This window comes from Streptomyces sp. NPDC050485 (assembly GCF_044458185.1).
Lineage (GTDB): Bacteria > Actinomycetota > Actinomycetes > Streptomycetales > Streptomycetaceae > Streptomyces.
In genome coordinates, this window is the sequence record NZ_JBITHR010000015.1 from 1 (window position 1) to 55,278 (window position 55,278).

Here is a 55,278-nt window from a genome sequence, read left to right on the forward strand (position 1 = left end):
CCCCCCCCCCCCCCCCCCCCCCCCCCCCCCCCCCCCCCCCCCCCCCCCCCCCCCCCCCCCCCCCCCCCCCCCCCCCCCCCCCCCCCCCCCCCCGCCCGTGTCTCGTCCCGTCCGCGGGCGTACGTCATTCCACCGCGGGCACCAGGTTGAGCACCGGGGCGGCCTGGTCGGTGGCCTGGTGCAGCTGGCCCAGGTCGTTGAGGTGGTTGAGCCCGCCCAGCTGGTTCTTGACGGTGGGGAACTCGGCGCGGTACTCGGCGGGGATGTCGCTGGTGGAGATGGCGTCGAGCTCGCTGACCGGGCTCACCGGCTTGACCAGGTGGTCCAGCGGGCCGGCGGCGTTCGCCGCCGATGCGGCGAGACCCGAGACACCGGCTGCGACGGCAAGGACTGTGGCGATTCGTCGTGTTGAGATCACGCCTGCACAACGGAGTGCGGCAGCGCCGGTCACGGCCGCCCCCCGCTCTCACCCGACAGGTGTACCTGCCTCGGGGCGACAGCTCTTCACCCGGAACCGGCCCGTGCCGCCTCCGGCCGGGCCGCGTGCCCGGACGACCGTTACGGGCAGCAGCTCCCGCCCGGGGGGAGTAGAACCCCGGGCGGGAGCTGCCGGTGCGCGGTCCGTGCCGCGGCACGGATCCTGTTCCGCGCAGTCCAACGACCCGCGCGCAGAATCGTTCTGCCGGTGCGCTCCCCCGCCCCGGCAGCCCTGCGCCGTCACAGACCTTGCGGCCAGGCGTAGCTCTTGGGTACGGGACCGGTGTCGTTGTCCCGGGCGAAGACGAGGGCGATCTCGTCGTGACCCCGCAGCTCGATCGCCGCGGGATTCCCGCCGACCTTGCGGCCGTTGACGTACGCCGTCAGATGGCGGCCCTTGCCGGCGCGCAGGCCGCCGATGCGGTCCGCGGCGAGCGGCACCCGCCACTCGGCCATGAACTGGCCGAGCGTGAAGACCGCCGGCCGGGGCGACTCGACGTGGATCACGCCGCTGGTGTCATGGGTGTGCACGGGGCTGATGCGGCCGCCCGCCTCGTCGATGCCGACCGAGGCGGGGACGGTGACGGGCCGCCGGTCGACCAGGACGTCCAGGTGGGTGTGGGTGTGCTGCACCACGCCCTCGGCCGACAGCATCGGCAGCCCGGCCTCGCGCACCGCGGCGGAGGGGTCCGCGGGCGCGGGCCACGGCGGCGGCCCGGTCTGCTCCCCGCCCAGGTCGCGCGGGTCCGGCAGCGCCGAGGCGCCCCCAGCCCCGAGCACCGTGACGGCGGCGACGGCGAGCAGGGCGGCAAGGACGTTCCTGGGCGTACGGGGCATGTGCGGGACTCCTGGGCGTACGAAGCGGATGGGCCGGCGGTACGGGTGCCTCACGGAGAGCGGTGGCGCCAACTCGGCTCAATGAGAGGTGAGTTGGGATGCGATGGCGCCCTCGGGGTTCAGAGGCTCGCGGTGGCCGCGGGGTCGCCCTGGACCGCGGGCGCGCTCACGCCGGCATTGGGCATGGTGAGCGCGGGCATCCCGATCCGCTCACGGCTCGGTGCGGCGAGCGGGGCGCCGATGTCAGCGCCGGGGGTGGCGGCGTGCAGCGGGGAGCCGGGGCTGACCAGCGCGGCGGTGCCGAGGAGGTTGGAGTTCAGCGGGGCGGGCAGCGGCGCCCCGATGTCGGTGGTCGGCAGCGCGGAGTTGATCGGGACGGACGGGACCATGTTCTCCGGCAGGAGCTTGCCCTTCACATGGCGCGGGATGTTGGGCGGACCGGGGATCATGAGCGGCACGCCCGTGTTCACGGTGGGGGCTTCGAACGGAAGGACCGCGTTCAGACCGTAGAAGGGGACGGCGATCGGAACGACCGGGGCCGCCGCGGCCGGCGCCACCGCCGCCGCGGCCGCCATGCCCGCCATGACGCTCGCCAGTCCCACACGTGAGGTGATTCCCATGGATGTTCTCTTCCTTCCCTGGCCTACCCGGTCGTGTCGTTCTGCAGAACGATCCCGACGGCTGGATCACTGCAAAGTTCCCCTGCTTGCAGCAATGCGAAGTCAATACGCGGTGCTCGTATGACGGGGCGTGCCCTCCGCCCGGCTCATGCGTTGTAGGAGTTATGAACGTACGTCGATACCTCGCCGCCGCCGCAGCCGGAACCGCGCTCGCCGCCGCCCTGTCCCCCTCCGCGCACGCCCTCGACCTCGGCGGCACTCTGGGCGGTGCCGCCCGGACCACCAGCGCCGCCGGCGCGCGGATCAAGCCCGCCGCGGACACCGTCGTCGGGGACAAGCTGGGCCAGAAGGTGGCCGCCGTGAAGACCGGGGTGAAGGCCGGGGCCGAAGCCGTGGCGGCCGCCCGTGACGCGGTGAAGGCCGGCCACGCCCTGGTGAGCTGACCGGCGTGGCAGACCCCCGGCGCGGCCCCGCCGCCGACCTCGCGGACCCGGCGTTCTGGAAGCTGCCTCCCGCACAACGCCTCGCGGGCTTCGCCGAGTTGCGTGAGCAGCCGCGTCCGGCGTACTTCGTCGAGCGCCGGGCCGCCCGGCTCCGTCCCGAGCGGGGCTTCTACGCCCTGGTCCGGCACGCCGATGTACTGCGGGCGAGCCGGCTGCCGCAGGTGTTCGCCAGCGCGCCGGGGGTCACCTCTCCCGAGCCGGCGCGCTGGGTGCGGACGGTGTTCGGCGACTCGATGGTCAACCTGGACGGCGCCGACCACGCCCGGCTGCGGCGCATCGTCTCGCAGGCCTTCACCCCGCGCCTGCTCGCCGCCACCGAGGTGAGCATCCGCGAGCTGGCCGTACGCATCGTGGACGACATGGTCGCCGAGCGGCCCGACGAGTTCGTGTCGGCGGTGGCCTCGCGGATGTCGTTCGAGGTCATCTGCGCGATGCTCGGCGTGCCCGACGCCTACCGGCGCGAGATCGCCCGGCAGATCGACCGGGCCTCCGAGCACGCCGGGGTACGGCGCGGCCTCGGCGCCCGGCTGCTGAGCCCGGGCAAGGGGCTGCGCGCCCTGGCCCGGATGCAGCTGACGGTGGCCCGGCTCGGCCGGGAGCGGCGCCGCCGTCCGACCGGCGACCTCATCTCGGCTCTGGTCCGCGCCGACCTGGAGGGCCAGGCGCTGAACTACCGCCAGCTCGGCTCGTTCTTCTCGCTGCTGCTCGTCGCCGGGGTGGAGACGACCCGCAACGCCATCGCCCACGCCCTGGCACTGCTGACCGGCCACCCCGGTCAACTGACCCTGCTGGTCTCGGACTTCGAGCGGTACGCGGACGGCGCCGTGGACGAGATCGTGCGGCATTCGACGCCCATCATCCAGTTCCGCCGCACCGTCACCACGCACCACGAGATGGACGGCCACACCTTCCTGCCGGGCGACAAGGTGATGCTCCTTTACGCATCCGCGAATCGCGACGCATCCGTATTCGCCGACCCGGACGTCTTCGACATCACCCGCAGCCCCAATCCGCATCTCGGCTACGGGGGCGGCGGCCCGCATTATTGCCTCGGTGCGCACTTGGCGCGACTGGAGATCAAGTCCGTGCTCCGCGAGCTGCTGACCCGGCCGCTGGCCCTGCGCACGCTCGGCGCCCCCGAACTCGGCACCTCCAATTTCGACCACCGCGTACGCAAGCAGCCCTTTGCATTTGATGTGACCAGGACCTGAAATCCCGGGCTCCTCGCGGCGCGCGTACCTTCGCCGGGGCAGCGGCGTTGTACCGGGCATGAACCCACGTCACCGCCACCGGGCCGCCACCGCCGCCGCATCGCGCCTGCTCCTGGCCGCGCCCGGGGTCGCGGCCGCCGACAGCGTCGCCGGACAGGGCGGCGTCAGCGGATTCGGCCAGCCCAAGGTGCTCGGCGGCCGGGGCAGGGCCGCCGAGACCCTCACCTCCGGCGTCGCCGCGCTGAGCGGCGCCCTTCAGCGCGGCGGCCGCTGACGGCCCGGATCGGCCGCGGGACCGGGCCCGCCGGCCCGCTTGCGGGACGACCGTCGAGGAGGTCCCCGACGGTTCCGGCGCCACGGTCCGCGCCGCCCTCCTGGAAGCCGGCGCTGTGCGCGCTGGTCCTGCTGTTCTCGGCGCTGGTGCAGTGGCCCCCGTTCGAGGAGCAGCCCCCCGCGCCCGTCGCGTCCGGCACCGCGGCGGGCGTCTTCACCGGCGCCGACCAGGACGGCATCGACCGGCTCGCCGCCGTCGAGAAGTGGCGCGGCCGGGGCCCGCTGCGCGCGGGGCACACCTATCTGCCGGGCCGTACCTGGAGCGAGATCGAAGGGCCGCCCGGACTGCTCGGGCCCTGGGCCGACTGGCAGCACCGGCGTGCCGGGCGGGTGTTCGTCCTCAATGTGCCGATGCTGGACCGCAGCGAGGACCCGCTGCCCGACGAGGAGGTCCGGAACCTGCTCCAGCAGGGCGCGCGAGGTGACTTCGACGGCCACTTCCGGACCCTGGCCGAACGCCTGGTCCGCCTCCAACTCCAAGACACCGTCGTGGTGTTGGGCTGGGAGATGAACGGCACCACCTACACCCACCGGTGCGGCCCCGACCCCGCAGCCTGGCGGGCGTACTGGCGCCGCATCGTCGGGGCGATGCGCTCGGCGCCGGGGCAGCGGTTCCGGTTCGACTTCGCGCCGAGCCGGGGCCGGGACGCCGTCGAGTGGACCCGCTGCTACCCCGGCGACGGCTTCGTGGACATCGTCGGCATGGACTCCTACGACCAGCCCCAGGGCATGTCCTTCCGCGAGCAGGTCGAGGAGCCGTACGGGCTGCGGGCACAGGTGAGGTTCGCCGCCCGGCACCGCAAGCCGGTCTCGTACCCGGAGTGGGGGCTCTTCAGCAACGGGGACGACGCGGCGTACGTCCGCGGCATGACCGCCTGGTTCCGGGCACACCGGCCCGTCTACCAGACGCTGACCGACTACTGCCCGCACGGGGTGTGGGAGTGCTCCGGCCACCCCGAGGCGGCGCGGGCCTTCCGTGCCCCGTAAGTGGATTACGCGGTAATCCGTCGCTGGGCACTGGCCTGTCGGGGGCTGCGGGCTGCGCCGGAGGCCGCGGGAACGAACCGGGAATCCGTGCAGAACCGTTTTGGGCGCAGGTGTCCGTTACTTATGACCGATCGAGACGTTGAACTGAAATGACGACTGCGAGTCTGCGGTCGCGTGTCCATTCAAGGAGAACTTTGATGTCTCGTATCGCGAAGACGGCCGCCGTCGTCGCCGGAGCGGCCGCCGTGGCGCTGGCCGGTGCGGGTATTGCCGCTGCCGACGCCGGTGCGGAGGGCGTGGCCGCCCACTCGCCCGGCGTCGTGTCCGGCAACGCGGCCCAGGTGCCCGTGCACGTGCCGGTCAACCTCTGCGGCAACACCGTCTCCGTCATCGGCCTGCTGAACCCGGCGTTCGGCAACGAGTGCGCCAACATCGACAGCCACGAAAAGGGCCACGAGGGCGGCTACGGAGACTAGTCCCCCGGATCCGGCCGGGCGTCCCGCGCGACGGCCCGGCCGGTCAAGGATTTCCCGTACGGCCTCCCGGTCTTCTCCCTCCGGGAGGCCGTCGCCGTGTCAGGCGTACTGGTAGATCCTGCTGTGGTCGAGCAGGGCCGAGGGCCGCACGCCGAACGGCGGCATCGGCTCGTCGAGCGCCGCCACCCGGCCGTGCTGCGGGTCACCCGACGGCGGTGGTACGGCCGGGAGATACTGCGCCGAGTGCGGGTGGCCGATCTGCCAGCTCGACCAGAGGCGGTCGATGAACGCGTGGTGCAGCCAGAACACGGGGTCGTTGACGGCGGCCGCACCGAGCATGGTGCCGTTGACCCAGCGGTGCACCTGGTTGTGGGTACGGAACCTGGCGTTGCCCGAACCCGGGGTCCAGCCCTCGATCTGGTTGCGGAAGCCGGTCCTGCTGGTGGAGTTCCAGGGCGCCACGTCGTACACCGGGTCGGCGAGGGCGCGCAGGACGTCGGCGGGTGGCGGGAGGATGACGGGGTCGTTGGGGCGGCCCAGGTCCCGGGCCAGGAACCGGTCTTCGGTCACATTGGCCCGGATCTCCCAGTTCCCGTGCGCGTACGCGAAGGGCCCCGTCATGACCTGGAGGTCGCCGCGCCGCCCGTTGCCACCCATGAAGTCGTCGGCCCAGAGGTACGACGCGGGCGAGTTGTCCCGCGTCCAGTCCCAATAGGGCACGGTGACACGGGGGTTGATCTGCTGGAGGGAGCGCTCGAACTGGAGCAGGAACTGGCGGTGCCACGGCAGGAAGGACGGCGTCATGTGCGCCACGCGCAGCCCGCCGTCGCCGTCGGAGACGTAGAAGTCGATGTGCGTGCGCACCAACTCGTCGTACCCGCCGCGCTTTTTGAGTTCGAGGACGGCGTTGACGAACGCCTTGCGTTCGGCGCTCGTGAGGGTGCTCTGGTTCTTACGCGTGTACACCACGGGCTGCTCCTGCCTGGTGGCTGCCGTGCACGGGTACGGAGGCGAGCCGGGCGGGACCGAGCGCCACCGCGGCGGCGCGGGCGGCCTCGCGCGGGGTGGCGTACGACTCGTAGTGGTCGACGGAGCTGAGGTAGCTGCCGTCGGCCCGCCGCATCAGGGTGAGCTGGCGGCCGTCCACGAACACGGTGATCTCGGCGCCGCCCGCCGCGACCGGCCGGCCCTGGATGCGGTGTCCGGCGTGCATCTCGTCGAACGTGGACCCCGTGTTCTGATCCGGCGGGCGCGGTACGGAGGCGCCCGCGGGCTCGCCGTAGGGCGCGGCGGACCGGATCCGGGAGAGCGCCGTGCCGGTGAAGGCGACGGTGGCCGTGGTGAACAGGGCGTGCAGCAGGCCTCGTCGGGCGATGCGCCAGGTGGGGCGGGGCGGGGGCGTGCCGGGCTTGGTGGGCTCGGGGGCGCGGCCCCGGGGGCGGGTGCGGCCCGTCCGTAGTGCGTGCCAGAAGTGTGTCGCGTCCTTCATGGGCGTCTCCCTCGTGCTCGCTCGCGCGGACCGGTCCGGCACATGCGTAGGCCCCGGAAACCAGCGTGTTTCCGGGGCCCGTCCAAGCGTCCGCTCTCCTTGTCTGCTGACGGGTTCAACGAGGCCCGGTGCCACAGGAAACGGCCATGGCCGTGCAGTGGGCTCTCCCCGGGCCGGTACTGGCTGCACGGCCCGGGGAGTCCTCAACCATGCGACTGGTCAGTGGAGTCAACGCTTCCGGATGGCCTGGCGTGTCGCGGCTCGCCCATGATTCACACGGTTAGCCCAACGTTCCTGCACCGCCGCCGTCAGCCCGTCCAGAAGTCCCACCAGCGGGTCAGGATCAGCATGCCGACGATCGCGATGTGCAGCACCGGCGGCACCCAGGTGAACTCGGACAGCAGGCTGCGGACCCAACTCGGCGCGGGCAGCAGCCCGTTGCGCAGGGTGAAGGAGGTCACGTACCAGAACATGACGATGGTGGCGGCCCAGGCCAGACAGCACCACAGGCACAGCGAGTTGATCCGGTACAGCGACTCGAACTGGAGCCAGCTGACGAAGCAGACCCCGAACAGGCCGCCCGCGTTCAGCGTCAGCCAGTACCAGCGCCCGAAGCGGCCGCCCGCCAGCAGACCCGCCCCGGCGCACATCACCATGCCGTACGCGACAAGCCCGAGCAGCGGGTTGGGGAACCCGAAGACGGCGGCCTGGTCGCTCTTCATGATGTTGCCGCAGGACACCACCGGGTTGAGGCTGCACGCCGGCTGGAAGTTCGGGTCCGCGAGGAGCGCGAACTTGTCGAGGGTGATGACCCACGCGGCCACCAGTCCGGCCGCGCCGGTGATCACGAGCAGCCGGGCGAGACCGCGGCCGCCGCCGTACGTGGCGCCGCCCGCTCTTCGGGTGGCGGACGAGGCGGCGACCGGAGCGGGCGGGTGGAGCGTCCCGGAGGTGGGCATGGGGGGTGTCTCCGTTCTCGTCCGGCGGGGGTCAGCCGCGCAGGCGGCGGATGGGGAGCACGCAGTGGCCGGCACTGGCGATGGTGTCCTCGTCGCCCACGAACGCCCTCAACTGCGCGTCGCTGACGGTGAATCCGGGCCTCCCCTCGGGCCAGGACCGGGTGGCGAACATGAACTGGACCGTGCCGCGCTTCTCGGCGGCGACGAGCCACTCGGGCGGCGCCGGGCACTGGGCGGTCACCGACGGCATGGTCAGGACGGCCTGGCCGCCCTGCACGATGAGGGTTACCGGGATGCCGTCCCCGCGGGCCTGGTCGCGCACGCTGCCGGCCGGCATGCCCAGCTCGTCGAGGAACGCACGGGCCGCGGCCTCAGCACCCTCCGGCCCTTCGGTTCCGTCCCCGAGGGAGTACGCCATGAGGAAGGGCACATCGTAGGACTCGTCGGGGTGTTCGCCGCTCCAGGCGACGACGACGAGCGAGCCCAACAGGGCTGCCCTGGACGGCCGTACGGCGCTGATGGCTGAAGTCATGGCGGGACTCTAACGACATTCCGGGCGGAGCCCCTCGCAGCTGTCACCCGTGTGGATCAACCGGTCCTTCACGGGTGAGGCCGGAGCCGCGGGGCGCCCGGACATGGCGGAGCGGCCCCGGGACCCCCGTCCGCGGAGCCGCTCCCTCGCCCTGTGCGGGCGCTGCGTCAGCCCTCGTTGGCGCAGGCGTTGCCGAACGCCGGGTTCAGGGCGCCGATGACGGAGACGGTGTTGCCGCAGAGGTTGACCGGCACGTGCACGGGCACCTGGACCACGTTGCCGGACACGACGCCCGGCGATTTGACGGCCACGCCCTCCGCACCGGCGTCGGCGAACGCGGAGCCGGAAGCGGCACCGGCGGCGAGACCGGCGGCGGCGAAGGCGAGAGCGGTCTTCTTGACGGTGTTCATTGCGGAACCTTCCGTTCGGGATGGCCACAGCGTAGGCAAATGACCGGGAACCTCCGGAAACGAACACGCCGGGTTTATTGTCTTTCCCTCGTACAGCGCAGAACGGGCCGGACGGCCGGTCAATTCACCGCCGCGCCGGGCCCGTTCACATTCCGGGTCAATCACCCAGCGGAAGACCGCCGAGAAGCTGGCCCGCCTGGGCCGTCCCCTTGGTCTTGTTGAGGCCCTGGGCGGCGCTCGCCATCGTGTGCGGCAGCGACTTGGGGTCCATCAGGTTGGTGTGGACGGGCATGGTGTTGGACACCGGCGCGGTGGCGAGGCGCTGGGCCAGCGAGTCGAACCCGCCGTTCAGGCTCATAGGGGCGTTCATAGCGGGGCTCATAGGGGGGTTCATAGCGGGGTTCATAGGGGGGAGACCACCGGCCGCGAAGGCCGGGGCGGCGGCACCCACGACCGCGAGGGAACCGGCGACTGCCGCGGCAACCTTCATCGACTTCATCATCAATCCTTCCGCTGAATGCATTCTGCTGCTTCGCCTTGGGTAACGACTCCCGGACGATCGGGAAACTCTTCGGACTCGGATTTATGGCCCGCACCCGAATGCGGAAGGCCCTGCCGATTCTCGTATGAGATTCCAGTGAATTCCGGTGCGGCAAGGGGTGGTTGGGGAGGAATGCGGCGCCGGTCGGACAGCCGAAAGCGCCGGTCCCCGTCCAGGGCCGGCGCTTTCGTGGGTACGGCTCAGACGGGCAGCTTGGGCAGCGCCGGCAGGCCCGGCAGGTTGGGCACCGGCAGGCCGCCGCCGAGCACCGTGGCCACGACCACGCCGACGAGGCCGGTGATCACCGCCGTCGCATCGGGCACGACGCCCGCGACATTGAGGCTGGTGACGTCCTTGACCAGGGCGCCGAGGGCCTTCTTGAGCGCCGCGACGGCGTCGGCCTTGAGGTCAAGCAGTGCGGCGGCGTTCTGCGGGCTGCCCGCCGGCAGCTTCGGCGCGGCGGGCAGCGCCGAGGTCGACGGAACGGAGGGCGTGGCCGGGACGGCGGGCAGCGCCGAGGTCGACGGAACGGAGGGCGTGGCCGGGACAGCCAGGGGCGCCGACTTCACCTTGTCCAGCGCGGCCGTGGCTTTGGCGAGCAGCGCCTCGGCGTCGGCCGCGGGCAGCTGGCCGTTGTCCGCCTTGAGCACCGCGTTCAGCAGATCGGTCACGGGGGTGAGCACACCCCCCATGTCGCCCAGGGAATTGACCTGTGCGAGCAGGGCGTCGGCGCCCGGCACCGGAACGTCGCCGCCCGGCACCGGAACTTCGGCACGGACCGAGCTCGGGGAGTGGGATTCGGCGGCCATCGCGGTTCCGGCGGAACCGATGACGATCGCGGTCGAGAGGGCCACTGCGGCCAGCCGCCGCGGCGTGCGTGCGCGCATGAAACGTTTCTCCTTCGGTGAGGAATGCAGATTTCCTCACCGTGCGCGGGCCCTGAAACCCCCGCAACCGCATGGTCATCCGGGGTGACCCTGCCGTATCCGCCGCAGCGCGCCTAGCTGGCACAACTCCGTGACCCGCCCCTCTGCGTGGGCTTCCCCCATCCGGGGCAGCACAAAGCCCCGGCAGCTCCTTGGGCGGGAGTGGCCGGGGCCGCGGCGGGGACTACTCGTTGACGCAGGTGTTGCCGAAGGACGGGTTCAGGGCGCCGATGACGTTCACCGTGTTGCCGCAGGCGTTGACCGGCACGTGGACCGGCACCTGGGCCATGTTGCCGGACACGACGCCGGGCGAGTTGACGGCCGCGCCCTCCGCACCGGCGTCGGCGGCGGCGACGCCGGCTCCGCCGGCGATGGCGGCAACGGCAGCGGTGGACAGGACCAGAGCCTTCGCGGTACGCGACATGGGAGAAGCACTCCTAGATTGAGAGAGTTCACTGACCGGGTGTTGTCACTCGACCACCCGTCAACGCGGCTCCGAGCACACGGTTTTGCCCCTAACGGGTGAACCGGGGTTTCCGGGCCGTACAGGACGGATCCGGGGCACCTGAGGACCGTGGACGCGGCTGGCGACCACGGGCCGTGGACATCGCCCCGGCGGCTTACTTGTTGACGCAGGCGTTGCCGAAGACGGGGTTCAGCAGGCCGATGACGCTCACCGTGTTGCCGCAGAGGTTGACCGGCACGTGGACCGGCACCTGGAGCAGGTTGCCGGACAGGACACCCGGGGAGCCCTCGGCGACACCCTCCGCACTCGCGCCACCGCCGTGCCCCGTGCCCGACGCCAGGCCGGCGCCCAGCATCACGACCGCGGCGCCGGCGCCGGCCGACACGACGGACTCGGCAATTCGATTCATCGCTTTTTCCTTTCGGGTGGACATGAGGCCACCGATACAACGACCCCGGCGTCAAGGGGATACGCACGATCGCCCGAAGGGACACTCCGGCGTACGCATTCATGACGGGACCGGGTCGTAAATACGGTTACAGTGCTCCCCGTCCCCGGGCCGTCACAACGCGGGGGCCTCCGGCAGCCGGAGCGCCAGTAATGGGGAATTCGCGCCGCGCGGGCCGGTCGTACCAACAGCCTTGAATACGACTCGGATGCCTCTATTCAGCTTTTTTTCGAGCGCTAGGACCGGAGTGACCGCGTATGCCGTCGCCAGCCAGAATCCCCGTCGGGCCCGGTGGACCGGAGTCCGCGCGGGAGTTGAGTGTCCTGCACCTGGTCCAGCCCGCTGAGGGGGGCGTAGCCCGAGTCGTCACGGACTTGGTGCGGGACCAGCTGCGCAGCGGTTTCCGGGTCACCGTGGCGTGCCCCGAGCCAGGCCCGTTGAGCACCGAACTGAGGCGCCTGGGCGCGCGGGTGTGCCCCTGGCGGGCCACCCGCTCGCCCGGCCCCGCGCTGCTCGGCGAGACGCTGCGGGCGGCCCGGCTGATCCGGCGGGTACGCCCCGATGTGATCCACGCGCACAGCGCCAAGGCCGGGGTCGCCGCCCGGCTCGCCGTGCGCGGCCGGGTGCCCACCGTCTTCCAGCCGCATGCCTGGTCGTTCGAGGCCGTCGGCGGTTTCACCGCGCTCCTCACCCGGGGCTGGGAGCGCGCGGCCGTGCGCTGGACCTCGCGCGTCGTGTGCGTCAGCGAGGGCGAGCGGGCCACCGGACGCCGGGCCGGCGTCCTCGCGGAGTGCTCCGTGATCCCCAACGGCGTCGACCTCGACCACTACCGCGCGAGCGACCAGGCACCGGTCGCCCAGGACGCGCCGCTGGTGGTCTGCGTCGGACGGCTGTGCCGCCAAAAGGGCCAGGACGTGCTGATCCGGGCCTGGCCCGACGTACGCGCGAAGGTGCCCGGCGCGCATCTGGTGCTGGTCGGCGACGGGCCCGACCTGGCGGCGCTGCGCGCGGCGGCGCCCCCATCGGTGTCCTTCGTCGGCGCGGTCTGCGACACCGCCGCCTGGTACCGGGCGGCCGATCTGGTCGTGCTGCCCTCGCGCTGGGAGGGCATGGCGCTCGCCCCGCTGGAGGCGATGGCGTGCGGCAGGGCCGTGGTGGTCACCGATGTGGGGGGTTCGGCCGAGAGCCTCGCGCCCGGGCACGCGCCGTTCTGTCTCGTACCGCCGGACAGCCCGGGCGAGTTGGCGCGCGCCGTGACGGGGCTGCTCGGGGACGCGTCGCTGCGCTCCGCGCTGGCCCGCCAGGGGCACGCGCACGTATCCACCACCCATGACGTGCGGCAGACGGCCCGAAGCATCGCGGAGGTGTACCGCGACGTGGCCGCTCTGCAGCGCTCCGAGCACAGGGAACGCATCAGCCAGTGACCGCGGAAAGCATCGTCCCTTCCGCCGGGGGGCCGCCCCACGGCGCCGGGATGTCATCGGGAACCGTTTCGGTGGTCACGCCCCGCGAGGCGCCGGACCACTTCGCTCTGCCGGCCCACCGGCCGCGCCCGGGACGCCCGTTCGTGTCCCTGCTGCTCGGCGTGGACTGCGCGGCGGCGCTGCTCGGCATGCTCGCGCTGCCGTACGCCGGGCTGCCCCCCGGGCCCGGTGGGCTGCTCGTGGCCACCGTGCTCGTACTCAACGCGCAGGCCGGGCTCTACCGGCCGACGCTGGCGCGCGGGGTGCTCGGCGTTGTGCCCGCGCTGTTCTTCCGGGCGCTGATCGGCTGGTGCGTCGTGTCGACGGTGCTGGCCCACCGGACCGCCCTCGTCCACGAGTCGGCCGATGTGCTGCTCGCGGTGTCGGCGGTCGCGACCGGCTGCGCCGTGCAGACGCTGGCGAGCTGCGCGGGACGCGCCGCGGCGCTGTGGCTGCGGCATCAGCAGGCGGTGCGCAGGCCCCGGCCCACCCTGGTGGTGGGCCCGGCGGCCACCGCCGTGCGGGTCACCGCGGCGCTGGCGCGGCAGTCGAGCGGCGGCATCCGGCCGGTCGGCGTCGTCGTGCCGCCGTCCGAGGGGCCCGTGGAGACCTCCCCGGTGCCGGTGCTTCGCAGCCTGGAGGACGTGCAGCGCGCGGTCATCCAGAACGGGGTGCGCGACTGCCTGTTCACGCACGCGGCCGACGCCGCCGCCCCAACTGCCGTACTTCCACCGCTACTTGAGGCATTGGGCTGCGCCCTGTGGCAGCTCGACACGCGCGCGCCCGGCTTCGTCGTCCCGCGGCCGGCGCCGGACGAGCTGGCCGCCTTCCCCTGCCGCCCGCTGACCAGCACCGCCGCCACCGGCCCCGGGCTCGTCTTCAAGCGGCTCGTCGACCTGCTCGTGACGCTGCCCGCCCTGATCGCCGCGGCGCCCGTGCTGCTGGTGTGCGCGCTGGTGCTGCGCTGGAGCGACGGGCCCGGGGTGCTGTTCCGCCAGGAGCGCGTCGGGCTGCGGGGGCGGGCGTTCACGCTGCTCAAGTTCCGTACGCTGCGCCCCGACACCGCGCACGAGGCCGCCACCCGCTGGAACATCGCCGACGACGGCCGGATGAGCCGGGCCGGGCACTTCATGCGGCGTACGTCCCTGGACGAGCTGCCCCAGCTGTGGAACGTGGTCCGGGGCGACATGAGCCTGGTCGGCCCGCGGCCCGAACGCCCTTATTTCGTCGCCCAGTTCAGCCGGGCGCACCCCGGGTACGCGGCCCGGCACCGGATGCCCGTGGGCATCACCGGGCTCGCCCAGGTGCAGGGGCTGCGCGGGGACACCTCGATCGAGGACCGGGCCCGCTACGACAACTACTACATCGACCACTGGTCGCTGTGGCAGGACATCTGCATCCTGCTGCGCACCGCGGCCTCCCTCGTGCGCCCCACGGGGAGCTGACCGTGCCCGCCGTCGCGGCCGTGCCGCGCACCCGGCCGCTCTCCGTACCGGCCCCGCTGCGCCGGGCCCCGCACCTGCTGCCGCTGCTCGCCGTGATCGCCCTGCTCGCCACTCCCCCGCTGGGCGCCGAGGGCTCGGCGACCGCCGCCGACGCCGCCTCGGGGCTGCTCGTGGTGTGGGCGGCGGTACGGGTCCTGCGCTCGGGGGCCCGGCCGCTGACCCGTACCGCCGTGATCGTCATGGGGCTTCCGGTGCTCGGGATCTGCGTGGCCGCGATGGGCGCCGCCGACCCGAACACCGCGGTCGCCGGGCTCGGCCGCTATCTGCAGATCTTCGTCCTGGTGCCGGTCGCCGTGCTGCTCCTGCTGCGCGACCGCGACGACTTCCGGCTCGCGGCGGCGGCCGTGGTGGCGCTCGCCCTGTTCGAGGGCGGGGTCGGCGTCCACCAGTACCTGACCGCCACCGGCGCCTCCTACATGGGCGAGGACATCCGCGCGGTCGGCACGTTCGGCGCCTCGGACGTCATGGGCATGGCGAGCGTGGTGTCCTGCGGGCTGCTCTGCGCGGTGGGGCTCGCCCTCGACCCCACGCCCGAGACCGGCCGCGCCCGGCGCCGGGCCGCGCTCGGCTGCGCCGCGCTCCTCCTCGTACCGCTGGCGCTGTCGTTCAGCCGGGGCGCCTGGATCGCGACGGCCGTCGCGGTCTGCGCCATGCTGCTGCTCTCCGGGGTGCGGCGCGCGCTCGCCGTCGTCGCGGTCGCGGCGGCCGCCGTCGTCGTCCTGGTCGGCGGGACCGGGGCGGGCTCCCAGCTGCTCCAGGAGCGGCTCGCCAGCATCACCCAGGTCGCCGACGCCCCCGACCAGTCGGTCACCGATCGGTACACGATGTGGGCGGCGGCCACTCTGATGTGGCGTCAATCCCCGCTCAACGGCGTCGGGTTGAAGGAATTCCCGGCCCACCGCGACGCCAACTCCTCGCTCGCCCTGTCCTCCGGCAGCGACACCGGGGGCGCGGGAGCCGCCTTCAAGCGCCAGCCGCTGCTCTCCCCGCACAACATGTACCTCCTCGTCCTGAGCGAGCAGGGCCTGCTCGGCGTGGTCACGCTCGTCGGGAGCTGGGCCGCGCTCCTGATCGGCGGCCTGCGCGGGCTGCGCCGCGCGCGCAAGCGGCGCACCGGCGTGGACTGCGCGCTGGTCGCGGGCGGGCTCCTCATCTGGCTGCTCGTGGACTTCTTCTACGGTGACATCGGCGGGCCCTCGACCGTGCTGACCGCGCTCGTCCTCGGCTTCGCCGCCTGGTTCGCGTTCGGTGCCCGAGGGGCGGACCGGCCATGACGGAGACCGCTCGACCGCTCCTCCCGGCGGCCGCCGCGCCCCCCGAACCCGCCCCGTCCGGACGGCTGTTGGCGCGTGCCGCCCTCCTCATCGCCGCCCTCAACATCGCCGGATCGCTCCTCGGGCTGCTGCGCGACCAGGCCTTCGCGCACGTCTTCGGCGCCGACACCGACACCGACGCCTTCCTGGTCGCCTGGACGGTCCCGGAGGTCGCCGCGACGCTGCTGATCGAGGACGGCCTGGCCTTCGTCCTGGTACCGGCGTTCAGCCTCGCCCTGGTCGAACGCGTCCGCCGCCCCGATCCCGATCCGGTCCGCGCCCTGGTGGCGGCCACCCTGCCCCGGCTGATGCTGGCGCTGGCCGCGGGCGCCGCGGTACTGATCGCCGCCGCGCCCGCCGTGGTGGCGGTGCTCGCCCCCGGCCTGCCCCGCGCGGACCTCGCCGTCGACTGCACCCGGCTGACCGCGACCTGCGCCTTCACCTTCGGGCTCGCCGGATACTGCAGCGCCGCCCTGCGCGGACACGGCCGCTTCCTCGCCCCCGCGTCGATCTACTGCGCGTACAACGTGGGCATCATCGCGCTGCTCCTGCTGCTCGGCCGGGTGTGGGGGGTGCGGGCCGCGGCGGCCGGGGTCGCGCTCGGCGGCGCGCTCATGGTGCTCGTCCAGCTGGCCGCGCTGTGGCGCGGCCGGCGCAGCTGGCACCGCCGGGAGCCGGCCCCCTTGCCGCCAGCCCGCCGGCCGGGCCGGGCCACCCCACAGGCCTTCCGGCTCGCGCTCGTCGCCCCGGTGGTGGTGTTCGCGCTGAGCCGCCAGACGCAGGTACTCATCGAGCGGTTCCTGGCCGCGCCGCTGCCCGCCGGGGCCATCTCGCATCTGAACTACGCCCAGAAAGTGGCGCAGATGCCGATGATGCTCTCGCTGATGCTGTGCACGGTCACCTTCCCGGTGATCGCGCGCGCGCTGGCCGCGGGCGACACCGAGCGGGCCAGGCGCCGGGTGGAGAGCGACGTGGTCGTGGCGGGCACCATCGTGCTCGTCGGTGCCTCGGTGGTGGTGGCGTGCGCCCCGCAGATCATCCACATCCTGTTCCAGCGCGGCGCGTTCACCGTCGCCGACACCGCGGCGACCGCGGACGTGATGCGCGTGTACGCGCTCGGTCTGCTCGGCCAGACCCTCGTCGGGGTGCTGGCCCGCTCGTACTTCTCCGAGGCCCGGCCCCTGTGGTTCCCGGCCTGCGCCATGCTGGCCGGGCTCGCCGCGACCGCCGGGGCCGGGGCCGTGGTCGTACCGGTGTGGGGCGCGCCCGGCATCGCCGCCGCCAACGCGCTCGGCATCACGCTGACCGCGCTGCTGCTCCTGTGGGGCAGCGGTCGGCGCCGCACGGCACTGCCCACCCGCTGGGCGTTCGGTCAGCTCGCCCGGCTCGCCCTGGCCGCGTGCGCCGCGACGGCGGCCTGCGAGCGGGCGGCCGACATCACATCAAATCCGTTGACCGCACTACTCGTTGGAGTGCTCGCCGCCTGCTCCGCCTTCGCCCTCGTCGCCCGCCTGCTGCGGGTCCGGGAGTTCTGTCTGCTGTTCCGTCCCGTCACACGAAAGCTCTGGCATGCCCGTTGACACGGCAGTCGGCGACCCACGGGGTCCCCTGACTGGTTCGAGACCGCGCCCCGCCGCACCGCTGTGGGTGGCGATGTACCACTCGGTGACCCACACCACGGACGACCCCTACCGCATCACCGTCTCGCCGCGCCGCTTCGAACGCCAGCTGCGCTGGCTGCGCGGCCGCGGCCTGAAGGGGGTGAGCATGGCCGAACTCATCCGGGCCCGCGCGGCCGGCACCGCCCGGGGACTGGTCGGTCTGACCTTCGACGACGGGTACGCGGACTTCACGGCCGAAGCCCTCGCGCTGCTGCGCCGCCACGACTGCACGGCGACGGTATTCGTGCTGCCTGGCCTGCTCGGCGCCACCAACGACTGGGACACACTGGGCCCGCGCAAGCCGCTCCTGGACGAACGCGGCATCCAGCAGGCCGCCACCTGGGGCATGGAGATCGCCTCGCACGGGCTCCGCCATCTCGATCTGACCCACGCCGACGAGGACACCCTGCACCGCGAGGTGCACGAGAGCAGACAGCTGCTCCTCGACCTCACCGGCCGTGACGTGACGGGCTTCTGCTATCCGTACGGGGCCGTCGACCTGCGCGCCATGGACGCGGTGCGCGCGGCCGGATACCAGTACGCCTGCGCCATCGACCCGGGCCTGCTGACCGGCCGCTACGCGCTGCCGCGCGTCCACGTCGGGGAACGCGACACCAGCTGGCGGCTGCACCTCAAGCGGGGCCTGCACCGCTGGCGCCGGGAGGCGCCCGCCGACCTTCCGGAGGGCGCGTGAAGGTCCTGCACGTCATCACCGGGCTCGGCGTCGGCGGCGCCGAGCAGCAACTGAGGCTGCTGCTGCGGCACTTGCCCTACGACCCCGACGTCGTCACGCTCACCAACCCCGGCAGCGTGGCCCGCGCCATCCTGCGCGACGGCGGCCGGGTGCGGAACCTCGGCATGGCGGGCAACCGGGACCTGGCCGCGCTGCCCCGCCTCACCCGGCTGATCTCCCGCGGCCACTACGACGTGGTCCACACCCATCTGTACCGGGCCTGCCTGTACGGCCGGCTCGCCGCCAGGCTCGCCGGGGTGCGCACCGTCGTCGCCACCGAGCACTCCCTGGGCGAGGCCCACATCGAGGGGCGGCCGCTCGGTCCCGGTGTGCGCGGCCTCTACCTGGCGAGCGAGCGGCTCGGCACGACGACGGTCGCGGTGTCCGCCACCATCGCGCGACGGCTGTCCCGCTGGGGTGTGCCGGAGCGCCGCATCCACGTCGTGCCGAACGGGATCGACGCCGCGCAGTTCGCCTTCAGCCCCCACGCCCGCGACCGCGTACGCCGTCAACTCGGGCTCCCGCCAGGGGAGTTCGCGGTCGGCGCGGTCGGCCGACTGGCGGCGGGCAAACGGTTCCGGGTCCTTGTCGAGGCGATGGCCAAACTCCCGGACGTCTGGCTGGTGTTCGCGGGCAGCGGCGAACAGGAGCAGCCACTGCGGGCGCTCGCCGAACAGCTCGGCGTGGCCGGCCGGGTGGTCTTCGCGGGCGAGTGCGCCCAGGACGGCCCGGCGGACCATCGGCCCACCCTGCCCGGAGTGCTCTCGGCGGTGGACTGCCTGGCCTCACCGTCGGACGAGGAGGCCTTCGGCCTGGCCGTCGTGGAGGGCCTCGCGGCCGGGCTCCCGGTGGCGTACGTGACCTGCCCGGCGATCGACGACCTGCCGCCCGGATCTGCCCCGGGCGCGCTGCGCACCGGCCGCACGGCCGCCGCGTTCAGCGACGTACTGCGCGAACTCCAGCAGACGGGCCCCACCCGGCACCCCGTCCCCGACGCGGTGCGCCGCTACTGCGTCACCACGACCTCGGCCCAACTGGTCCGGGTGTACGAGGCGGCCGCGGCCCGCACACCGCTGCCCCGCCGGCCGTACGGCCCGACACCGGACTCTGCGCCCGGCGCGACACCAGGCTCGGCATCCGGCTCGGCGACCATCCCGACCGTCCCGACGAACATCTCGGAGAAAGAAGAGTCCCGATGAGCAGATTCCCCGGCCCGTGGCAGCGTCAGGGCATCCGCCGTCCACTGCCCCGCTGGTGGCCGCTGCCCGTGTGCGCGCTGCTCGGCGCGACGGCGGGCGGCGCGTACGGCATGGTCAGCACCCCGGAGTACCGCGCGACCAGCTATGTGGTGGTCACCCCCGCCGGGAAGTCCGAATCGTCGGTCGCCCTCGGCTTCGCGCAGGCGTACGGGCGGGTCGCGACCGAGGTGGCCGTCATCGGGGACGCCCAGGTGTGGGCGGGGGTGAGCGCGGAGACCCTGCGGCGCAGCGTGCAGACGGCGACCTCGCCCGACGCGCCGATGATCGCGATCACCGCCACCTCGGCGCGAGCCAGGGACGCGGCGGGCATCGCCAACGCGGTGGCACGGGCCCTCACCCTCAACGGCGCGCACACCCAGGCCGACACCGGGGTGAAGGTGGTGCAGTTCTCGCGCGCGGCCAAACCGCTCGCGCCCTCCTCCCCGACCGCCTCGCTGACGGCCCTGGTGGGCGGCTGCGCGGGCGGGCTGCTCGGCGGCCTCAGCCTGCTGGCCCGCCCGCGCCGCCGCACGGAGACCGAACCCGGCGTCGCGGTGCCGAGCCCGGGCGGCGCGGTGGCCGTACCGCAGGAGGTCGGCTGATGGCTGGGTTCGGCGTCGAAGTGTGCACGGACGAAGCGCGGTTCGCCGAGCTCGCCCCCAACTGGCGCCGCTTGCATGGCAGTTGCAGTGCCGCGACCCCGTTCCAGAGCCACGCCTGGCTGCATTCGTGGTGGCTTTCGTACGGGGTGCCGGGGCGGCTGCGCGTCCATGTGGTCCACCGGGACGGCGAGTTGATCGGGGCGGCCCCGCTGATGCGGGTGCTGCGGCCGTTTCCGGCGCTGGTCCCGCTGGGCGGCACGATCTCCGACTTCACCGACGTACTCCTGGACGACAGCTGCGCCCAGGAGGCCGCGGACGCCCTCACCGAGGCGCTGATGGGCTCGGCGCGCGGCGCCCTGATCGACCTGGGCGAGGCCAGAGCGGGCGGCGGCGCCGAACGACTGCACGCCAACTGGCCCGGTCAGCGGCGGCAGTTGGCGGACTCGCACTGCCTGGAGCTGCCCGCGGCGGGCATGGACGTACTTCTCGGGCGCCTCCCCTCGAACCGCGCCCAGCGGGCCCGCGCCAAACTCCGGAAGATCGACGCGCTGGGCATCGAGCAGCGCGACGTACCTCCGGAGGAAGTGCCCGGCGCGCTGCGTACGCTGCTCGACCTGCACGGGCTCCAGTGGCAGGGCCGGGGGGTGACGCGCGAGCACCTGCGGAGCCGCTTCGAGGAGCATCTGGCGCGCGCGGTGGGCGAGATGACCCGGCAGGGCGAGGCGGTGGTCACCGAGTTCCGGCTGGACGGCGAGGTGGTGGCGGCCGATCTCACCCTGCTCTCCCCGGCGCTGGCCGGCGGCTACCTGTACGGGGCGCACCCCGACCTGCGCGGCCGCAAGGTGGACGTGGCCACGATGCTGCTGCGGGCCTGCGCGCAGCGGATCGACGGCAGCGGCCGGGCCGCGCTGAGCATGCTGCGCGGCAACGAACCGTACAAACAGCACTGGCGCCCCGAGGTGCGGGTCAACCAGCGCTTCCTGCTTGCCCGGCGGCGCACCGCCCCGCTGCTGTGGGCCAGCGCGCTGCACGCGCGGCTGCGGCGCCGGGCGGGCGCCGTGCTGTGGGCACTGCGGCAGCGGCGGGACGGCCGGAGCCGCCCCGCCACGGAGCCGTCAGGACCGGCGTGACCACCAGTCGAACCGGAGACAGAGCTTGCCGCCGATCCAGTACTCGACCCACGGGCCGAAGTCGATCGGCGCGCACTTCTCGGGCGGCTTCGGCGCGTCGGGCGCGAGGGGCACGAGTGGCTTCGGCGACGTGGAGGGCTGGGGAGATGTGGACGGCGCCGGGGCCGTGGACGGCTGGGGGCTCACCGGGGTCGGGGGCACGGGGGACGGCGAGGTGGACGGCTGCTGGGTGGGCTCGGTGCGGCCGTGCAGGAGCGAGCGGTAGACCTCCGAGGAATGGGGGTTCTCGGCACACCCCCATACACCGTGCGGGCAGTAGTCGGTGATGGTGTTGTAGAGCGGCTTGTGCGCGTCCATCCAGGCCAGCATGCGCCGCATGTATTCGGGATTGTCACCGTTGCGGAAAAGCCCCCACTCCGGAAAGGAGATCGGCTTCTTGTGAGCGGCGGCGAAATCGACGTGCTGCTGAAGTCCGTACGGCTCCTTCACCTGCTCGTCGAAATTCTGTCCCGACGGCTGGTCGTAGGAGTCCATTCCGATGATGTCGACCACGTCGTCGCCCGGATAGCACTCGGTCCAGGGCACCGCGTCGCGCCCGCGGCTCGGCGTGAAATCGAAACGGAATTTCTGCCCCGGGACGGAACGCATCGCGGTGACCGCGTTCTTCCAGTACTTCTTCCAGGACGCCGGGTCCGGTCCGCAGCGGTGGGTGTAGGTGGTGCCGTTCATCTCCCAGCCGAGCACGATGACCGTGTCCGGGATCTTGAGCTCGACCAGCCGCTCGGCCAGCGCCTTGAAGTGTGCGTCGTACTCTCCGTCGGCGCCCCGCGCGAGCAGGCGGCGCACCCAGCTGTCGGGTAGGCCCTCTTCGTTGAGGGCCTGCATGGGGACGTTGAGGACGAGGGTGCGGTCGGCCTGCTGCCGGCGCCAGGTGGCCCAGGCGTCGAGGAATCCCGCCTTCCCCTCGATGTCCGACCAGCTGTCCCCGGGCAGATAGGTGTGGCCCACTTTGATGTCGGCCCCGCCGAGCCATTTCTCAAGACCCGCGATCCGTTGGACGCCGAGGTCGCCGGAATCCAGAAAGGCGCCGAAATTCTCGGCGGAGGGGCGGGGCACAGCGGAGGAGTGGGGCACAGCCGAGGGGTATGGCACAACGGAAGGCGGGGGCACAACGGAAACGGAGGGCGGCGGCACAACGGAAGGGTGCGGCACAACGGAAACGGAGGGCGGGGGCACAACGGAGGGGTGGGGCGCAGGGGGGTCGTCGGCGCTCCGGGGTGGCCGGACTTCGACACCCGGCGCCAGGGCCAGACTGAAGAGGGCACCCGCCGCCAGAACACTCGTGGTGAAGGTGGCCGCCCTATGACGTCGCTGACGCATGTGCGCTCCCTGGTTCTGAGACCTCCCCGGGTTCCCGGTTGGAAAATATTCTTATTGCGCCGATCGGGAAGATAAGCGGCCTGGCACCACAAGACCCCCGAACGGACGTACGCGAGAGGGCCAGTCGCGCGCGCCGCGCCGCTCGCCGGGCCGCACGCCGAAGGGCCCGGCTCCTGAAGAGGAACCGGGCCCTTGGTGATACGGCGAGTCCTGGCCGTTCGACGGCGCCTGCCCTTTTCAACTGGCGTCACCTGTAAGGGAGTTGCCAAGACCCCTCTCCCTGGGGCGGGGCCCCACCGCTGGCCTCGGCCGTCACACGCCGCAGGTGGGGGCGTCGGCGAGCCCGCCGGTCAGGCGCCGGCCATCGCCCTGCCGCGCCGGTAGAGGACACCCCCGCCGAGCACGAGCCCGACGGCGGCCCCCGAAGCAGCCCCGAGCAGCGCCGGGTCGGCCCCGGTGTCGGCGAGGTGAGCGGCCGCGGGGGGCGGCGACACGGCCGCGCGACCGACACCCCGAGGCTCGGGGTGCGGGACAACAGGCGCGGGGGCCGCATGCCGGGCCTTCGGTACGTGCGGGGCGGGCGGCGCTCCGGGCGTGCGCGGGGCCTCGGGCGCGGGGGGCGCGTGGTGGACGACGGGCGGTCGCTGGTGCACCGGAGGTACGTGGTGAACAGGAGGCGCGTGATGTGCCGGCGGCGCCTGGTGCCCTGGGGGCATGCGACGTACAGGAGGCGCGAGATGAACGGGAGGGACCGGGGGTGCGTGGTGCAGAGGAGGTGCAGGGTGAACGGGCGGGGCCTCATGCACCGGCGGTACGTGATGCACGGGCGGGGCGTGGTGGACAGGCGGTCCCTGGTGTGCAGGGGGCGCGTGGTGCACAGGTGGTGCATGGTGCACTGACGGGGCGTGATGTACGGGGGGCGCATGGTGCATTGGCGGTACGTGATGTGCAGGGGGTGCATGGTGCACCGGAGGCACGTGACGTACCGGCGGCGCATGGTGCTTCGGCGGTGCGTGGTGCGCCGGGGGCGCGTGGTGCGCCGGGGGCGCGTGGTGCGCCGGGGGCGCGTGGTGCGCCGGTGACCCGCTGTCGCAGTGGTTGCCCATCACCGGGTTGAGCAGGCCCACGACATTCGCCGTGATCCCGCACACCTGCGCCGGAACGTCCACGGGCGCCGGCAGCGCGTTCCCCGCCAGGACGCCCGGGGAGTCACTCGCCACGGCGTTGGCGGAGCCGGCGGCGTCCCGCCGGTGCTGCCCGTGCCCGTACGCGGCGGCGTACTCACGCTCGTACCGAGAAGTGTCCTCGGACCCATGGCTGCCCTCGGAGCCGTACTCGTTCCTGTGCCGATCCGCGTCCTCGCCGCCGCTCTTCCCCCTCTTCCGCTTCCCCTTCTCCGGCTTCTCCCGCTTCTCCGACGGGACGGTCGCGCAGTCGTCGCCGAAGGACGGGCTGAGGGCTCCCGCCGGGTCCACCGTGTTCCCGCACGCCTGGATCGGGGCATCCGCCGGCGCCGAGATCGCGTTCCCCGACAGCAGGCCCGGCGACCCCATGCTCTCGGCGTCGGTGCCGGCCGCCTGAACGTAGCTGCCGCTCATCGAAATGACGCTCGTGGCAGCCACGGCGGTGAACAGGGTCTTGCTGATGACCTGGCGCAATGGGCTGTCTTCCGTAAGTCGGTGGGAAATGGGAAAGGGGCGGAAATGCCGATTTTGGGGCGCGCGAAGGGCACGCCCCAAAATGGGAAATAAGAATGCTGGCGCGCTGTGTCAGTCTTCGTTGACGCAGGTGTTGCCGAACGCCGGGTTCAGGGCGCCGATGACGCTGACGGTGTTGCCGCACACGTTGATCGGGAGGTGGACCGGAACCTGGAGGAGGTTGCCCGACAGAACACCCGGGCTGCCGATCGCGGCGCCTTCGGCGCCGGCGTCGGCGAACACCGGAGTGGCACCACCAGCAGCGATGACCAGACCGGCCACAACCGACGCAGCCTTCATGTACTTCACGTGGTTTTCCTTCCCTCGGCCAAAACGTCACGCAACCAGTCGTTGCTCACGGCGCGTTGCCAGAACTTTCGCCCAAGTAGCCGCTGACGACCGGGTAACGAATGATCAAGGGAAAGGAAACCGAATGAGAAGAGCCGCCCCGGGTTCCTCACCCATATGCCAGGGAGCGGGGCCCCTGCTTCTCCGCGCCCTGTCCGCAAGGGATTTGGCGCACAAATGAACTCGGGCCGCTACGGCCCCAAGGGGACCGCGGCAGCCCGAGCCGCCACGTACCGGACTCAGTGGTTCTGGGTGCCATTGCCAGAGAGAACCGGGATCTGGTCCAGGATGCGCGAGAGCGGCTCATCGCCCTTCGCCTGGGTCGAGTTCTCGGTGCACTGCTGGTTCTGCGGCGCCGAGAGGACGGGCACGTCCTGGAGCACTGAGACCGGCACGAAACCGACGATGGAGGCGAGGTTGGCCTTGACCGGAACACCGACGCAGACCTTGTTCAGCGAGCCCTGGACGAGGGAGAGTTGGGGGCTCATGTCGCCGGTGGTCTTCGAGTTGCCGAAGGCCTGCTTCGCGCCGTTGCCGCTGAACGAGGTCGCGCTGTCGGAGCTGCCGATGGCCATGGCATCGGAGGCCAGCACGGCGGAGGCGCCGACAAGCGAAACGGGTGGCATCGGATCTCCATATAATCCCCATCATAAAGGGAGTTGAATACCCCGTCGATGTCATTTTCGTACGACCGAAAGAGTGAAGAGCAGAAACCAATCGGCAAGGGGGCAGGTTGAACAGATGGCTCCTTATGGGGGCATCCGCGTATGGGGCATCCACCAGAAAGGGACCAGCGTGATCAAGAAGGCTATGGCGACTGCAGCCGTCGGCGCGTCGGTCGTCGGGGCATCCGCGGCGATGGCGCCGCAGGCGATGGCGATCGGCAGCGCCGACGGCACCACTTCGGTCAGCGGCAACGGCGCGATGCAGGCGTACGGGAACTCCACCACGTACGGCAACATGAGCCCGCAGATTGCTCTGATCCAGGGCTCGTTCAACAAGCCCTGCATCGCCCTGCCGGCCAAGGCCAACCTCGCCTCCATCGTCGGCGTCGTGCCGGTCTCCGCGCTCCAGGATGTCCCCGTCCTGTCCGCGCCGCAGAACCAGCAGTGCACCGAGAACTCGACCCAGGCCAAGGGCGACGAGCCGCTCTCGCACGTCCTGGACCAGATCCCGGTTCTCTCCGGCAACGGCACCGGCACCGGCAACCACTGAGCCCAGGTTCCCCCAGGACAGCCGGACCGCTGCCAATCCCTTCGGCGGTTCGGCACCCTATCTTCACGGGCCGGTTCACCGGGATTTCCAGTGAACCGGCCTTTGCCGTGCCCGGCGCCGGGCGACGGAATCAAGAAGGCCAGCTGGGGCGGTTGATGAGCTGGTTCCACTCCCAGTCGGGCCGTCCAGGAATCGTTCGCCCTTCGGCGGCCCAGGAACGCACCAGAGCCGCGTAGAGGGGTTCGGCCGCCGCCTCGCTCTCGAATCGCTGCCGGGTGATCGGGATGAAAGTCTGCCGGCGCCAGGCGCCCTGCGTCTCCGTCATGTTTCCTCACCATCGGTTCGCGGTTACTGCCTAATACCACGGCCGGGCGGAGTCGATTCCCAAAATGCTCTGTCCGGCGGACAGAGCGTAACCAAAAGAGATCCTCACCGTTTCTCTCAACGGATCCCCGTCAGTGGAATCAGACCAACAGGACTAGCCATGCAGAAGTTGTGGTCGGACGCGGCCGTCGCCACAGCCGTGTCCGGTGTCGCGAGGCTGGCCGCGCCGCAGGCGATGGCGATCGACAGCCACAGCGGCACCACGTCGCTCAGCGGCAACGGCGCGAAGCAGGCCTTCGGCAACTCCAAGACCGACGGCGACATGAGCCCTCAGATGACCCTGGTCCAGGGCTCGCTGAACAAGGTCTGCGCCGGTGTTCCGGTCAAGGTCAACGCCGCGTCCATCGTCGGCGTCGTGCCGGTCTCCGCGCTCCAGGACGTGCCGGTCCTCTCGGCGCCGCAGAACCAGCAGTGCACCGAGAACTCGACCCAGGCCAAGGGCGACGAGCCGCTCTCGCACGTCCTGGACCAGGTCCAACTGCTGTCCGGCAACGGTACCGACAACCACTGAGCAGCCTGAACGACGGTCACCCGGGGCCGGCCGGCCGCCGTCGGAGCGCCGTGGGCCCGGTCATCGCGACCGTACCCGCGGCGCTCCGCCATGTCTCAGGCCGGGACCACGGCTCAGCGCAGGGCCTCGTCGAGCAGCACCGCCCACTGCGCCACGACCCGCTCCCGGCGCGCCGCGTCGTCGGTGAGCAGGTTCGCCAGGCCCAGGCCCCGGGCCATGTCGAGGAAGCCCTGCACCGTCTCCCGTACGCCGGGTACGGATTCGTCGGCGGCGAGCAGGTCCACCGCGATGCGGTGCGACTCGCGGCCCACCCTGGCCTCCAACTCTGTTACCCGGGAGTGCAGTTGGGGTTCATTGGCCGCGGCGACCCACAGGTGCAGCGCGGCCCGGAACAGCGGCCCGGTGTAGAGGCCGACGAGGGCGCGGACCACTTGCCCGCGGTCCGTGCGGTCCAGGGCGCGCAGGGCCGAGGACCGCTGTTCGGCGACGTACTCGACCGCCGCCGTGAACAGGTCCTCGCGGGTCGGGAAGTGGTGCTGGGCGGCGCCCCGTGAGACCCCGGCGCGCTCGGCGACCACCGACACGGTCGAGCCCGCCCAGCCGTGCTCGGCCAGGCAGGCCACGGCGGCTTCCAGGAGACGCTGCCGGGTGGCCCGGCTGCGGTCCTGCTTCGGGGTCTTCGGTGGGGTCACAACACCCATGCGGGGTCCCGTCGTTCGAGGAAGGCTGTCCCTCCCTCCCGCGCCTCGGCGGAGGCGAAGAGGGACGCCGAGCGGGCGGTCAGTTCCTTGGACCAGCGGTCGAAGGTCTCCGCCACGGTAGCCGTGACCAGAGCCTTCGACGCGGCCAGGCCCCCCGGCGACGACCTGCGCAGCCCGTCGAGGACCGGCTCCAGGGCCTCGTCCACGTCGTCGGCGGCCAGCGTCACAAGTCCCGTACGGGCCGCCTCCGCCGCGTCGAACCGCTCCCCCGTGAGGAAGTAGCGGCCCGCCGCGCGGGCGTCCATGCGGGCCAGGACCGGCATGGAGATCACCGCCGGTGCCACGCCGAGCCGCGCCTCGGTGAACGCGTACGAGGACGCCGGGCCCGCCACCGCGATGTCGCACGCGGCGAGCAGGCCGAGGCCGCCCGCGCGGACATGGCCGGTGACCCGCGCCACGACGGGTTTGGGGAGCTCCACCACGGTACGCATCAGCGCCACGAAGGCCGCCGGGTCGGGCGGCGCCTTCAGGTCGGCGCCCGCGCAGAACGTGCCGCCGGTGTGGGTGAGCAGCACCGCCCGCACGTCCGGGTCGTCGGCGCACCGCGCGAGCGCCGCCCCCAACTCGGCCACCAGGCCCGCCGACAGCGCGTTGCGGTTGGCTGGCGAGTCGAGGGCGAGGGTGGTGATGCCCCGGTCGTGGGCGGTCCGGATGAGGGTCATGCGCCGTCCTTCTCCCGTTGCCGCAGCTCGCGCCGGAGGATCTTGCCGGAGGCCGCCCGGGGCACGCCCTCGATGAACTCCACCCGGCGGAGCTTCTTGTACGGGGCGACGCGTTCGGCGACGTACGCCATCACCTCGTCCGCGCCGAGGTCCGGCGCGCCCGGCCGGCGGACGACGAAGGCCTTGGGCACCTCGTTGCCGTCGGTGTCGTACACGCCGATGACGGCGGCGTCCGCGATGGCGGGGTGGGTGAGCAGGAGTGCCTCCAGGTCGGCGGGGGCGACCTGGAAGCCCTTGTACTTGATGAGTTCCTTCACCCGGTCGACGACGTACAGCCAGCCGTCCTCGTCCACCCGGCCGACGTCGCCGGTGTGCACCCAGCCCTCGGCGTCGATCAGGGCGGCGGTGGCGTCGGGGCGGCCGAGGTAGCCCTTCATGACCTGGGGGCCCCGGATCGCGACCTCGCCCTCCGCGCCCGGTTCCGCGTCGCGGGCCGGGTCGTCCAGGCGCAGGATGCGCATCTCGGTGGAGGGCAGGAGCTTGCCGACCGCGCCGGGCGGAGGGTTCGGGACGGCGAGCGGGACCGCGTGGGTGCCCGGGGACAGTTCGGTCATGCCGTACGCCTGCCGTACCGGCGGCAGTTTCAGCCGGGCCGAACAGGCCGCCGCCAGACGGGAGTCGAGAGGGGCTGCGGCACTGACGACGTACTCCAGGGACGACAGGTCGTACTGTGCGACCGCCGGGTGCTTGGCCAGCGCGAGGACGATCGGCGGGGCGACGTACAGGCCGGTGATGCGGTGCTTCTCGATCGCGCCGAGGAACTGGTCGAGGTCGAAGCGCGGCAGCACGACGACGGTGGCGCCGCAGCGCAGGGGCGCGTTCATGAGGGCGGTCATGCCGTAGATGTGGAAGAAGGGCAGCACGGCGAGGATGCGCTCGCCGGGCACCGTCGGGACCAGCGGGTGCAGCTGCGCCAGATTGGTGGCGATGCTGCGGTGGCTGAGCATGACCCCTTTTGGGACGCCGGTGGTGCCGGACGAGTACGGCAGTACGGCGATGTCCTCGCCGGGGTCGATGCTCGCGGCGGGCTCGGGCGCGTCGGTCCGCAGCAGGTCGTGCACGATCGAACGGTGTCCCTCGGCCCGGTCGCAGACGAATATCTCCTCGACGCCGCCGATGAGTTGGGCGGCCCGGCGGGCGGTCTCCAGGAGCGGGGAGACGGTGACGATCCAGCGTGCGGCGGAGTCCGCGAGCTGCTTCGCGAACTCCTCGGCGGTGCACGCCGGGTGGACGGTGGTGACGGATGCTCCGGCGCGAGTGGCACCGTAGAACACGGCCGGGTAGAGCACCGAGTTGGGGCTGTGCAGGGCGAGCACGTCCCCTTTGCGCACACCGGACGCGGCGAGCGCGGCGGCCAACCTGCGGTGCTGTACGTCGAGTTGGCCATAGGTGATGGAGGTGGTCCCGCTCGGGTCCGTGCCGTCGATGAGCGCCACGGCGTCCGGGTACGCGGCGGTGGAGCGGGCGAGGACCGCCTCGTGAATGGGCTCGTCCACGACGGACACATCGGCGTACTCGCTGCGGTAGACACGGGGTGCGGGAACGGAAGGGGAGTCCATATAGGGGTCTCCTAGTACGACTGAGCGAACTTGTCGAGGTCCGGGGGGCCGCAGCCCCCTAGGGGCGCGGGAAACTGCGCGATCAGCCACGGCGGACCCGCAGCCGAATGACTCAGCACCCCGCGGAGCGGCTAGTACGACCTGGGAAGCCCCAAGGACTGGTGTGACACGTAGTTGAGGATCATTTCGCGGCTGACCGGGGCGATCCTGGCGACGCGGGCGGCCGTGATGAGCGAGGCGAGGCCGTACTCGCGGGTCAGGCCGTTGCCGCCGAGGGTGTGGACGGCCTGGTCGACCGCCTTGACGCAGGCCTCGGCGGCCGCGTACTTGGCCATGTTGGCGGCCTCACCCGCCCCGATGTCGTCGCCCGCGTCGTACAGCGCGGCCGCCTTCTGCATCATCAGGCGGGCCAGTTCGAGCTCGATGTGGGCCTGGGCGAGGGGGTGGGCGACGGCCTGGTGGCCGCCGATGGGGAGCTTCCACACCTGCCGGGTCGTCGCGTAGTCGACGGCCCGGGTGAGCGCGTAGCGGCCCATGCCGATCGCGAACGCGGCCGTCATGATGCGCTCCGGGTTGAGCCCGGCGAAGAGCTGGAGCAGACCGGCGTCCTCGTCGCCGACGAGCGAGTCGGCGGGCAGCCGTACGTCGTCCAGGACCAGCTCGAACTGCTTCTCCGCCGCCTGGAGTTCCATGTCGATCTGCGAGCGCTGGAAGCCGGGGGCGTCGCGCGGGACGATGAAGAGGCAGGGCTTGAGACTGCCGGTCCTGGCGTCCTCGGTGCGGCCGACGATGAGGGTGGCGTCGGCTATGTCGACGCCGGAGATGAAGACCTTGCGGCCGGTGAGGATCCAGCCGTCCCCGTCGCGCCGGGCGGTGGTGGTGATGCGGTGCGAGTTGGAGCCCGCGTCGGGTTCGGTGATGCCGAAGGCCATGGTGAGAGAGCCGTCGGCGAGGCCCGGCAGCCATTTCCGCTTCTGCGTGGCGGTGCCGAAGCGGGCGATGACCGTGCCGCAGATGGCGGGCGAGACGACCATCATGAGGAGGGGACAGCCCGCCGCCCCCAACTCCTCAAGAACGATGGACAGTTCGGCCATCCCGCCGCCCCCGCCGCCGTACTGCTCGGGCAGGTTGACGCCGAGGTAGCCGAGCTTGGCGGCCTCCGACCACAGGGCCGCGCGGTCGAACCCGCGCCCGTGCCGGGCGCCGAGCGCGGCGACGGCGGCGCGCAGATCCTTGTTCTCCTGGCTCTCGATGACGCTGGCTGCACTCATGACGGCGATTCCTCCTGGACTACGGCGAGCAGGGCACCGACCTCGACCTGGCGGCCGGGGACGGCGTGGAGCGCGGTGAGCGTGCCGGAGGCGGGAGCGGTGATACGGTGCTCCATCTTCATGGCCTCCAGCCAGAGCAGCGGTCGGCCCGCGACGACGCGGCAGCCTTCCACAAGACCGTCGGCGACCCGGACGACCACCCCCGGCATGGGGGCGAGCAGCGAGCCGGGCGCGATGAGGTCGCCGGGGTCGGTGAAGCGGGGGTGCGCGGCGAGGGCGTACCCGCCCGACGGGGTGTCGACGTACACGGTGCCGTCGTACGCCGCAACGGTGAACTCCCTTGCCACTCCGTCTATTTCGAGCCGTACGCGATCGGGTGCGGCCGCTTCGAGGCGCACCTCGGGGTAGCCGTCGGCTTCGAGTCCGTGGCGGGTGAGGCGGTAGCGGATCTCGTGTTCGCCGTACCGCTTGACCTGGGGCCCCGAGGGTACGTTGCGCCAGCCGCCGCCGAACCGGCCGGTCCGCGCGGACGCGTCGGCGAGGGCGGCGGCGAGGGCCGCGTAGTGCGCGCCGGGTGCGGGTTCGGTGAGCTCGGGCAGGTGGCGGTCGTAGAAGCCGGTGTCGAGCCGGGCCCCGGTGAAGTCCGGGTGGCGCAGGGAGCGTACGAGCAGGTCGCGGTTGGTCAGCGGGCCGTGGACGCGGGCGCGTTGGAGGGCGCGGGCGAGCTTGCGGGCGGCCTCGGCGCGGGTCGGGGCGTGGGTCACGGCCTTGGCGAGCAGGGGGTCGTAGTGGACGCCGATGGTGTCGCCGGAACCGTAGCCGCTGTCCAATCGGACGCCGGGAACGGAGAGTTGGTGGACGGTGCCCGTCTGCGGGGCCCAGCCGTTGGCGGGGTCCTCGGCGTACAGGCGGGCCTCGATGGCGTGGCCCTGCGGGGTGGGCGGGTCCTTCGGGAGGGCGTCGCCTTCGGCGATGCGGAGCTGGAGGGCCACGAGGTCGATGCCGAACACGGCCTCGGTGACGGGGTGTTCGACCTGGAGGCGGGTGTTCATCTCCAGGAAGTGGGCCCTGCCGTCGGCGACCAGGAACTCGACGGTGCCCGCGCCCCGGTAGTCGGTCGCCTTCGCCGCGCGTACCGCAAGGTCGTGCAGTTCGTCGGTCAGCTCGGGGGTGATGCCGGGCGCCGGGGCCTCCTCGATGACCTTCTGGTGGCGGCGCTGGAGGGAGCAGTCGCGGGTGCCGAGCGCCCAGACCGTGCCGTGGGCGTCGGCGAGGATCTGCACCTCGATGTGGCGACCGCCCTCGATGTACGGCTCGACGAAGACTTCGCCGTCACCGAAGGCACTGAGGGCTTCGGTGCGGGCGGCTGTCAACTGGTCACTGATATCAACCAGTTGACGAACGATGCGCATCCCGCGCCCGCCGCCACCTGCCGCGGCCTTCACCAGCAGGGGAAGGTCGGCCTCGGTGACATCGGACAGGTCCAGCGGCGGCAGACCCATGAGTTCCTTGGCGCGGGTTTTGGACGCCATGGCCTCGATGGCCTCGGGGGGCGGGCCGATCCAGGTGAGCCCGGCGTCGGTGACCGCCCGCGCGAAACCGGCGTTCTCGGACAGGAAGCCGTACCCCGGGTGCACGGCGTCGGCGCCCGCCGCGAGGGCCGCCTTCACGATGAGGTCGCCGCGCAGATACGTGTCGGCGGGTGTCGCCCCCGGCAGCCGTACGGCCGTGTCCGCCTCCCGCACGTGCAGCGCGCCCGCGTCGGCGTCGGAGAACACCGCGACCGTGGCGATGCCCAGGTCACGGCAGGTGCGGAAGACCCGGCAGGCTATCTCGCCCCGGTTGGCGACGAGCAGGGTGCTGATGGCGGTCATCGGGGCCTCACATCCGGAAGATGCCGAAGCCGCCGCGGGCGCCTTCGACGGGGGCGGTGTGGATCGCCGACAGGCAGAGCCCGAGGACGGTCCGGGTGTCGCGGGGATCGATGACCCCGTCGTCGTACAGCCGCCCGGACAGGAACATCGGCAGCGACTCGGCCTCGATCTGCTGCTCCACCATCGCGCGCAACGCCGCGTCCGCGTCGTCGTCGTACGGCTGCCCCTTGGCCTCGGCGGAGGCGCGGGCCACGATCGACAGGACGCCGGCGAGCTGCTGCGGCCCCATGACGGCGGACTTGGCGCTCGGCCAGGCGAAGAGGAAGCGGGGGTCGTAGGCACGGCCGCACATACCGTAGTGGCCGGCGCCGTAGGAGGCGCCGAGCAGGACCGACAGATGCGGCACGCGGGAATTGGACACCGCGTTGATCATCATCGCGCCGTGTTTGATGATGCCGCCCTGCTCGTACTCCGTGCCGACCATGTAGCCGGTGGTGTTGTGCAGGAAGAGGAGGGGGATGTCGCGCTGGTTCGCCAACTGGATGAACTGGGCGGCCTTCTGGGACTCGGCGGAGAAGAGCACACCCTGGGCGTTGGCGAGGATGCCGACGGGATAGCCGTGCAGCTCGGCCCAGCCCGTGACCAGGCTCGGCCCGTACAGCGGCTTGAACTCGTCGAAGTCGGAGCCGTCCACGATCCGGGCGATGACCTCGCGCGGGTCGAAGGGGGTCTTCAGGTCCTCGGGCACGATGCCGAGCAGCTCGTCCTCGTCGTACTTGGGCGGCTCGGCGAGCGTCGGCGGATCCGGTTGCGCCTTGCGGTGGTTGAGGCGGGCGACGATGCGGCGGGCCTGGCGGATCGCGTCCCGCTCGTCCATGGCGAAGTGGTCGGCCAGACCGGAGGTGCGGGCGTGCATCTCGGCGCCGCCCAGCGACTCGTCGTCGCTCTCCTCGCCGGTGGCCATCTTGACGAGCGGCGGCCCGCCGAGGAACACCTTCGACCTCTCCTTGATCATCACCGTGTGGTCGGACATGCCCGGGATGTACGCCCCGCCCGCCGTGGAGTTGCCGAAGACGACCGCGATCGTCGGGATACCGGCGGCGGACAGCCGCGTGATGTCCCGGAAGATCGCACCGCCCGGAATGAAGATCTCCTTCTGCGAGGGCAGATCCGCGCCGCCGGACTCCACGAGGCTGATGCAGGGGAGCCGGTTGGTGTACGCGATCTCGTTCGCGCGCAGCGCCTTCTTGAGGGTCCAGGGGTTGGACGCGCCGCCGCGCACGGTCGGGTCGTTGGCGGTGATCAGGCACTCGACGCCCTCGACAGTGCCGATGCCGGTCACCATCGAGGCGCCCACGGGGTAGTCGCTGCCCCACGCCGCGAGGGGGGACAGTTCGAGGAACGGCGTGTCGGGGTCGAGGAGCAGCTCGATGCGCTCGCGCGGCAGGAGTTTGCCGCGCCTGCGGTGGCGCTCGGCGTACTTCTCACCACCGCCGGCCAGAGCCTTGGCGTGCTCGGCCTCCAGCTCGGCGAGCTTGGCCCGCATGGCCGCGCGGGCGGCGCGGTAGTCGGGGGTGGTGGGGTCGAGGGCGGTGGGGAGGGTGGGCATGGGGGCTCCTGGGGGCAACGCCGAAATCAAGCCCGTCCGGCGTTTGAGGACTGGGGGTCCGGGGGCGAAGCCCCCGGTTCGGGAAGGGGCGGGGTGGGGAAAAATCACTCCAGCAGAGCCACCGGCACATCCACCTCCCGGCTCCGCAGCCACTCCCCCAACCCCTTCGCCTGGGGATCAAAGCGGGCCTGGGACGCGACCCCCTCCCCCAGCAACCCCTCCACCACGAAGTTCAGCGCCCGCAAGTTCGGAAGAAGGTGACGGGTGACGTCCAACTCCCCTACCTCAGGCAGCAGTTGACGGAACCGCTCAACCGTCAGCGCATGAGCGATCCACCCCCACGCCGCATCCGACCGCACCCAAACCCCCACATTCGCGTCCCCACCCTTGTCCCCGCTCCGCGCCCCCGCCACCAGCCCCAGCGGCACCCGCCGAGTCGGCCCCGAGGGAGCGAACGGAGGCAGGGGCGGTTCCGGGACCGCAGCGAGAGCCGCCGTGCGGGCGGGCGGTGGGATCAACTCCCGTACGCCGTCGGCGTGTACGGCCATGTGCTCCACCGAGCCCGCCGCCACGTACGCCGCCTCGAACACCCCGTACGGCGCGCCCTTCCCCGGCGGGGCCGTGACGTGGAAGCCCGGGTAGCTGGCGAGGGCGAGTTCGACGGCGGCGCCGCTCACGACCCGGCCGACCGCGTCCGGGTCGGAGTCGCGGACGACCAGGCGCAGCAGCGCGCTCGCGCACTCCTCGGTGGCGGCGTCCGGCCGGTCGGTGCGGGACAGCTCCCACTTCACGTGCGCCGGACGCTGTTTGGCGCGGGCGAAGGCGTCCTCGATCTGCTCCCGTACCAGCCGGGCCTTCGCCTCGATGTCGAGGCCGGTCAGCACGAACACGACCTCGTTGCGCCAGCCGCCGATGCGGTTGAGCCCGGCCTTGAGGGTCGGCGGCGGCGCCTCGCCCCGCACTCCGGTGATGCGCACCCGGTCGGGCCCGTCCTGGTCGAGGCGTACGGTGTCGAGCCGCGCGGTGACGTCGGGCCCGGCGTACCGGGCGCCGGACGTCTCGTACAGGAGCTGCGCGGTGACCGTGCCGGTGTCGACCACTCCGCCGGTGCCGGGGTGCTTGGTGATGACGGCGGTGCCGTCGGCGTGGAGTTCGGCGAGCGGGAAGCCGGGGCGCCTGAGGTCGCGGCCCGCGAATTCGGTGAATTCCGTGAATTCCGTGAAGAAGGAGTAGTTCCCGCCGGTGGCCTGCGCGCCGCACTCCAGGACGTGCCCGGCGACGACCGCGCCCGCGAGCGCGTCGTACTCCTCGGGTCCCCAGCCGAACCACCACGCGGCCGGCCCGGTGACCAGGGCCGCGTCCGTCACCCGCCCCGTGACGACGATGTCGGCCCCGCCGCGCAGACAGGCCGCGATCCCGGCGCCGCCCAGGTAGGCGTTGGCGGTCAGGGCGCCTTCGGGCAGCGGCAGCCCGTCGCCCTCGACGTGTGCGACCCGCACCGCTACACCCACCCGATCCGCCAACTCCCGAACGGCGTCGGCGAGTCCGCCCGGGTTGAGCCCGCCCGCGTTGGCAACGATCCGCACCCCGCGCTCCCGCGCCAGCCCGAGGCACTCCTCCAATTGCCGCAGGAACGTCTTGGCGTACCCGAGGCGGGGGTCGCGCAGCCGGTCCCGGCCGAGGATCAGCAGGGTGAGCTCGGCGAGGTAGTCGCCGGTGAGCACGTCGAGCGGGCCGCCGGTCAGCATCTCCCGCATCGCGTCGAACCGGTCGCCGTAGAACCCGGAGGCGTTGCCGATGCGCAGCATTCGGCCGTCGCTGCCCATTCGGCTACCGCTGTCTATTCGGCTACCGCTGTCTATTCGACCGTCCCGGCCCATTTGCCCGTCCCGGTCCATCAGTCCCCCTTGGGGGCGCGGCCCGGGCCGGCGGGGCCGGCGAAGGCCTGGGCGATGTCGAGCCAGCGGTCGGCGTCGGCACCCTCGGCGCGCACCGCTGTGTCACGGCGGTGCAGCCGCTGCGTGACGATGAGGCAGAAGTCCAACGCGGGCCCGGTGACACGCTGTTGGGCATCCTCGGGCCCGTACGTCCACAGCCCGCCGCCGTCCGGGGCGGTCAGCTCCACCCGGAATTCCTCGGCCGGGGGCGTCAACCCCCGCACGGTGAAGGCGTAGTTGCGGGCGCGGATGCCGATGCGGGCGACGTGGCGCAGCCGGTCGGTGGGCCTGCGGGTCCGGCCCAGCGCGTCGAATACGTCCTGGCCGTGCGCCCAGGTCTCCATGAGGCGGCCCGTGGCCATCGACGCGGTGGACATCGGCGGCCCGTACCAGGGAAAACGCGCCCCGGCGGGCGCCGCCCGCAGCGCCTCTTGCAGCCGTACGCGACTGTCCCGCCACCACGAAAGCAGTTCGGCGGGCGGGAGTTGGGCCCCCGCCTCGGCGCCCTCGTCCACGAAGGTGTCCGGCGACGTGACGGCCTTCTCGACCTCCGCCGCGAAGGCGTCGGGGTCGGTGACGGCGAGCAGCGCGGCGGTGTCCGTCCAGGCGAGGTGCGCGATCTGGTGCGCGATGGTCCAGCCGGGGGAGGCCGTGGGCGTGGCCCACTGGGCCGGGCTCAACTCCCCTACGAGGAGGTCGAGTTCGTCTCCCTCGTCGCGCAGATCGTCGAGCAGGTCATCGAGCACGGCGACGGCCGGGCCGGACGCTTCGGACACGGTGCGCTCCCCTCCGGGACAGCGGGTGTGCGGTGGAGCATGGCAGCCGCGCTTGAAACAAGCAAGCGTGCTTGCATGCATTTCCGGCCTGGCCCTTCCCTGCTCCCCTTGCCGAGTTGGGGGCGCTGCCCTCGGTGGGCGGCGGCCACCGCATGATCAGCCGAGATACGGCGCACAGCGGAGTTCCAAGAAGTGCTGGAGGCGCAGGCGCTGGGTGTGGTGCATGGGCAGCGCGTCGAGGTCGGCCGGTGCCACGAACCGCAGTTCCGTGCCCCACCCCGCCCCTGGGCGGCGGGGTCTTACGCCACCACGAGCAGTTCCGCCCGGAGCGTGACGCGTGCCTGCTCCAGGAGTGCGCGAGCCTGAGCGTTCTTCGTGTGGGGCCTGACGAGTTGGACCATGGTGCGCATCCGGTCGTCAGCCCTGCCGGACCGTACCAGCGGCCACTCACTCAGCGCTGTCGTCCATGTCGCGCACGCCGCTTCGAGGTGGCCCAGCCGTAGCTGCCTTTCCGCAAGCGTGGCGCGGTGTCGGACACGGGCCCTCCGATATACGCCGTACCGCAGCTGATCGGACTGCTCCATTGCTTCGACGGAACCCGCGAGATCCCCCAGCTCGTAACGGACTTGCGAAATGTGGTAGTTCAGCGAAGAAGGGTCGTACGAGCCGAACGGCTTCCCGCGATTCTCGGCCCGCTCCATGGCTGCTTCCGCTTCACGGATCCTCCGGAGTGCCTGGGTTCGGTCGCCGAGGAGCGCCGCCGAGTGGGCTTGCTGCCCGGCCAGGAAGGCCTGCATCCGGGGACCCGCCTTCGGCGAGGCGGCTGCCGCGGCGTCGGCGAGATCCATGGCCGTATGACCGTGCCGTAGATCCACTGCCTGAACACTCATTCCGCGCAACGTTGTGCAGTACGTCAGGTGGTCTTCAGACGCTCCCGCCAGTTCAAGAGCCTTGACGTAGTACCGCTGCGCAAGTCCGTGCAACCCCTCATCCACGGCCATGTAGCCCGTGAGATAAGAGAGATCCGCAGCGGCGCGCAGCATGGCTCTCTTCACTTCGGGAGGTCCATCGGCGTGGAGGTATTCGCCAACCGTGTTCGCCAAGAAGCTTGCGGCCATGGGCCGGGCCATGCGTCCGCCGAACTCGTCATCCAGCTCGGACACCTTGGCGGTCATGTCTATGACCATCTGGACTTCTGGCATGCCGATGCGGGTCATCCGGCCGCTCTGAATCGCCGCGGCTCGGTCCAGGACATCCGGCCAGCCCGGGATCGCCATGGCCACGGAGAAGAGACCGGCACCGAGCACGCTGCGGCGTGATGGGTCCATGTCCTCTGTCCCCAGTTCGATCAGCCCTGCCACGGTATTCGGCTGCTGTACCGGGTGATCGGCGAGCGTTTCGAAGCCTGCTTCGGCGTGAGTCACAGGACGCCTGAGGCGGCGCGAGAACGCCTCAACGACGAACCGCCGCACCGGCTCTCGTGGCCTCGTGCCGCCCAGCCAGTGATGCACCGCCGATGCGTTGTAGCGCAGGGGCGTACCGTCCTGGCTTCCGACCAGGTTCACAGCACGCGCGCACTGGCTGAGCGTCCAGCCGCTCTCCGCGAACAGGCGTTGCAGGCGATCATTTGGTCCGCTCGCCACGATCACTCAACTCCCTGCCGCTGTAGGCGCTTTAAACGCTTTAAAACCGCTGCGCCGTTGCAACGGTACCGCCGTGCGTGGTCGTGCGGTTGCGTAGAGGCAGGAGAGATCGCCGAACAGCGGGAGCCGATCCGTGAACGTGAAATATGCAGCCCAGCGCCCTCCGCGCGTACCGCCACCAGACGATGCGGCATCGCTGGAAGCGCTCCTCACGGCTGGTGGCTTCTGGCGACTCGCTCCTGACTGGGTCCCGCGCGGCCCCTACGCGCAATCGAGCCCTGACCTCCTCAGGGCAACACTGGCCGGACTGCAAAGGCGGTTGGAAGCTGTGACGACTCCTGAGAAATATGTGCCCGCGCTTGAGCCTGTTCCTGAGTCCGACTGCGACATCTGTCGGGAAGCAAGCAGGACGCGAGCGGAAGCACACATGACGGGCCGGCCCCGAGAGGTGCAGCGAGCGACCACGATCATCCGAGAGCACCCCTCCGGGCACAGACAGGAACCCTGATCTATCTGGCGCGAAATGTCCTGCCCGACGCACCCGCCCAAGCCCCGCGCTCAGGCTCCGCTACGGGACCGAGGCGGCCCAAACAACCCATCGAACGGAAGGTAGCCCGATGACCGTTGCCACCGAGTTGGTGACAGCCGGCGAACTCAAGCCGAGCGCCCGGCACCTGATCTCAGACGAGAGCTTTGAGGGCGCTGTGCGTTTGGTGCAGCGAGCCAACGCCGACATCAGCCAAGCTCTGGCAGAGCGAATCGTTGATGAAGCCCTCAAGTTCGTAGCCGCAGCGGCAGGCAACAAGACGCCCGGCCTCGCCCTGCGGCCCTCACGGATTGTCGATGAGGGGTGGCATGCGCTGATCCAGGACACGCGAACCTACAAGCGACTGACCGACGAACTTGGGGCGTTCGTCCACCACGTGCCGGAGACCCCGGCAACGAAACGGCACGACGAAGCAACCGTGCTCCGAACGCTGAGCGCCATTGGGCGCGCAGGGTACATCCCAGACTTGCACCTGTGGTCCAAGGAGACGCAGGGGGAAGTACTGGTGTCCGCCGACTGCATGCACAGCGAGTGCACAGACGGCGGTTCCAACTGTTCGGGTCCGGCAGTCGTCTGAGCGACTGGGGGTCAGACTCGTCCCCAACTTGCCGGGCCAGCTCTACAGTTGACTACGGTCCGTCAGGAAGGAACCGCAGTGAGCGAAGAAGGCGGAGCGCCCCGCAGTTGGGATGACCCTCGGTACGGCAAGGTGCTGGCGAGCTGGCAGCGTCTTCGGGTTGAAAAGCGCCGCGGAAGGCGCCCCCGTCGATTCTGCCCGCACGGTCTCGGAGTGACCCTCACAGTCGACCCCGTGACGCGTAAGCCGTTCAACGTCGAGTGTGCGGCTTGCAACTCGGCGGAAGGCTAAGTGCCTGGCGTGGTGGCGTTCCGCGACAGCGCTGAGCCGGACACCGTCGTTACGATGACGGTCGAGTCCGTGAAGGCCGGGGAGTACGACATCACGGCATGACCTGAGGGGTCGACCATACAGGAGTGCCCGCGCTGTCACGCCGAGTGCGCAACGGACCCGGAAACGGGCTGGGCATTCTGCCTGCCGTGCGGCGCCCCGATCGCACCTCCGCAGCCCCCGCCATGCCCGGGGCCGCAACCCTGGAAGGGTCGCGCCACACAGCTTCCGTACCGGCCCCGGGAACACTGACCCCTACCCGACCGCCCTGCCCGTCTGCCGTTCCGACCTGGCTGATGGGCAGGGTTCTGCACGGCCGGGGAGCGCTTACCGACCCTCCCCCCGCCGCACCTGGCTCCGCACCGCCCCCATGCTCGCCCCGATCACCAGTGCGATCGCCAGCGCCTGTGGCCAGGAGAGCGCCTGGCTCAGGATGAGCAGCCCCGCCGTTGCCGCGATCGCCGGTTCCAGGCTCATCAGGATCGCGAAGGTGGACGCGGGCAGGCGGCGCAGGGCGAGGAGTTCGAGGGTGTACGGGAGGACCGAGGACAGCACCGCCACGGCCGCGCCGAGCGCCATGGTCGACGGGACGAGGAGTCGGCCGCCCGCCTGCGCGATGCCGATCGGGAGGAAGAGGACCGCCGCCACCGCCATGGCGAGCGCGAGGCCGTCCGCCTGCGGGAAGCGGCGCCCGGTGCGCGCGCTGAACAGGATGTACACCGCCCAGCACGCCCCCGCCCCGAGCGCGTAGGCCGCACCGGCCGGGTCCAGGGTGTCGAAACCTCCCCCGCCCAGCAGCACGACCCCGGCGAGCGCGAGACCCGCCCAGAGGAGGTTGACAAGGCGACGGGACGCGATCACTGAGAGCGCGAGCGGGCCGAGCACCTCCAGGGTGACGGCGACGCCGAGCGGGATGCGGTCGACGGCTTGGTAGAACAGTCCGTTCATGCCGGCCATCGCGATGCCGAAGGCGACGACCGTGCCCCAGTCGGCCCGCGAGTGCCCGCGCAGTTTCGGACGGCAGATCAGCAGGAGCACGAGCGCGGCGGCGGCCAGGCGCAGCGTGACGACTCCGGCCGCGCCCGCCCTCGGCATCAGCGTCACGGCGATGGCGGCCCCGAACTGCACCGATATGCCGCCCGCCACCACCAGCGCGACCGGCCCGAGCGCAGCCCGCCGGCCGTTTCCGCCGCGCTGGGGCGCACCGGCCGCCTCCGGTACGGCGACGGCGGCCGCCGCGACCGGCTCGGCCGCACACGCGCTGTTGACCGGATTCACCGGCACTCCCCTCGAAATGAACGAAATTCAACCTGGAGGTTCCACTGTTACGGGTGTCAGGTGCTACACGGGTGTCAGGGGTGTCACGGGGGGGGCTGTAGGCCTCACAGGACAGCCTGAGCGATTTTTGAAGTCCATTTCAATGGACCAACCAATCCACTATGTTGCACCGCACCCCGCGAGCGCAACATCCTTTCCCCGTCGAGCGGAATAACACCTTCCATCTAATGTAAGCGGCGCCAGGCCCTCCTGCCCCTCACCGCTGCCCCTCACCGTCCAGCCGCTCCGCCAGCACCTCCGCCAGGTGCCTGGCCCTGCGGCCCGCCAGCTGGGCCAGTTGCGTACGGCAGGAGTAGCCGTCGGCCAGTACTTCCGTGCCGGGTGCGGCGTCCCGTACCGAGGGGAGCAGGTGTTCCTCCGCGCAGGCCACGGACACCTCCCAGTGGCCGCGTTCGAACCCGAAGTTCCCGGCGAGCCCGCAGCAGCCGCCGCTGAGCTCGCCGGTCAGGCCCGCCTTCTCGCGCAGGCGGCGTTCGGCGGCGTCGCCCAGTACCGCGTGCTGATGGCAGTGGGTCTGCCCGACCACCTGGCGGTCGACCCGGGGCGGGGTCCAGTGCGGCGCGCACTCCTCCAGGGCCTGCGCGAAGGTGCGTACGGCTGCGGCGAGGCGGGCGGCTCGCGGGTCGGCGGGGAGCAGTTCGGGCAGGTCCGTGCGCAGGGCGGCCGCGCAGCTCGGTTCGAGTACGACGACGGGCCGGCCCGAGGTGGAGAGGAGCGGGTCGAGGACGTCCAGGGTGCGGCGCATCACCGCCCGCGCGCGGTCGAGCTGGCCGGTGGACACATAGGTGAGGCCGCAGCAGACCCGGCCCGGCGGAAGCGCCGCTTCCATTCCGGCGTCCGCCATGACCCGCAGGGCCGCCCGGCCGACCTCCGGGGAGAGGTGGTCGGTGAAGGTGTCCGGCCACAGGATCACGGCCGGGTCCGGCGGCACCGGCCTGTTCCGCACGCCGCGCAGGAAGGTGCGCGGCGCCAGGGCCGGGAGCGTCCGCTCCGGCGCGATCCCGGCGAACCGCTTGACGAGGGCGGCCAGCGGGCGGACGCGGGCCGCCGCGTTCAGCGGGCGGGCCAGCGGCGCGGCCGCCCGCAGCCACTCGGGGAGGCGGCCCATCGCGTAGTGCGCGGCCGGGCGGCGGCGCCCCTGGTAGTGGTGGTGCAGGAACTCCGCCTTGTACGTGGCCATGTCCACGCCGACCGGGCAGTCGCTGCGGCAGCCCTTGCAGGACAGGCACAGATCGAGCGCGTCGCGCACCTCCGCGGACCGCCAGCCGTCCGTGACCACCTCGCCCGCGAGCATCTCGTGCAGCAGCCGGGCCCGGCCCCGCGTCGAGTGCGCCTCTTCGCCGGTGGCCCGGAAGGACGGGCACATCACCGCCCCGCCGTCCGAACTCACCTCCGCCGTACGGCATTTGGCGACGCCCACGCATCGGCGTACCGCCGCCGAGAAGTCGCCCCCGTCGTGCGGGTAGCCGAACGCCACGTCCACCGGCCGCTTCGGCAGCACCTCGAAGCGCAGGTTCTCATCCAGCCGGGCGGGCCGGGCGAGGATGCCGGGGTTCATGATTCCGGCCGGGTCCCAGAGGTCCTTGAACTCGCCGAAGAGCCCGACCAGTTCGGGCCCGTACATCTTGGGCAGCAGTTCGGCGCGGGCCTGCCCGTCGCCGTGCTCGCCGCTGAGCGAGCCGCCGTGCGCGACCACCAGGCCGGCGAGTTCCTCGGAGAAGTCCCTGAAGCGCGCGATCCCGGCCGGTGTCAACAGGTCGAAGTCGATGCGGACGTGGATGCAGCCGTCACCGAAGTGCCCGTACGGGGTGCCGCGTAGGCCGTACGAGGACAGCAGGGCGCGGAACTCGCGCAGATACCTGCCGAGGCGCGCGGGCGGCACCGCGCAGTCCTCCCAGCCGGGCCACGCCTCGGTGCCGTCGGGCAGCCGGGTGGCGGTGCCCGCGGCGTCCTCGCGGACCCGCCACAGCGCGCGCATCCCGGCCGGGTCGCTCACCACGGCGGTCGCCAGCGCATCGCCCGCGCGCGCCAACTCCTCGGCGCGCGCCCGTGCTTCGGCCTCCGTCGCCCCGCCGGTCTCGACGAACAGCCAGGCCCCGCCGCGCGGCAGTCCGACCTCGCCGCGCGTCCGTACGAGGTCGGCGGCCATGCCCTCGACGGTCAGCGGGCGGTACGGGAGCAGCCCGGGGGCCGCCTCGGCCGCCGCGCTCTCGTCGGGGTAGCCGAGCACGGCGAGGGCGCGGGCGCGCGGCGCCTGAACCAGGCGGACGGTCGCCTCGGTCACCACCCCCAGCGTGCCCTCACTGCCGCAGAACGCCCGCGCGAGATCGGCGCCGCGTTCGGGGAGCAGGGCGTCCAGGGCGTAGCCGGAGATGCGGCGCGGGAGGTCCTGGGGGTAGCCGGTGCGCAGGGTTGACAGATGACGGCTGACAAAATCGCGTAGTCCGACAGGCGCTGTCGATTTCTGCCAGCCCCGCGACAGGTGGTGAAGCGTGCCCTGTGCGCTGACGACTGTCAGATCGCGGATGTTGTCGGCCGTCGTCCCCCAGGCCACCGAATGCGATCCACACGCGTTGTTGCCGATCATTCCGCCCAGCGTGCACCTGCTGTGCGTCGAGGGATCGGGCCCGAAGGTGAGCCCGTGCGGAGCGACCGCCGCCCGGAGCACGTCGAGCACAACGCCCGGCTGGACCACGGCGGTTCGGGCCGCGGCGTCCACCGAGACCAGGGAGCGCATGAAGCGGGTGAGGTCGAGCACGATCCCGGTGCCGGTGGCCTGGCCCGCGATGGAGGTGCCGCCGCCGCGCGGCACCACCGGCACCCCGTACGTCCGGCAGACCTCCAGGGTCGCCGCCACGTCGTCGGCGTCGCGCGGGGCGACCACGCCCAGCGGCACCCGGCGGTAGTTCGAGGCGTCCATCGTCGTCAGCGCGCGGGCGGTGACCCCGAAGTCCACCTGCCCGCGCACGGCCCGCGACAGCTCCCGCTCCAGCTCGTGTTCCGGTCCGCGTTCACGTCCGCGTTCACGTCCGCGTTCCCGTCCGGGGCCCTTCGCGCCATCTGCCATGGGCCCAGGATGCCCCGGCACGGGCCGGGCGCGGGCCCGCCGTGGTGCCGCCCGCCCCGTGTCCGGAAACGGCCGAAGACGACCTGAATGCGACCCCGTGCGGTCCTTCATCGGCCGTAATGAGCCGCAATCTTCACCAACGACTGTCCAATTCGCGCACCAACTCTCCTATAGTGGCCCCTCGTTGCCCTAGGAACCCTCCCTTCCATTTCGCCCGCCATGAGCGCTGTAAGGCATTGATCGATGACGGCGTCGCCCTCCCTCACCCGTCCCTCCGCGCTGGCCCTGCTGATCACGGCGGTGGTCACCGGCGTGATCAGCACGGTGGCCGTGGTCACGGCCGCGCCCGGCTCCCGTGCCGTACTCGGCTGGAGCCTCGGCGGCGCGGCGGCACTGCTGAGCGCCGGCGCGTTCGCCGTGACGCACACCGTGCTGCGCAACCGCGTCCTGCGCACCCGGCTCGCCGAGCTCAACGGCCAGATCGGCGCCCAGGAGGCGAACGCCGCCCGGCGCAGCGCCGACGCGGTGCGCCGGGACGCCGCGCACGCCGCCGAGCGCAAGAACCTGGTCGCCGCCCACACCGCCGAACTGCGCCGTGCCGAGTCGGCGCGCGCCGCGGCCCTCGCCGCCACCGCCAACGCGGCGGGCCGTATGCAGGCGCTGGCCACCGGCATGCTCGCCGACCTGCGCGAGATGGAGCACCGGCACGCCGACGAGGACGTACTCGGCGACCTCCTCCACCTCGACCACCGCACCGCGCAGGCGGGCCGGCTCGCGGACTCCATCGCCGTACTGACCGGGGCGCGTTCGGGCCGCCGCTGGGCCAAGCCCATCGTCATGGAGTCCATCCTGCGCGGCGCCATGGGCCGCATCGGCGGCTACCAGCGCGTCCGGCTGCACTCCACCAGCGACGCGGCGGTCGCCGGGCACGCCGCCGAGGGCGTCATGCACGCACTGGCCGAACTCCTCGACAACGCGGCCAACTTCTCGCCGCCGACCACCGAGGTCCATGTGTACGTCGAGGAGGTCCCGGCCGGGGTGATCATCACCGTCGAGGACAGCGGCCTGGTGATGAGCGAGGTGCAGCAGCGCCGCGCCGAACAGTCCGTCTCCGGCCGGTCCACCGACCTGGCCGGGCTCTCCGGCACCCGGCTCGGCCTCTCGGTCGTCGGCCGGCTCGCCCGCAAGCACGGCCTCACGGTGTCGTTCCGGCCGTCCGCGCGCGGCGGCACCGGCGCGCTTGTGCTGCTCCCGCACGAGCTGATCACCCAGGTCGCCACCGCTCCGGCCGCGCCCGTCACCGACGTACCGCGAAGTCCGGACTTGGCAGCGCCCGCGCCTCAAACCTCGCAGGCGGCACCATCAGCGGACCCCGCCGAACCGGCGGCCGCCCACGAACCGGCGCTCGATGCCGGGACCGGCTCCGGTGGCGAAGCGCGCCCCGGGACCAGCGCCGAACCCGGCGGCGAAACCAGTGGCGGGTTCCCGCAGTTCGGCGAGAGCGGGCTGCCCAGGCGGCGGCGCGGCCGGGCGCTGGCCGCCGCCCACCCCGAGGGCCCCGACGCCCCGGCGGCCCCGGCCCGCGGCTCGGCCGCGGCGTCGCAGGCGGCCGCCCGTTTCAGCAGCTTCCGCCAGGCCGTACGCGCGAACTCCTCCACCCCGGAAGGCACCACCGAATGACCGGCAGCACCACCGACGAGAAGCTCAACTGGCTCCTGGAGAACCTGCTCCAGCGCACGCCCGGCGCCCGCCACGCGCTCGTCCTGTCCCGCGACGGCCTCAAGCTGTGCCGTACGCCCGAGCTCTCCGTCGACCAGGCCGACCAGCTGGCCGCGATCGCCGCGGGCATCCAGAGCCTGTCGCACGGGGCGTCCATGGAGTTCGGCGACGGAAGCGGCGGGGTGCGCTCCGCGATGGCCGAGTTCTACGGCGGCGTCCTCTTCATCGTCGAGGCCGGCGAGGGCGCGCACCTCGCGGTGGTCGCCGCCGAGGACGCGGACGCCGGGCTCGTCGGCCACAACATGTCCGAGCTGGTGGAGCAGCTCGGCGAACACCTCAGCGCCGAGCCGCGGGCATGAGCCGGCCGGGCCGGGACGACTCACCGGACCGGCTCTACACCCTCACCGGCGGCCGCAGCCGCTCCGGATCGGACGCCTTCGACCTGGTCACCCTGATCGTCACCGAGTCCGATCCGGTGCCCGGCATGCAGTCCGAGCACGCGGCGATCCTGCGGATGTGCCGCTTCCCGACGGCGGTCGTGGAGATCGCCGCGGAGCTCGGCCTGCCCGTCACGGTGGCCCGCATCCTGCTCGCCGATCTGCACGCCACCGGCGCGATCAGCGCCCGCCACCCGCGCTCGGCCCACCGCCTTCCCGACCCCGACATCCTGGAGCAGGTGCTCGTTGGCCTCCGAAATCTCTGAACGGCCCGCCGCGGAACGGCCTCTGGCGAGGACCGCGGACAATGGCCTGAAAATCGTCGTCGTCGGTGGTTTCGGCGTCGGAAAGACGACCATGGTGCGCTCGGTCAGCGAGATCCGTCCGCTGAACACCGAGGAGACCATGACCAAGGCGGGCGAGGCGGTGGACGACCTCGACGGCGTCCGCACGAAGTCGGCGACCACGGTCGCCTTCGACTTCGGCCGCATCACCCTGGACTCGCACAACGTCCTGTACCTGTTCGGCGCGCCCGGCCAGGAGCGGTTCTGGTTCCTGTGGGACCGGCTGTTCGCGGGCACGCTCGGCGCGGTCGTCCTGGTCGACACCCGCCGCCTCGCCGACTCCTGGTACGCCATCGACCGCCTGGAGCACCACGGCACGCCGTTCATCGTGGCCTGCAACGACTTCGGCGGGCCCGCGCACACCGAGGAGCAGGTCCGCGAGGCGCTCGACCTGCCCGCCGAGGTGCCGCTGATGCGGTGCGACGCCCGGTCCCGGGAGTCCGGCAAGTCCGTCCTCATCACCCTCGTAGAACACCTCGCACACCTGCAGAAGGCACCGGAGCTCCTACCGTGACGAGCCAGCCCCCCGCCCCCGTCCCGCTGAGCGGGCCCCGGTTCCAGACCGAGCCGAACGCGCTGTACCGGGACATGCGGCGCGACCACGGCGCCGTGGCGCCCGTCGTCCTCGACGGCGACATCCCGGCCTGGCTGGTGCTCGGCTACCGCGAGTTGCACCAGGTCACCAGCGACCCGATGCTGTTCTCGCGCGACTCCGGCCTGTGGAACCAGTGGGACCGCATCCCCGCCGACTGGCCGCTGCTCCCCATGATCGACCGCAAGCAGCGGTCGATCCTGTACACCGTCGGCGAGCGCCACCGCGAGCGGGCCGCGATGGTCTCCGACGCCCTGGAGGCCGTCGACCCGGCCGAACTGCGCGGCCACGCCGAGCAGTTCGCGGACGAGCTCATCGACGCGCTGTGCGGCGGCGGCAGCTGCGACATCGTCGGGCAGTACGCGATGCTCCTGCCGGTACGCGTCCTCGCCCGGCTTTACGGATTCGCCGACGAGCAGGGCCCCAGCCTGGTCACCGCCATGAACGACATGATCAACGGCGGGGAGGGCGCGCTGGAAGGCCAGCGCCACCTCGCCGAGTCGATGTACGCGCTGCTCACCGCCAAGCAGGTGGAACCCGGCGAGGACGTGGCGTCCCGGATGCTCGCCAACCCGTACGGCTTCACCGTCGAGGAGGTCGGCCAGGACCTGATGGTGATGATGGCCGCCGGACACCAGCCCACCGCGGACTGGATCGGCAACTCGCTGCGCCTGATGCTCACCGACGACCGGTTCGCGGCGTCGCTCGCGGGCGGCCGGCACAGCGTCGGCGAGGCCATGAACGAGGTGCTGTGGGAGGACACCCCCACCCAGAACGTGGCGGGCCGCTGGGCCGTCCGCGACACCCGGCTCGGCGGGCAGCACATCCGGACCGGCGATCTGCTCCTGCTCGGCCTCGCCGCGGCCAACGGCGACCCGCAGGTACGGACCGACGCGGGCGCGCTGACCGGCGGCAACAACGCCTTCTTCTCGTTCGGGCACGGCGAGCACCGCTGCCCGTTCCCCGCGCAGGAGGTCGCCGAGGTCATCGCGCGCACCGGCATCGAGGTGCTGCTCGACCGGCTGCCGGACGTCGATCTCGCCCCGTCGGCGGGGCAGTTGACCCGGCGCCCGTCCCCGTGGCTGCGGGGTCTGACCGGGCTTCCCGTGACGTTCACGCCCACTCCCGCCCTTGGAGCAGCCCGATGAGCAGCCCGCTGAGGTGTCCCGTGAACCACAGTGGTGCCATCACGCTCGACCCGTTCGTCGGCGACCTCGACGCCGAGAGCGCGGCGCTGCGCGCGGCCGGTCCGCTGGTACGGGTCGTGCTGCCGGGCGGGGTGGCCTGCTACTCGGTCACCCACCACGCACAGGCCCGCCAGCTCCTCACCGACCCGCGCCTGGTCAAGGACATCGACGCGTGGGGCGCCTGGCAGCGCGGCGAGATCCCGCCGGACTGGCCGCTGATCGGACTCGCCAACCCGGGCCGGTCGATGCTGACGGTCGACGGCGAGGAGCACCGGCGGCTCCGCACCCTGGTCGCGCAGGCGCTGACCGTACGCCGGGTGGAGCGGCTGCGGGCGGGCATCGAGGAGCTGACCGGGTCCCTCCTTGACCGGCTCGCCTCGCTCCCGTCCGGTGAAGTGGTGGACCTGAAGGCGGAGTTCGCGTACCCGCTGCCCATGAACGTGGTCAGCGAGCTGATGGGCGTGGACGCAGCCGACCACCCTCGCCTGAAGGCCCTGTTCGAGAAGTTCTTCTCCACGCAGACCGCGCCGGAGGAGGTGCCGCGGATGATGGCGGACCTGGGCGAGCTGTTCGCCGGGATCGTCGAGTCCAAGCGGCGCGAACCGGGCGACGACCTGACCAGTGCGCTGCTCGCCGCCTCCGAGGACGGCGACCACCTCACGGCGGAGGAGATCACCAACACGCTCCAGCTGATGATCGCGGCGGGGCACGAGACCACGATCAGCCTCATCGTGAACGCGGTGGTGGCCCTGGAGACCCACCCCGGGCAGCGGAAGCTGGTGCTCGACGGGGCGGTGCCGTGGGCGAACGTCATCGAGGAGACCCTGCGGTGGTCGACGCCGACCTCGCACGTCCTGTTCCGCTTCGCGAGCGAGGACGTGGCGGTGGGTGACCGGGTCCTCCCGGCGGGCGAGGCGCTGATCGTCTCCTTCGGCGCGATCGGGCGTGACGAGGCCGAGCACGGGCCCACGGCGGGCGACTTCGACGTCACCCGCGCCGCCCCGAACCGGCACATCTCCTTCGGCCACGGCCCGCACGTCTGCCCGGGGGCGGCCCTGTCCCGCCTGGAGGCCACGGTCGCCCTCCCGGCCCTGTACGCGCGCTTCCCCGGGTTGACCCTGGCGGTCCCGCGCGCCGAGCTCCGCAACAAGCCGATAGTGACGCAGAACGACCTCTTCGCCCTACCGGTCCGGCTGACCTGAACCGACCTGGGGCCCCGCCCCCAGACCCCCGCTCCTCAAACGCCGGAGGGGCTGGATTGTGACTGCGGACCGTGCGTGGTTACTCGCACAGTTCCCCGCGCCCCTGGCGATCCGACGCCGGCCCGCATAGGCATCTTCAGCCAGTCCGGCGATTGAGGACGAGCGCCCTTCAGGCGCGAACATGGGTGCAGGGGGCGGAGCCCCCGCATGGGGTCTGGGGCGGAGCCCCAGGCTGCCCCGGCCCCGCTGTGGGGGCCGTCTCACCCGGCGGACCCGGTGACCTCGGCCGGCCAGAACCGGATACGCTCCGCCCGTGGCTGAGATCCAGATTCCCGCTGACATGAAGCCCGCCGACGGCCGTTTCGGCGCGGGCCCCTCCAAGGTGCGTACGGAGGCGCTGGACGCCCTGGCCGCCACCGGTAGCTCCCTGCTCGGTACCTCCCATCGCCAGGCCCCGGTGAAGAACCTGGTCGGCGAGGTGCGCCAGGGCGTACGCGACCTGTTCTCCCTGCCCGAGGGCTACGAGGTGATCCTGGGCAACGGCGGCTCCACCGCGTTCTGGGACATCGCGACGCACGGCCTGATCGAGAACAAGTCCCAGCACCTGACCTTCGGCGAGTTCTCGTCCAAGTTCGCGAAGGCCGCCAAGCTCGCCCCGTGGCTGGCCGAGCCGACCGTCATCAGCAGCGACCCCGGTACCCACCCGGACCCGAAGGCCGAACCGGGCATCGACGTGTACGCCTTCACCCACAACGAGACCTCCACCGGTGTCGCCGCCCCCGTCCAGCGCGTCGCGGGCGCCGACGAGGGCGCCCTGGTCCTGGTGGACGCCACCTCCGGCGCCGGCGGCCTGCCCGTCGACATCACCGAGAGCGACGTCTACTACTTCGCCCCGCAGAAGTCCTTCGCCTCCGACGGCGGCCTGTGGCTCGCCGCGTTCTCCCCGGCCGCCCTGGAACGCGCCCAGCGCATCCACACCAGCGGCCGCCACGTACCCGAGTTCTTCTCGCTGCCGACCGCGATCGACAACTCCCTGAAGAACCAGACGTACAACACCCCCGCCCTGTCCACCCTGTTCCTGCTCAACGAGCAGCTGAAGTGGATCAACAGCCAGGGCGGCCTCGACTGGTCGACGGCCCGCACGAAGGACTCCTCGACCCGCCTGTACTCATGGGCCCAGGACTCCAAGCACGCCTCCCCCTTCGTCACCGACCCGGCCAAGCGCTCCCAGGTCATCGGCACGATCGACTTCGCCGACGACATCGACGCCGCCGCCATCGCCAAGGTCCTGCGCGCCAACGGCATCGTCGACACCGAGCCCTACCGCAAGCTCGGCCGCAACCAACTGCGCATCGCCATGTTCCCGGCGATCGACCCGGCGGACGTCGAGGCCCTGACAGCCTGCATCGACTACGTCATCGACCAGCTCTGAGCAGGCCGCGTACGTAGCCGATCCGTACGCGAAGGGCAGGGCCCGGCACCGCCACGGTGCCGGGCCCTGCCGTATCTCCGGCCGCCCGCCGGACCGACGCTGTCCGCCGACAGCGGCCGCCCCACCGACCGGCCCGAACTGCGGCTGATCACCTGCGGCGGCTCACTTACCAAGGACCGCCACGGGGATTCCGACGTCGTCGTCTTCGCCCAGTTGACAAGCAGGGCCCAGAGCACGCCTTAAGGCAAGGCCCACCCGGGACGGGCAGTCGGGGCAGGCGCCCCGGCCCCTGTGACGGGCACCCCCGGCTGTCGTGCACGACTCCTGCACGACTCCTGCACACGGCCGATAACCGCCCTATTCCGCACGGCACTTGGTCCCTACCATCCAAAGCGATCCGGCGCGATCCGCACCACGGCCGGACCGGTCCGAAGGTTTGACATGTCCATGCCTCAACTATCTCGTACCGGGGGCATGGGCGCTCGGCTGGACTCCCCACATCCACGCAAGGCCACCGACAACCGATCGGAGCATCATGCCCGGTGCACTTCTCGCGAGCGGCGCGACCGCAGCGTTCCTCGCCACCTCGCTCTTCGCCCACCCGGCCCCCGCCCACATCGTCGCGCCGCCCGACAAGATCGTCATCGAGGTCGCGACCGTCAACGGCTCCGGCTGTCCGCTGGGCACCGCCGCCGTCGCCGTCTCCCCGGACAACACCGCCTTCACCGTCACCTACAGCCAGTACCTCGCACAGGTGGGCGTCGGCGCCCAGCCCACCGACTTCCGCAAGAACTGCCAGCTCAACCTGATCGTGCACGTCCCGCAGGGCTTCACCTACGCCATCGCGAGCGCCGACTACCGCGGCTACGCCCACCTGGAGAGCGGCGCGACCGCCGCCCAGAAGGCCTCGTACTACTTCCAGGGCTCACCGGACACCGTGACCACGACCCACCCCTTCAACGGCGCCTTCGACAACGACTGGGAGGCCACCGACGCAACCGACTGGGCCCAGCTCGTCTGGGCGCCCTGCGGCGTGCAGCGCAACTTCAACATCAACACCGAGCTGCGTGTGAACGCGGGCACCTCGGACCCGACGAAGACCAACAGCTTCATCGCCATGGACTCCACCGACGGCAACATCCAGACCGTCTACCACCTGGCCTGGAAGGACTGCCCGGCAACGCGCTGACGCCGCACGCGGGGGTACGGATCCGGCCACGCGCCGGGTCCGCACCCCCGTAAACACGGATCGGTACGCAGGGCCGGGGGTGTCCACCGTCACGTCGCCGCCCGCCGTACCCATCGGTAATGATGACCCCCATGCGTTTTCTCTTCGTCGGCGACTCCATGACCATCGGATGCCCCGGCGACTTCACCTGGCGCTACCGCATGTGGCGCCACCTCGAAGCGTCCTTCGGCGGCCCGTACGAGATCGTCGGTCCGCGCGACGCCCTGTACGACCCGGCGGCCGGCGCGCCCGTCTCGCGGGACTACGCGGCCCCGGACTTCCCGGCCGCCGCCCGCCGCCACCTCGCCGGCTGGGGCGAGGGCTGGCTGCACATGGCCCCGGCGATCGGCGGGGCGGTCGCGGAGGGCCGGGCGGACGTGCTGCTCGTCTCGCTCGGCCTGATAGACCTCGGCTTCTACACCGACGCCGAGCAGACCGCCGCCAATGTGCGCTCCTTCATCGAGGGCGCCCGCGCGGCCAACCCGCGGATCCGGATGGTCTGCCTGCCCGTCATCCCCAACGTACGGGCCGAGGACGACGCCCCGTTCGCCGCCGAGGTGGAGCGCTTCAACGAGCTGCTGGCCAAGGCGGTCGCCGACCTCGACACGGCCGCCTCCCCGCTGCTGCTCGCCTCGGTCCCGGACTCGTACGACATCCACCGCGACACCTACGACGGTACGCATCCGGGCCCGAGCGGCGAGCACAAACTGGCGGCCGCCTTCGCCGACGCGCTGCACGGCGCCTGGGAGCTGGGCGCCCGCTACCCGTCGTAGCCGACCCTGCCAGGCAGGGCTGTCCGCCGTAGCCGACCCGGCCAGGCCCGGCTACCCGTCGTACGAGGCCCAGCCGCTGACCGCGAACCGGCTTGCCTCGCGCCGGACCTCGAAGGCGCCGGGGCCGCCGAAGTGGGCGGGGACGACGAGTTCGCGCTCGTCGGCGGCGCGGCCGAGGATCCGGCGCCGGGTGGCCGCCGCCTGAGCCCCGTCCTCGCAGAAGCAGCTGTTGCAGGACGGTTCGGCCAGCTGCACCGGGCTGTGCAGCAGATCGCCGACGAAGACGGCCCGTTCGCCGCCGGACCCGAGCCGCAGCACGGACGAGCCGGGCGTGTGCCCCGGCGCCGCCTCCAGGACGAGGCTGTCGTCGATACGGTGCTCGCCCTCCCACAGCACGGCCTGCCCGGCCCGGACCACCGGAGCGACGCTGTCCTCGAAGAGGGCGACGTCGTCCACGCGCAGGTTGCGCCCGCCCGCCGGGTCGAGGCGGGCGTGGTCGGCGGCCGGTATGAGATAGGTGGCGTTGGGGAACGTGGGCACCCATTCGCCGGGCCCCCGGCCGACGGTGTTCCAGCCGACGTGGTCGGCGTGCAGATGAGTGTTGACGACGACATCGACGTCTTCGGGCCGCACCCCCGCGGCCGCCAACTGCCCCAGGAAATCGGTGTTCCGGTGGTGGAACATCGGAGTGCTGGGCCGCTCCCGGCCGTTGCCGATCCCGGTGTCCACGAGCACGGTCCGCCCGCCGCTGCGCAGCACCCAGGTCTGGAGCGCCCCGATCCAGCGGTCGCTGTCGGGCTCCCAGAAGTCCGGCGCGAGCAGCTCCTCGTTCGCCTTCCACACCTCCATCCCGGCATCGGGCACGATCGCCCGCGCGGGCCCGAACGCGCCCTGCCACTCCACGACCCTGGTGATCTCGACCTCGCCCAAAGTGATGCTCCGCACGACCCCGCCCGCCTTAAGTCCGATTCCGGTCCCTCAAACCTAAGCGGGCAGACTGAGCCGTTCAATGCGCCTTCGGCTCATCTGGATACGTGAACGCCTCATCGCTAGGCTGGCCGGATGGATGTGGTGAGCGATGCGATCTCCGCGGTGCGGGTGGGCCGCCCTTCCTCCACCAGACTGCGGGTGGGCGGCAGTTGGTGTGTCCGCCTCGCCCCGTACGAGGGTGCGGGCTTCCACGTCGTCCTGGAGGGCAGCTGCTGGATGCTGCCCGAGGGAGGATCCGCGATCTGTCTGAACGCGGGCGACGCGGTGCTGCTCGCGCACGGCACCGGGCACGTGATGGCCGACCGCCCGGCCGACCGGGCCACCGTCGAGCGGGCCGTCGACCTCCCGCACTGGGCGGACAGCTCCGTCTTCGACTCCCCCGGCGATACGGAGGTGCTGTGCGGCAAGTACCGGCTCGACCGGCGCAACACGCACCCGCTGCTGGCGGAGCTGCCGGACGTCGTGCACATCCCCAACCGGGTCGGCCGCCACGGTGAACTCCGCGCGGCCATCGACCTGTTGGGACGCGAGGTCGGAGCCGAGCACCCCGGCTCGGCGGTCGCCCTGCCGAGCCTGCTGGACCTCCTGCTCGTCTATCTCGTACGGGCCTGGATGGCGGACAGCACTACCTCCCGCTGGCCGGCCGCGCTGCACGACCCGGTGGTGGCCGCGGCCCTGCGCGCCCTGCACGAGGACCCGGCAAGACCCTGGAGCAACGACCGGCTCGCGGCCCAAGTCGGGGTGTCCCGGGCCACGTTGGCGCGCAGGTTCACCGCCCTGGTCGGGCGGGCGCCGATGGCGTACCTCACGTGGTGGCGGCTGACCCGGGCCGCGGCCCTGCTCCGCACCACCCCCGACGCGCTCGACGCCATCGCCCAGCGGGTCGGCTACAGCACCCCGTACGCCCTCTCGCACGCCTTCAGCAGGCAGTACGGCACGACGCCGGGGCGCTACCGGGCCGGCGTCAC

General features: G+C 72.0%; 55 protein-coding genes and 3 pseudogenes (2 of these 58 cut by a window edge). 26 read left to right on the forward strand and 32 right to left on the reverse strand.

Annotated features, from left to right (window positions below; translation table 11 throughout):
- Positions 1-124: 124 nt before the first annotated feature.
- The 3 genes from ACIBK6_RS27170 to ACIBK6_RS27180 all read right to left on the reverse strand — a co-directional run bounded on the left by ACIBK6_RS27170 (position 125) and on the right by ACIBK6_RS27180 (position 1,934).
- The gene (locus ACIBK6_RS27170; protein ID WP_399053993.1) at positions 125-418 is read right to left on the reverse strand and encodes a hypothetical protein; all 294 of its coding nucleotides are present in this window, start codon (positions 416-418) and stop codon (positions 125-127) included.
- Positions 419-717: 299 nt separating this feature from the next.
- Positions 718-1,314, reverse strand: coding sequence for a hypothetical protein (locus tag ACIBK6_RS27175; RefSeq protein WP_399053994.1), 597 nt, complete (start codon positions 1,312-1,314; stop codon positions 718-720).
- Positions 1,315-1,433: 119 nt separating this feature from the next.
- The gene (locus ACIBK6_RS27180; protein ID WP_399053995.1) at positions 1,434-1,934 is read right to left on the reverse strand and encodes a hypothetical protein; all 501 of its coding nucleotides are present in this window, start codon (positions 1,932-1,934) and stop codon (positions 1,434-1,436) included.
- A gap of 164 nt (positions 1,935-2,098) precedes the next feature.
- Here ACIBK6_RS27180 and ACIBK6_RS27185 point away from each other — a divergent pair, with 164 nt between their 5' ends.
- The 5 genes from ACIBK6_RS27185 to ACIBK6_RS27205 all read left to right on the forward strand — a co-directional run bounded on the left by ACIBK6_RS27185 (position 2,099) and on the right by ACIBK6_RS27205 (position 5,444).
- Positions 2,099-2,377: a hypothetical protein gene (locus ACIBK6_RS27185; RefSeq protein WP_399053996.1), complete on the forward strand. Its 279-nt coding sequence runs from the start codon at positions 2,099-2,101 to the stop codon at positions 2,375-2,377.
- A gap of 5 nt (positions 2,378-2,382) precedes the next feature.
- Complete coding sequence (locus tag ACIBK6_RS27190; protein ID WP_399053997.1) at positions 2,383-3,648, forward strand: cytochrome P450; 1,266 nt, start codon at positions 2,383-2,385, stop codon at positions 3,646-3,648.
- Between the two features lie 58 nt (positions 3,649-3,706).
- A complete protein-coding gene (locus ACIBK6_RS27195; RefSeq protein WP_399053998.1) occupies positions 3,707-3,922 on the forward strand; it encodes a hypothetical protein in 216 nt (71 codons plus the stop codon).
- Positions 3,923-4,068: 146 nt separating this feature from the next.
- Complete coding sequence (locus ACIBK6_RS27200) at positions 4,069-4,968, forward strand: glycoside hydrolase family 26 protein (RefSeq protein ID WP_399053999.1); 900 nt, start codon at positions 4,069-4,071, stop codon at positions 4,966-4,968.
- 197 nt (positions 4,969-5,165) lie between these two features.
- Positions 5,166-5,444, forward strand: coding sequence for a chaplin (locus tag ACIBK6_RS27205; RefSeq protein WP_399054000.1), 279 nt, complete (start codon positions 5,166-5,168; stop codon positions 5,442-5,444).
- Between the two features lie 99 nt (positions 5,445-5,543).
- Here the strand turns inward: ACIBK6_RS27205 and ACIBK6_RS27210 are convergent, their stop codons facing one another.
- The 9 genes from ACIBK6_RS27210 to ACIBK6_RS27250 form a co-directional block, all read right to left on the reverse strand.
- Positions 5,544-6,410 carry a tyrosinase family protein gene (locus tag ACIBK6_RS27210; RefSeq protein WP_399054192.1) on the reverse strand — a complete coding sequence of 289 codons (867 nt, stop codon included), beginning with the start codon at positions 6,408-6,410 and terminating at the stop codon, positions 5,544-5,546.
- Positions 6,397-6,933, reverse strand: a complete 537-nt coding sequence (locus ACIBK6_RS27215) for a tyrosinase family oxidase copper chaperone (protein ID WP_399054001.1) — start codon at positions 6,931-6,933, stop codon at positions 6,397-6,399. The genes ACIBK6_RS27210 and ACIBK6_RS27215 overlap by 14 nt, the downstream gene beginning before the upstream one ends.
- A 308-nt stretch (positions 6,934-7,241) precedes the next feature.
- Positions 7,242-7,892, reverse strand: coding sequence for a vitamin K epoxide reductase family protein (locus ACIBK6_RS27220; protein ID WP_399054003.1), 651 nt, complete (start codon positions 7,890-7,892; stop codon positions 7,242-7,244).
- A 31-nt stretch (positions 7,893-7,923) separates the two neighbouring features.
- A complete protein-coding gene (locus ACIBK6_RS27225; RefSeq protein WP_399054004.1) occupies positions 7,924-8,424 on the reverse strand; it encodes a DUF5949 family protein in 501 nt (166 codons plus the stop codon).
- Between the two features lie 167 nt (positions 8,425-8,591).
- A complete protein-coding gene (locus ACIBK6_RS27230; RefSeq protein ID WP_399054005.1) occupies positions 8,592-8,834 on the reverse strand; it encodes a chaplin in 243 nt (80 codons plus the stop codon).
- A gap of 157 nt (positions 8,835-8,991) precedes the next feature.
- Positions 8,992-9,192: a hypothetical protein gene (locus ACIBK6_RS27235; protein WP_399054006.1), complete on the reverse strand. Its 201-nt coding sequence runs from the start codon at positions 9,190-9,192 to the stop codon at positions 8,992-8,994.
- A gap of 383 nt (positions 9,193-9,575) precedes the next feature.
- Positions 9,576-10,262, reverse strand: a complete 687-nt coding sequence (locus ACIBK6_RS27240; RefSeq protein ID WP_399054007.1) for a hypothetical protein — start codon at positions 10,260-10,262, stop codon at positions 9,576-9,578.
- A 223-nt stretch (positions 10,263-10,485) separates the two neighbouring features.
- Positions 10,486-10,725 carry a chaplin gene (locus tag ACIBK6_RS27245; protein ID WP_399054008.1) on the reverse strand — a complete coding sequence of 80 codons (240 nt, stop codon included), beginning with the start codon at positions 10,723-10,725 and terminating at the stop codon, positions 10,486-10,488.
- 196 nt (positions 10,726-10,921) lie between these two features.
- Positions 10,922-11,176 (reverse strand): chaplin, encoded by a 255-nt coding sequence (locus tag ACIBK6_RS27250; protein ID WP_399054009.1) that lies wholly within the window; start codon positions 11,174-11,176, stop codon positions 10,922-10,924.
- A 296-nt stretch (positions 11,177-11,472) separates the two neighbouring features.
- Here ACIBK6_RS27250 and ACIBK6_RS27255 point away from each other — a divergent pair, with 296 nt between their 5' ends.
- Genes ACIBK6_RS27255 through ACIBK6_RS27290 form a run of 8 tightly spaced genes read left to right on the forward strand, consistent with a single transcriptional unit; the run spans position 11,473 to position 20,860 of the window.
- Positions 11,473-12,639, forward strand: a complete 1,167-nt coding sequence (locus ACIBK6_RS27255; RefSeq protein WP_399054010.1) for a glycosyltransferase — start codon at positions 11,473-11,475, stop codon at positions 12,637-12,639.
- A gap of 50 nt (positions 12,640-12,689) precedes the next feature.
- Positions 12,690-14,123 (forward strand): sugar transferase, encoded by a 1,434-nt coding sequence (locus tag ACIBK6_RS27260; protein ID WP_399054011.1) that lies wholly within the window; start codon positions 12,690-12,692, stop codon positions 14,121-14,123.
- Positions 14,124-14,125: 2 nt separating this feature from the next.
- A complete protein-coding gene (locus tag ACIBK6_RS27265; protein WP_399054012.1) occupies positions 14,126-15,457 on the forward strand; it encodes an O-antigen ligase family protein in 1,332 nt (443 codons plus the stop codon).
- A complete protein-coding gene (gene murJ / locus ACIBK6_RS27270) occupies positions 15,454-17,076 on the forward strand; it encodes a murein biosynthesis integral membrane protein MurJ (RefSeq protein WP_399054013.1) in 1,623 nt (540 codons plus the stop codon). The genes ACIBK6_RS27265 and murJ overlap by 4 nt, the downstream gene beginning before the upstream one ends.
- Positions 17,066-17,851: a polysaccharide deacetylase family protein gene (locus tag ACIBK6_RS27275; RefSeq protein ID WP_399054014.1), complete on the forward strand. Its 786-nt coding sequence runs from the start codon at positions 17,066-17,068 to the stop codon at positions 17,849-17,851. The genes murJ and ACIBK6_RS27275 overlap by 11 nt, the downstream gene beginning before the upstream one ends.
- Positions 17,848-19,089: a glycosyltransferase gene (locus ACIBK6_RS27280; protein ID WP_399054015.1), complete on the forward strand. Its 1,242-nt coding sequence runs from the start codon at positions 17,848-17,850 to the stop codon at positions 19,087-19,089. The genes ACIBK6_RS27275 and ACIBK6_RS27280 overlap by 4 nt, the downstream gene beginning before the upstream one ends.
- Positions 19,086-19,730 carry a lipopolysaccharide biosynthesis protein gene (locus ACIBK6_RS27285; protein WP_399054016.1) on the forward strand — a complete coding sequence of 215 codons (645 nt, stop codon included), beginning with the start codon at positions 19,086-19,088 and terminating at the stop codon, positions 19,728-19,730. Before ACIBK6_RS27280 ends, ACIBK6_RS27285 begins: the two co-directional genes overlap by 4 nt.
- Positions 19,730-20,860, forward strand: a complete 1,131-nt coding sequence (locus tag ACIBK6_RS27290; protein WP_399054017.1) for a GNAT family N-acetyltransferase — start codon at positions 19,730-19,732, stop codon at positions 20,858-20,860. The genes ACIBK6_RS27285 and ACIBK6_RS27290 overlap by 1 nt, the downstream gene beginning before the upstream one ends.
- Here ACIBK6_RS27290 and ACIBK6_RS27295 read toward each other — a convergent pair.
- The 5 genes and pseudogenes from ACIBK6_RS27295 to ACIBK6_RS27315 all read right to left on the reverse strand — a co-directional run bounded on the left by ACIBK6_RS27295 (position 20,846) and on the right by ACIBK6_RS27315 (position 24,911).
- Positions 20,846-22,240 carry a glycoside hydrolase family 26 protein gene (locus tag ACIBK6_RS27295; protein WP_399054018.1) on the reverse strand — a complete coding sequence of 465 codons (1,395 nt, stop codon included), beginning with the start codon at positions 22,238-22,240 and terminating at the stop codon, positions 20,846-20,848. The genes ACIBK6_RS27290 and ACIBK6_RS27295 overlap by 15 nt on opposite strands.
- Before the next feature lie 350 nt (positions 22,241-22,590).
- On the reverse strand, positions 22,591-22,893 hold the full coding sequence (locus tag ACIBK6_RS27300; RefSeq protein WP_399054209.1) for a hypothetical protein: 303 nt from the start codon (positions 22,891-22,893) through the stop codon (positions 22,591-22,593).
- Between the two features lie 450 nt (positions 22,894-23,343).
- Positions 23,344-23,838, reverse strand: a pseudogene (locus ACIBK6_RS27305) (chaplin); the annotation flags it as partial.
- Positions 23,839-24,009: 171 nt separating this feature from the next.
- Complete coding sequence (locus ACIBK6_RS27310; RefSeq protein WP_399054019.1) at positions 24,010-24,246, reverse strand: chaplin; 237 nt, start codon at positions 24,244-24,246, stop codon at positions 24,010-24,012.
- Between the two features lie 278 nt (positions 24,247-24,524).
- Complete coding sequence (locus ACIBK6_RS27315) at positions 24,525-24,911, reverse strand: rodlin (RefSeq protein WP_399054021.1); 387 nt, start codon at positions 24,909-24,911, stop codon at positions 24,525-24,527.
- 169 nt (positions 24,912-25,080) lie between these two features.
- Between ACIBK6_RS27315 and ACIBK6_RS27320 the strand changes: the two genes are divergently transcribed.
- Positions 25,081-25,500: a rodlin gene (locus tag ACIBK6_RS27320; protein ID WP_399054022.1), complete on the forward strand. Its 420-nt coding sequence runs from the start codon at positions 25,081-25,083 to the stop codon at positions 25,498-25,500.
- A 130-nt stretch (positions 25,501-25,630) separates the two neighbouring features.
- On the opposite strand, the gene ACIBK6_RS27325 is transcribed toward ACIBK6_RS27320, so the two are convergent.
- Positions 25,631-25,825: a hypothetical protein gene (locus tag ACIBK6_RS27325; RefSeq protein WP_399054023.1), complete on the reverse strand. Its 195-nt coding sequence runs from the start codon at positions 25,823-25,825 to the stop codon at positions 25,631-25,633.
- 159 nt (positions 25,826-25,984) lie between these two features.
- On the opposite strand from ACIBK6_RS27325, the gene ACIBK6_RS27330 reads away from it, so the two are divergent.
- Positions 25,985-26,395 carry a rodlin gene (locus ACIBK6_RS27330; protein WP_399054024.1) on the forward strand — a complete coding sequence of 137 codons (411 nt, stop codon included), beginning with the start codon at positions 25,985-25,987 and terminating at the stop codon, positions 26,393-26,395.
- Positions 26,396-26,508: 113 nt separating this feature from the next.
- On the opposite strand, the gene ACIBK6_RS27335 is transcribed toward ACIBK6_RS27330, so the two are convergent.
- The 10 genes and pseudogenes from ACIBK6_RS27335 to ACIBK6_RS27380 all read right to left on the reverse strand — a co-directional run bounded on the left by ACIBK6_RS27335 (position 26,509) and on the right by ACIBK6_RS27380 (position 38,550).
- Complete coding sequence (locus tag ACIBK6_RS27335; protein ID WP_399054025.1) at positions 26,509-27,096, reverse strand: TetR/AcrR family transcriptional regulator; 588 nt, start codon at positions 27,094-27,096, stop codon at positions 26,509-26,511.
- Positions 27,084-27,818 (reverse strand): enoyl-CoA hydratase family protein, encoded by a 735-nt coding sequence (locus ACIBK6_RS27340; protein WP_399054026.1) that lies wholly within the window; start codon positions 27,816-27,818, stop codon positions 27,084-27,086. Before ACIBK6_RS27340 ends, ACIBK6_RS27335 begins: the two co-directional genes overlap by 13 nt.
- Positions 27,815-29,437, reverse strand: coding sequence for an AMP-binding protein (locus ACIBK6_RS27345; protein ID WP_399054027.1), 1,623 nt, complete (start codon positions 29,435-29,437; stop codon positions 27,815-27,817). Before ACIBK6_RS27345 ends, ACIBK6_RS27340 begins: the two co-directional genes overlap by 4 nt.
- A 131-nt stretch (positions 29,438-29,568) precedes the next feature.
- Positions 29,569-30,708, reverse strand: a complete 1,140-nt coding sequence (locus ACIBK6_RS27350) for an acyl-CoA dehydrogenase family protein (RefSeq protein ID WP_399054028.1) — start codon at positions 30,706-30,708, stop codon at positions 29,569-29,571.
- The gene (locus tag ACIBK6_RS27355; RefSeq protein WP_399054029.1) at positions 30,705-32,582 is read right to left on the reverse strand and encodes a biotin carboxylase N-terminal domain-containing protein; all 1,878 of its coding nucleotides are present in this window, start codon (positions 32,580-32,582) and stop codon (positions 30,705-30,707) included. The genes ACIBK6_RS27350 and ACIBK6_RS27355 overlap by 4 nt, the downstream gene beginning before the upstream one ends.
- 7 nt (positions 32,583-32,589) lie before the next feature.
- Positions 32,590-34,191 (reverse strand): acyl-CoA carboxylase subunit beta, encoded by a 1,602-nt coding sequence (locus tag ACIBK6_RS27360; RefSeq protein WP_399054030.1) that lies wholly within the window; start codon positions 34,189-34,191, stop codon positions 32,590-32,592.
- Positions 34,192-34,295: 104 nt separating this feature from the next.
- Positions 34,296-36,017 (reverse strand): acyclic terpene utilization AtuA family protein, encoded by a 1,722-nt coding sequence (locus ACIBK6_RS27365; RefSeq protein ID WP_399054031.1) that lies wholly within the window; start codon positions 36,015-36,017, stop codon positions 34,296-34,298.
- A 71-nt stretch (positions 36,018-36,088) separates the two neighbouring features.
- Complete coding sequence (locus ACIBK6_RS27370; protein ID WP_399054032.1) at positions 36,089-36,904, reverse strand: TIGR03084 family metal-binding protein; 816 nt, start codon at positions 36,902-36,904, stop codon at positions 36,089-36,091.
- Between the two features lie 156 nt (positions 36,905-37,060).
- Positions 37,061-37,174, reverse strand: a pseudogene (locus tag ACIBK6_RS27375) (DNA mismatch repair protein MutT); the annotation flags it as partial.
- 29 nt (positions 37,175-37,203) lie between these two features.
- Positions 37,204-38,550 (reverse strand): tetratricopeptide repeat protein, encoded by a 1,347-nt coding sequence (locus tag ACIBK6_RS27380; protein WP_399054193.1) that lies wholly within the window; start codon positions 38,548-38,550, stop codon positions 37,204-37,206.
- A 614-nt stretch (positions 38,551-39,164) separates the two neighbouring features.
- On the opposite strand from ACIBK6_RS27380, the gene ACIBK6_RS27385 reads away from it, so the two are divergent.
- Positions 39,165-39,671, forward strand: coding sequence for a hypothetical protein (locus ACIBK6_RS27385; RefSeq protein WP_399054033.1), 507 nt, complete (start codon positions 39,165-39,167; stop codon positions 39,669-39,671).
- Positions 39,672-40,328: 657 nt separating this feature from the next.
- Here the strand turns inward: ACIBK6_RS27385 and ACIBK6_RS27390 are convergent.
- Both ACIBK6_RS27390 and ACIBK6_RS27395 read right to left on the reverse strand, forming a co-directional pair.
- On the reverse strand, positions 40,329-41,279 hold the full coding sequence (locus ACIBK6_RS27390; protein ID WP_399054035.1) for an EamA family transporter: 951 nt from the start codon (positions 41,277-41,279) through the stop codon (positions 40,329-40,331).
- Positions 41,280-41,535: 256 nt separating this feature from the next.
- Positions 41,536-44,406, reverse strand: coding sequence for an FAD-binding and (Fe-S)-binding domain-containing protein (locus ACIBK6_RS27395; protein ID WP_399054036.1), 2,871 nt, complete (start codon positions 44,404-44,406; stop codon positions 41,536-41,538).
- Between the two features lie 243 nt (positions 44,407-44,649).
- Between ACIBK6_RS27395 and ACIBK6_RS27400 the strand changes: the two genes are divergently transcribed.
- The 9 genes and pseudogenes from ACIBK6_RS27400 (at position 44,650) to ACIBK6_RS27440 (ending at position 53,320) form a co-directional block, all read left to right on the forward strand.
- A complete protein-coding gene (locus ACIBK6_RS27400; RefSeq protein ID WP_399054037.1) occupies positions 44,650-46,086 on the forward strand; it encodes a sensor histidine kinase in 1,437 nt (478 codons plus the stop codon).
- Positions 46,083-46,484, forward strand: a complete 402-nt coding sequence (locus ACIBK6_RS27405; protein WP_399054038.1) for a roadblock/LC7 domain-containing protein — start codon at positions 46,083-46,085, stop codon at positions 46,482-46,484. Before ACIBK6_RS27400 ends, ACIBK6_RS27405 begins: the two co-directional genes overlap by 4 nt.
- Positions 46,481-46,828, forward strand: a complete 348-nt coding sequence (locus tag ACIBK6_RS27410) for a DUF742 domain-containing protein (RefSeq protein ID WP_399054039.1) — start codon at positions 46,481-46,483, stop codon at positions 46,826-46,828. The genes ACIBK6_RS27405 and ACIBK6_RS27410 overlap by 4 nt, the downstream gene beginning before the upstream one ends.
- A pseudogene (locus ACIBK6_RS27415) lies at positions 46,809-47,402 on the forward strand (GTP-binding protein); the annotation flags it as partial. The gene ACIBK6_RS27410 and the pseudogene ACIBK6_RS27415, both read left to right, overlap by 20 nt.
- Positions 47,403-47,416: 14 nt before the next feature.
- Positions 47,417-48,646, forward strand: a complete 1,230-nt coding sequence (locus ACIBK6_RS27420; RefSeq protein ID WP_399054040.1) for a cytochrome P450 — start codon at positions 47,417-47,419, stop codon at positions 48,644-48,646.
- The gene (locus tag ACIBK6_RS27425) at positions 48,643-49,887 is read left to right on the forward strand and encodes a cytochrome P450 (RefSeq protein ID WP_399054041.1); all 1,245 of its coding nucleotides are present in this window, start codon (positions 48,643-48,645) and stop codon (positions 49,885-49,887) included. The genes ACIBK6_RS27420 and ACIBK6_RS27425 overlap by 4 nt, the downstream gene beginning before the upstream one ends.
- A gap of 313 nt (positions 49,888-50,200) precedes the next feature.
- Positions 50,201-51,319 carry a phosphoserine transaminase gene (gene serC / locus ACIBK6_RS27430; RefSeq protein ID WP_399054043.1) on the forward strand — a complete coding sequence of 373 codons (1,119 nt, stop codon included), beginning with the start codon at positions 50,201-50,203 and terminating at the stop codon, positions 51,317-51,319.
- A 535-nt stretch (positions 51,320-51,854) separates the two neighbouring features.
- Positions 51,855-52,508: a DUF4360 domain-containing protein gene (locus ACIBK6_RS27435; RefSeq protein ID WP_399054044.1), complete on the forward strand. Its 654-nt coding sequence runs from the start codon at positions 51,855-51,857 to the stop codon at positions 52,506-52,508.
- A gap of 131 nt (positions 52,509-52,639) precedes the next feature.
- A complete protein-coding gene (locus ACIBK6_RS27440; protein WP_399054045.1) occupies positions 52,640-53,320 on the forward strand; it encodes an SGNH/GDSL hydrolase family protein in 681 nt (226 codons plus the stop codon).
- Positions 53,321-53,371: 51 nt separating this feature from the next.
- Here ACIBK6_RS27440 and ACIBK6_RS27445 read toward each other — a convergent pair whose 3' ends face one another.
- The gene (locus ACIBK6_RS27445; protein WP_399054046.1) at positions 53,372-54,265 is read right to left on the reverse strand and encodes an MBL fold metallo-hydrolase; all 894 of its coding nucleotides are present in this window, start codon (positions 54,263-54,265) and stop codon (positions 53,372-53,374) included.
- A 117-nt stretch (positions 54,266-54,382) separates the two neighbouring features.
- Between ACIBK6_RS27445 and ACIBK6_RS27450 the strand changes: the two genes are divergently transcribed.
- Positions 54,383-55,278: the 5' portion of an AraC family transcriptional regulator gene (locus tag ACIBK6_RS27450; RefSeq protein ID WP_399054047.1), read on the forward strand. Its footprint extends 7 nt past the window's final position; the window shows 896 of its 903 coding nt (coding positions 1-896); the start codon lies at positions 54,383-54,385; the stop codon falls past the right edge of the window.
- Positions 55,275-55,278, reverse strand: the final stretch of a protein-coding gene (locus ACIBK6_RS27455) for an NADP-dependent oxidoreductase (protein ID WP_399054048.1). Its footprint extends 905 nt past the window's final position; the window shows 4 of its 909 coding nt (coding positions 906-909); its start codon lies beyond the right edge, outside the window; it ends in the stop codon at positions 55,275-55,277. The two genes, ACIBK6_RS27450 and ACIBK6_RS27455, sit on opposite strands and share 11 nt — an antisense overlap.

Coding starts and splice junctions, on each gene's coding strand:
- ACIBK6_RS27440 (WP_399054045.1), top strand. CDS start 52,640: ATGCGTTTTCTCTTCGTCGGCGACTCCATGACCATCGGATGCCCCGGC.
- ACIBK6_RS27225 (WP_399054004.1), bottom strand. CDS start 8,424: ATGACTTCAGCCATCAGCGCCGTACGGCCGTCCAGGGCAGCCCTGTTG.
- ACIBK6_RS27360 (WP_399054030.1), bottom strand. CDS start 34,191: ATGCCCACCCTCCCCACCGCCCTCGACCCCACCACCCCCGACTACCGC.
- ACIBK6_RS27295 (WP_399054018.1), bottom strand. CDS start 22,240: ATGCGTCAGCGACGTCATAGGGCGGCCACCTTCACCACGAGTGTTCTG.
- ACIBK6_RS27435 (WP_399054044.1), top strand. CDS start 51,855: ATGCCCGGTGCACTTCTCGCGAGCGGCGCGACCGCAGCGTTCCTCGCC.
- ACIBK6_RS27195 (WP_399053998.1), top strand. CDS start 3,707: ATGAACCCACGTCACCGCCACCGGGCCGCCACCGCCGCCGCATCGCGC.
- ACIBK6_RS27355 (WP_399054029.1), bottom strand. CDS start 32,582: ATGACCGCCATCAGCACCCTGCTCGTCGCCAACCGGGGCGAGATAGCC.
- ACIBK6_RS27325 (WP_399054023.1), bottom strand. CDS start 25,825: ATGACGGAGACGCAGGGCGCCTGGCGCCGGCAGACTTTCATCCCGATC.
- ACIBK6_RS27250 (WP_399054009.1), bottom strand. CDS start 11,176: ATGAATCGAATTGCCGAGTCCGTCGTGTCGGCCGGCGCCGGCGCCGCG.
- ACIBK6_RS27365 (WP_399054031.1), bottom strand. CDS start 36,017: ATGGGCAGCGACGGCCGAATGCTGCGCATCGGCAACGCCTCCGGGTTC.
- ACIBK6_RS27410 (WP_399054039.1), top strand. CDS start 46,481: ATGAGCCGGCCGGGCCGGGACGACTCACCGGACCGGCTCTACACCCTC.
- ACIBK6_RS27215 (WP_399054001.1), bottom strand. CDS start 6,933: ATGAAGGACGCGACACACTTCTGGCACGCACTACGGACGGGCCGCACC.
- ACIBK6_RS27235 (WP_399054006.1), bottom strand. CDS start 9,192: ATGAGCCTGAACGGCGGGTTCGACTCGCTGGCCCAGCGCCTCGCCACC.
- ACIBK6_RS27185 (WP_399053996.1), top strand. CDS start 2,099: ATGAACGTACGTCGATACCTCGCCGCCGCCGCAGCCGGAACCGCGCTC.
- ACIBK6_RS27205 (WP_399054000.1), top strand. CDS start 5,166: ATGTCTCGTATCGCGAAGACGGCCGCCGTCGTCGCCGGAGCGGCCGCC.
- ACIBK6_RS27345 (WP_399054027.1), bottom strand. CDS start 29,437: ATGGACTCCCCTTCCGTTCCCGCACCCCGTGTCTACCGCAGCGAGTAC.
- ACIBK6_RS27385 (WP_399054033.1), top strand. CDS start 39,165: ATGACCGTTGCCACCGAGTTGGTGACAGCCGGCGAACTCAAGCCGAGC.
- ACIBK6_RS27330 (WP_399054024.1), top strand. CDS start 25,985: ATGCAGAAGTTGTGGTCGGACGCGGCCGTCGCCACAGCCGTGTCCGGT.
- ACIBK6_RS27230 (WP_399054005.1), bottom strand. CDS start 8,834: ATGAACACCGTCAAGAAGACCGCTCTCGCCTTCGCCGCCGCCGGTCTC.
- ACIBK6_RS27240 (WP_399054007.1), bottom strand. CDS start 10,262: ATGCGCGCACGCACGCCGCGGCGGCTGGCCGCAGTGGCCCTCTCGACC.
- ACIBK6_RS27405 (WP_399054038.1), top strand. CDS start 46,083: ATGACCGGCAGCACCACCGACGAGAAGCTCAACTGGCTCCTGGAGAAC.
- ACIBK6_RS27245 (WP_399054008.1), bottom strand. CDS start 10,725: ATGTCGCGTACCGCGAAGGCTCTGGTCCTGTCCACCGCTGCCGTTGCC.
- ACIBK6_RS27220 (WP_399054003.1), bottom strand. CDS start 7,892: ATGCCCACCTCCGGGACGCTCCACCCGCCCGCTCCGGTCGCCGCCTCG.
- ACIBK6_RS27425 (WP_399054041.1), top strand. CDS start 48,643: ATGAGCAGCCCGCTGAGGTGTCCCGTGAACCACAGTGGTGCCATCACG.
- ACIBK6_RS27400 (WP_399054037.1), top strand. CDS start 44,650: ATGACGGCGTCGCCCTCCCTCACCCGTCCCTCCGCGCTGGCCCTGCTG.
- ACIBK6_RS27395 (WP_399054036.1), bottom strand. CDS start 44,406: ATGGCAGATGGCGCGAAGGGCCCCGGACGGGAACGCGGACGTGAACGC.
- ACIBK6_RS27350 (WP_399054028.1), bottom strand. CDS start 30,708: ATGAGTGCAGCCAGCGTCATCGAGAGCCAGGAGAACAAGGATCTGCGC.
- ACIBK6_RS27340 (WP_399054026.1), bottom strand. CDS start 27,818: ATGACCCTCATCCGGACCGCCCACGACCGGGGCATCACCACCCTCGCC.
- ACIBK6_RS27275 (WP_399054014.1), top strand. CDS start 17,066: ATGCCCGTTGACACGGCAGTCGGCGACCCACGGGGTCCCCTGACTGGT.
- ACIBK6_RS27335 (WP_399054025.1), bottom strand. CDS start 27,096: ATGGGTGTTGTGACCCCACCGAAGACCCCGAAGCAGGACCGCAGCCGG.
- ACIBK6_RS27180 (WP_399053995.1), bottom strand. CDS start 1,934: ATGGGAATCACCTCACGTGTGGGACTGGCGAGCGTCATGGCGGGCATG.
- ACIBK6_RS27260 (WP_399054011.1), top strand. CDS start 12,690: ATGTCATCGGGAACCGTTTCGGTGGTCACGCCCCGCGAGGCGCCGGAC.
- ACIBK6_RS27285 (WP_399054016.1), top strand. CDS start 19,086: ATGAGCAGATTCCCCGGCCCGTGGCAGCGTCAGGGCATCCGCCGTCCA.
- ACIBK6_RS27175 (WP_399053994.1), bottom strand. CDS start 1,314: ATGCCCCGTACGCCCAGGAACGTCCTTGCCGCCCTGCTCGCCGTCGCC.
- murJ (WP_399054013.1), top strand. CDS start 15,454: ATGACGGAGACCGCTCGACCGCTCCTCCCGGCGGCCGCCGCGCCCCCC.
- ACIBK6_RS27255 (WP_399054010.1), top strand. CDS start 11,473: ATGCCGTCGCCAGCCAGAATCCCCGTCGGGCCCGGTGGACCGGAGTCC.
- ACIBK6_RS27315 (WP_399054021.1), bottom strand. CDS start 24,911: ATGCCACCCGTTTCGCTTGTCGGCGCCTCCGCCGTGCTGGCCTCCGAT.
- ACIBK6_RS27290 (WP_399054017.1), top strand. CDS start 19,730: ATGGCTGGGTTCGGCGTCGAAGTGTGCACGGACGAAGCGCGGTTCGCC.